The following is a 44,352-nucleotide window of genomic DNA, read 5'->3' as shown; positions in this document are numbered from 1 at the left end:
AATAATATAAATGGAAGGCAAAGAGCGAGGGAACGCCCAAATAATTACAAAAAAAGCCCAACCGAAGTTGAGCTTTTTAAATATAGATGAAAGGGTAATAATTTACTCGCCTAAATATGAAACTGTCTTAGAATCTCCTTCAACAGTTACTTTAGTCAAGTTATATTTTGCTAAATTTTTCATTGATTTGTCCCATTTTTTACCGCTTAAAGCAGCTTGAGATTTTAATTCATTCAAATCAATGTTTTCGTTAGCTTTTAAAATTCCAATAATCTGAGTTTCTTCTTCTGTCAATTCGTAAGCTGGTGCAGCTTTTTCTGGACGCATTTGAGGGAAGAATAAAACTTCTTGGATAGATGGATTATTTGTTAAGAACATAATCAAACGATCCATTCCGATTCCTAAACCTGATGTTGGAGGCATTCCGTACTCTAATGCACGTAAGAAATCTTGGTCGATAAACATTGCTTCGTCGTCACCTCTATCAGCTAAAGCCATTTGTGCTTCAAAACGCTCACGTTGATCGATTGGGTCATTTAACTCAGAATATGCGTTAGCAATTTCTTTTCCACAAACCATTAATTCGAAACGCTCAGTTAATTCTGGATTATCACGGTGCTTTTTAGTCAATGGAGACATTTCTTTTGGATAATCTGTAATGAAAGTTGGTTGAATGTAATTTCCTTCACATTTTTCACCAAAAATTTCATCGATTAATTTTCCTTTACCCATAGTCTCATCAACCTCGATCCCCATTCCTTTAGCAGCTTCAAATAATTCTGCTTCAGATTTTCCATCGATATCAAATCCTGTAAAATCAATAATTGATTGACGCATTGTTACACGTTTGTAAGGTGCTTTGAAATCAATTTTATGTTCTCCGAAAGTTGTTTCAGAAGTTCCATTAACAGCAATTGCACAATGTTCTAATAATCGCTCTGTGAAATCCATCATCCAGTTGTAATCTTTGTAAGCAACATAAATTTCCATTGCTGTAAATTCTGGATTATGCGTACGATCCATTCCTTCGTTACGGAAGTTTTTAGAAAATTCGTAAACACCATCAAAACCACCAACGATTAATCTTTTTAAGTATAATTCGTTCGCGATTCTTAAATATAATGGAATATCTAATGCGTTATGATGCGTAATAAATGGACGAGCTGCTGCACCTCCAGGAATCGATTGTAAAACAGGAGTTTCTACTTCCATGTATCCACAATCATTAAAGAAATTACGCATTGCTGTAAAAAGACGTGTACGTTTTAAGAAAATTTCTTTGACTTGAGGATTAACAACCAAATCTACATAACGCATACGGTAACGCAATTCTGGATCTGTAAAAGCATCAAATACATGACCTTCGTCGTCAGTTTTTACAATTGGTAATGGACGTAAAGTTTTTGATAACAACGTTAATTTTGTTACGTGAACAGAAATTTCACCCACTTTAGTTTTGAATTCATATCCTTCAATTCCAATAAAATCTCCGATATCCATCAATTTCTTGAAAATTGTATTGTACTCAATTCCTTCTTCAGACGAAGAAATATCATCTCTCGAGATATAAACCTGTACACGACCTTCGCTATCTTGTAACTCAGCGAAAGAAGCTTTTCCCATTACACGAACACTCATCAATCGTCCGGCAAGCTTGACAACCTTTCCTTCTTCGTACTTTTCCTTAATTTCTTTAGAATTAGAAGTTATCACGAATTCTTCGGCAGGGTAAGGCTCAACGCCTAAGTCTCTTAATTGTTGTAGTTTTTCTCTACGAATAATTTCTTGTTCAGACAATTGCATAGTGAATATAATTTATATAAAATGAATGCAAAATTATGAAAAATAATCTTGATTCACGAAGTTTTTATGATTTAATAATGTAAGAATTATCAGTATTGATGCGAGTTTTAGTCTACTAACTCAAAACGGCGCTCTAACGTGTAATCCGTATCTTGAAATTTCACCTTTTTGGTTTCGATACTATACGAAATCCAACCGTTATCTTTGATACGCGAAGTTGTTTTAACGTAATATTTTATGTCGTCTTTCAATCTTTTTTCAGATGGTTGTTCAGAACCTAATTTCGTAGCTAAATCTTTCAAATAGCTGTACCAAGAATTGGCCAACCAATCTTTATCGGCTTGCTGAAAACTTGACATAATATAATTGGTTTGCGAAACTTCAATCTCATTCAATTTCAATTCTGTTGTCGCTGGAGTGGGAGAAGTGCTAAATAAATTATCCATGTAAGATTGATAAACAAATGGCGCACTTTCTAAAGTAAAATTACTTTTTCCATAAAAATGATGGAATTGACGAATGTCTTTGTCAAATAATTTAACAATACTTTCTTCTGTAGAATATTGTTGAAGATTCTTTTTGATTAACGCAATCGCAGTAGGATTATCCAAATATTTATTCTCTAAATCTTCTGAAGATAAAACCAATTGTTTAATCGTTTTATCTAAATCTGTATAACCTAAAAATCGTCCGTCTTGATCTATTTTAAAGGAAATCGAAACATTATTAACTAACGAAAAAGGATTATTTAAAAATGATTTTGAATTGAATTGTATATTTCTGAAATTCCACTTTACAATGGTTTCATTTTGATAGACATTTTCAACCTGAATAATAACGTTATAAGTATATTGTTCTTGATGCGAAATCGTGTCATCTTCCAATTTCACTTCACTTGTTGTTACATTATATCGTTTCTCGTTTCCAATATTCCAATATGTTTTCGGGAAAATAATCGTTTCCTGTGGAGCATTAAAAATAGTATCATTTTTAACAACCGGTGAAATTGTATCTTGAATAGGATCTTGAGCGAATATTTTTATCGAAAAAAATAGAAAAAACAGATAATATGTAAAGTTAATTTTCATTTATAAGCAATCAAACTAATTCAAAAATAGAGCAAATTATCTAAAATGAAGTTTGAAATTCGTTAAAAAATAAAACTTAGTCATTTAAAAGTTTTATACTTAATTGATTAACTGTTTTCTTAGAACCAATGTTTAAGCTAAATAAATATTCAGATTTGATTAAAATTGAATTCAAATCGTATGTATTTTCATATTTTACTTTTAATTCAACTGTTTCTGAATATTTTTTGATTTCTTTTTTTACCTGTTCTTGTGACAAATTCAGTTTAGCATCATTCAACATATAATACGCCATTTCTTCCCATAATTTTTCAAAATCATCTTTGCTCAAATTTTGGTCAGAAGCAATTGTATACGTACCTTTTTCTTTGTTGATGTCTTTTAGATAAGTGTTTGTTGTAGAAGAAATTGGAAAACCAAAAATATTTTCCTGTACAGATTTTCCTTCATATGTTTCACCTAAACGAAAATATTGTCCATTAAAATAATTGAAAACGTGAATTTCTTGCTCAAAAACATAGGGAACATATGTTTTCGATTTGACCATTTCCTCAATGTACGCAATATTTGCCTTATAATCATCAGATTTTTTGCGCTGTTTGCCAAGTTTATCTGTTATTTTAAGCAATTTTTCTTCAATCTGAGGAATATTTAATAATTCTAAAAATTCTCCAGAAGGATTTGTTGTGAATTCGTATTCTATTCCTTCAGAATTATTGATAAAATCGCGGTAAAATTCATCAGGATCATTGGATTGATTTTTACCATTTACAAATGTATACTTATTAGCAAAATCATTCTTGTCAACCAATTCCATCGATTTATTTGATTGGTTGATGACTTTAGAAACCGTGTCATTTACAGAAATCGAAAAGTTACGATCTGTAAATGAGTAGTTATATACTTTATTTAATTCTAAATTTGGTTTTACCTGTACAGATTTTTCTTCAAAATTCACCTGCGCAAAAATGGCAGGAGAGTATAGTAAAATCAAGGTAAATAGGCTTGTTTTCATTCTCTCTAAAAGTTGTACAAATATAGAATGATTATTGAATATCCAAGTTATTTATTGAACGAATCATTGTATCAATTGGCTTAGTTTCCGAAATTTCTTTTTCCATCAAAGTTCCACCGATTTCTTTCAGCTTTTTAACCTGCGGAATAAAACGATTTTCTAGTGAACCTATAGCTTTATTGTAACTTTGGGTTGCTTGGTTAAGATTATGACCAACAGTTGCCAAATGTTGTATCAAAACATTCACACGATTGTATAATTCTATCCCTGCATCTCGCATTTGATATATATTTTCCGCAACATTTAATTGTTGCCAGCTAAACGCAATTGTGCGAAGCATTGTAATCAAAGTAGTTGGTGTTGCAATAATTATTCTATTGTTTAGTGCATCTTCTATCAAAGTTCGCTCCAATTCTAACGCAGCACCAAAAGAACTTTCAATTTGCAGATACATCACCACATAATCGGGTGCTTCTGTGTATTGATTCCAATAAGCCTTAGAACTCAAATTCTTTAAATGTTCGCGTACAGCTTTCGCGTGCATTTGCAAATGATGTTTTCTCAAATTTTCATCTTCCGTTTCGAACGCAAGCATATATTGGTTTAACGGAACTTTAGAATCGACAATAACTTTTCGATTTCCAGGAAGATTAACGATTAAATCTGGGCGAAGCAAACCATTTTCTGATTGAACAGAAGTTTGTTCTTCAAAATCACAAAAAGACGACATTCCAGCAAATTCAACCACACGTCGCAAACCAATTTCTCCGTATTTTCCTCTTGTGTGTGAAGTTTTAAGAGCAGAAACTAATGTATTGGTTTCTTTTTGCAATTTATCAGTTGTACCACGCATTGAATCTAAGAAAACTTTAATTTCTGAATAAGCGCCTTCTCGTGCTTTTTCTATTTCGGATATTTTTCCGTCAAATTTATTCAAACTTTCATTTAATGGTTTGATTAACGAATCAATCGCTTGTTGACGTTTTTCTAAATCGTTTTGAGAATTAGTAAAATGTTTATCCAATGTTGTTTTCGCTAAATCAAGAAATTGTTCGTTATTACTTTTCAAAACTTGAGCTGAAAGTGCTTCAAATTGCTCTTTTAATCGTTCATTAGTTTCGAGCATAAACGATTTCTGATCCTCCACAGCTTTCATTGCTTCTTGATGGCGAACCGTTAATTCTGTATTTTTTTCGCGCTCTTTTTGCCATTGATCCAAATTGAAATTTGCATCATCTTTTATTTCGATAAATTCATTTTTTAGCGAATCATATTGCTTCTGAAGTTCTTGGTATTTTATTTCATTTCCAATTATGGCTGAATTTGCTTTCGACTTTGAATATAAAAAACTGATAACGGCTCCAATGATAAAAAAAAGGATGGATGAAAGTATGATAGCGCTGTTCATAATCTTAAAATTTAAACAAAGGAACGATTTTATACGACACAATATGTCGTTATTAAAAATAAAATCATAAAAAAACGACTTCTAAGAATCGTTTTTCATCTTAAATTAATTGTTTTGATCTCTTTAGATAATTTTTGTGCCTTTTATAAAATTAATGTTAAGAAAAAAGACAGCTTGAAAAAAGCTGTCTTTGTATGATTATAAATGAATAGAATCTTGGGATTCTGTCCTTAAATTATCTTTTGTTTCGAAGATAGAATTTTTGATGATTTGAGAACTTTCGTTCAAAATTGGTAAAATCTGGCTTTCGTCTTTTGTTTCTTTAAATCCTAATTCTAAAATCGGATCGATATAATACAAAATACTTGATGTTAAAAGTAAAGAGATTATTAATCCTAAAGCCGCTCCACCAAATCGATTAATGATTCCTAAACCAACTGCTTCTACTGTTTTTTGTGTTAAACTTGACGCTAATTTTATTGTGAAAAAAGCAATTGCAAATGTAATAACTAACGCAACCAAAGAAGTTAAGCTATCTGCAACAATGTTGTAAGAATCGACATAAACTTCGATGATTTGATAAAATTTAAAACTTAACCAAATTGCTACAAAAAAACCGACTAACCCAATTAATTGAGAAATAAAACCTTTGAAAAATCCGTTGATAAAACCAAAAGCTAACGCAATTAAAATCAGAATATCAAGTTGATTGAAATCAGTCATTAAGCGTTTTGTAATTGATGTTTTTCAGCGATTTTTTTCAATGTTCCAACTAAGACATCAATATCTTCTTTAGTTGTTTCGTATGAAAAAGATACACGTAAAGGCGTCATTTGATCAATTTCTTCTTCTGTGTACAATGTTTGCATAACTAATGAAACTTTTGCTGCACCAGAACTGCAAGCACTTCCTTGTGAAACAGCGATACCAGCTAATTCTAATTCGAATCCGATTAAGGCATCATGAAATGGTAATTTGATGCTTAATAATGCATACAAACTTTTGTCTAAATCATCTGATAATCCATTGAAAGAAACGCCTGGAATAGCTGCTTTTAATTGATCGATTGTATATTGTTTAATTTCTTTGATGTGATTAACATGAGCTTCTAACTCATCAATTGCTAAATCAAAAGCTTTTGAAAGTCCAACAATTCCGTATACGTTTTCGGTACCAGAACGCATTCCTCTTTCTTGTCCTCCTCCAGCAATCAAGGCTTTTAAATGCGAAGCTTTTTTTGCATATAAAAATCCAGCACCTTTTGGTCCATGAATTTTGTGTGCTGAGCAAGAAGCGAAATCCATTCCCAAATCTTGGAAATCTAAATCGTAATGACCAACTGTTTGCACCGTATCTGTGTGGAACAATGTATTATTTTCTTGACACAATTGCGAAATACGTTTAATATCTGTTAAATTTCCAATTTCGTTATTAGCATGCATCAAAGAAACCAATGTTTTTTTAGATTGATCTTTAACTAATTCCTCTAATTGAGCATAATCAATGTCTCCATTTTTTTGAATATTGATGCGGATTACTTCAACTTTTCCACGATATTCTAAATCTTTGATACTTTCTTGTACGCATTTGTGTTCCATATCCGAAGTAATGATACGTGTAACATCTAAATCATTTACACAAGAACGTATAATCGTATTGTTAGATTCTGTCCCACAAGAAGTAAAATAAATTTCGGCAGGAGAAATATTTAAACGCTGCGCAATGTTCTTTCGAGCCATTTCTATAAGTGCCTTGGCTTCTCTACCAAAAACGTGGGTAGAAGATGGATTTCCGAAAACATTTTTCATCACATTTGCCATTTCGTCAACTACTTCTGGACGAATTGCTGTGGTTGCTGCATTGTCTAAATATACTCTTTGCATTATCGATTATTTACTGTATTGTTGTTTACTTTGAGGTTTTGAACAACAAATTTAAGTAAAATGTAAGGATTGAAAAAGTAAAATGTTATTTAAAACGCATCAAGTCCGAAGACAAAAATCTCCACTCAGGTGTAAGAAGTATGCCTTCTTTTGCAATATACCATGGTGAGATTAAATCGTTGCTTGGATTAGAAAGAATATGAATGTCTTGACTTGGATAATAACTTTGAGCCAAAATGAATATATTATTCCCATTTTTATCTTTCGCTAAATCAATTACCATTACAGCATGACTTTTTATATTTCCCTTTTGAAAAAATACATCGCCAATTTGAATCTCTTTGATAGAGATTGGTTTTAATAATTCAGCAATTGTATTTGAATTTGTATTTTCTAAATAATAAATCAAATATTGCATGTATTTTGTATAAGAATAATCTCCTTTTACATAGTCAGTGTAAGGAATTGGTTTTGTAGAAATTTTAGACAATTTATCTATTTCATTGTATTTTTTCGTACGGAAGAAATACTCTAAACGTAAACTCATCATCGCATTTGCATTAAACTGTACATTTTTTTTGGGTTGTTCTAAATCTAAAACTCCTACATATATATTTGGATTAGATTTTTTTTGACCATCAAAAGAATAAACAGCTGTATTATTGTTTTTGAGCGGAAGGTTATTTATCCATTTACCAAAATCTGTATAATTTTGATTCCTTTCATAATTTGGAGGTGTATCAAATTTTTTAAAAATTTTTAATTCACGAGAATGAATGAGACTATATTCCTCATTTTCTATCAATTCATTATTAGTAGAAGATTTTAGAATATGAGTATTACAGGAAGATAAAAGAGTAAATAATATTAAAAATGTAAAACTTAAAAATTTCATTAAAACTAAAAAAAAACGTGCTATTCTTTGGTTAAGAGTTGAATTTGATCTCTTAATTCGGCTGCTTTTATAAAATCTAAATTTTTTGCAGCTTTTTCCATTTCTTTCTGCAATTTCTGTACCAATTTCTCTTTATCTTCTGTCGAATAATTTTCATTAATCTCCGCAGCTTGTTGTATCAAATGTTTTTGTTCGTAAGGATTTTCTTCAAAATCTGCTGCAGCTAAACTTAGTTTTGTTATTTTTTTATTTAAAGCTTGCGGAACTTTATTGTGATCTTTGTTGTATTGCATCTGAATTTCACGACGACGATTCGTTTCATCAATTGTTAATTGCATACTATCCGTAATTCTATCAGCATACATGATCGCTAAACCATTCACATTACGAGCAGCACGACCAACCGTTTGCGTTAAGGAACGATGACTTCTTAAGAAACCTTCTTTATCAGCATCCAAAATTGCAACCAGAGAAACTTCGGGTAAATCTAGACCTTCTCTTAGAAGATTAACACCAACCAAAACATCAAATAATCCCGCACGTAAATCGGCCATAATTTGAACACGTTCTAACGTATCGACATCGGAATGAATATAGCGACAACGAACACCATATTTTGTCAAATATTTCGTTAATTCTTCCGCCATTCGTTTCGTTAAAGTAGTGACCAAAACACGTTCGTCTAACTCTACTCGTTTATTGATTTCTTCCATCAAATCATCGACTTGATTTTGTGTTGGACGAATTTCAATAATTGGATCTAATAATCCAGTTGGACGAATGACTTGCTCTACAACAACTCCTTCCGATTTTTCTAATTCATAATTCGCAGGTGTTGCCGAAACATAAATCACTTGATTTTGTAAAGCTTCAAATTCTTCAAATTTTAACGGACGATTGTCCATTGCAGCTGGAAGTCGGAAACCATATTCTACTAAATTCTCCTTGCGCGAGCGGTCTCCACCATACATTGCATGAACTTGAGAAACTGTAACGTGCGACTCATCAATCACCATCAAATAATCTTCTGGGAAATAATCTAACAAACAGAATGGACGAGTTCCTGGTTCGCGACCGTCTAAGTATCTCGAATAATTCTCGATTCCAGAACAATATCCCAATTCTTTGATCATTTCCAAATCGAATTCAGTACGTTCTTGCAAACGTTTTGCTTCGAGATGTTTTCCGATTTCATGATAATATTCAACTTGTTTACCCAAATCGATCTGAATATCAGCAATTGCACCATTTAAAGTGTCTTTAGAAGTAACAAAAAGATTGGCTGGATAAATATTAATTTTATCTAATTTAGTTGAAGTTTTACCTGTTTCTACATTGAAAACTGAGATTTCTTCGATTTCATCACCAAAGAAATTAATTCTGATTCCATCATCCGCATAAGCAGGGAAAATATCTAATGTATCTCCTTTAATTCTAAAATTTCCGCGTTGAAAAATACCTTCTGTTCTCGAATATAAAGCTTGGACTAATTTATGCAAAAAAGCTGTTCTCGAGATAATTTGCCCCGTTTCAATCTGAATCACATTTTTATGAAATTCTGTTGGATTTCCAATACCATATAAACACGAAACTGAAGCCACAACCAAAATATCGCGACGACCAGAAAGTAGGGAGGAAGTTGTACTTAAACGAAGCTTTTCAATTTCTTCATTAATTGATAAATCTTTCTCAATATAGGTTCCTGATGAAGGAATGTAAGCTTCTGGTTGATAATAATCATAGTAAGAAACGAAATATTCGACAGCATTATTCGGAAAAAATTCTTTGAATTCCATATACAGCTGCGCCGCCAACGTTTTGTTATGCGCCAAAACCAAAGTTGGACGTTGCACATCTTGCACAACATTCGCGATTGTAAATGTTTTACCAGAACCTGTAACACCCAAAAGTGTTTGATAACGATCATTATTTAGAATACCATTTGATAATTCTTCAATAGCTTTTGGCTGATCACCGGTTGGCTTGAATTCAGAATTTAATTGAAACTGCATTTCACAAATTTACAAATTATTCAGATAAAAAAGGGTTGTTATGAATTGTGATTTTAAATAGAAGTTGATAAAAAATAAAAAGGCGACTTTAAGTCACCTTTTCATCAAAACCACAAAAAAATGAGAAAACTGTTTACTTAGTAAACAAACTTCCTTCCATTATTACAAGCTATTGCCCGCTATAACCATTGCAAATATATGTCGGTTTTCTGTGCATGCACAATAATTTGTAATATTTTGTTTTATTGGTGTCGATAAAAGTTATTTATAATAGTGTTAAAACGTCTGATTACAACGTTTTCGTGAATTTGAATAAAATTTATAGTGTCAAGTTTACACTAGCGAATTTTCGCTAAATTCCATAAATTGTCTAATTCAGAAATGGTTAAATCAGCTATGTTTTGACCATTTTCTTTCGCGATTTCTTCTAATTTCTGAAAACGTGTGATAAATTTTTTGTTCGATCTTTCTAAAGCATCTTCAGAATTGATGCCATTAAATCGTCCATAATTAATCAAAGAAAATAAAATGTCACCAAATTCCATCTCTTTATCTGTTGGATTTTGTTCTTCTTTGAATTCATTAATTTCCTCGATAATTTTATCAAAAACTTGATCAGAATTTTCAAATTCAAATCCAACACCTTTTACTTTGTCTTGAATTCGGTAAGCTTTTACCATTGCTGGGAGAGAAGTAGGAACGCCAGAAAGTACAGATTTGTTACCTTCTTTTAGTTTGATTTGTTCCCAATTTTGAAGCACTTTTTCTTCTGTATTAGCTTCTACATCACCGTAAATATGAGGATGACGATGAATTAATTTGTCACAAATACCATTTAAAACATCAGCAACATCGAAGTTGTTTTGTTCTGATGCGATTTTAGAATAAAAAACTAGGTGAAGAAAAACATCACCTAGTTCTTTTTTTATTTCATCCGAATCTTTTTCGATGATAGCATCCGAAAGTTCATAAATTTCTTCGATAGACAACGTACGCAACGTTTCCATTGTTTGTTTACGATCCCACGGACATTTTTCACGTAATTCATCCATTATATCCAACAATCTTTCGAAAGCCTGTAATTGATCTTTACGTGTATTCATCTCTAATTATTCAGCGTCTTTATCTTTTTTTGCTGTTGTTTTTTTAGCAGCAGTTTTTTTAGCTGGTTTTTCTTCAGCGTCTTTTTTGTCAGCAGCCTTTTTAGCAGGAGCTTTCTTTTTTGGTTTTTCTTCCACAGCAACTTCTTCTGTAGCTTCTACTTCAGCAACAGGAGCTTCTTGTGCTTGTTGAGCAGCCATTGCAGCTTCTACAGCAGCTAAGTCGATGTTTAATAATCCGTTTTTGTGTAAGATATTATACCATTGGAATAATTTTTTCAAATCAGAATCATAAACTCTTGAATCGTCATATTCTGGTAAAACTTCTTCCATATATTTACGCAATTCTGCACCAGAAGTTTTGTAATCGATCGTTTCTCCTCCGTTTTCTTTTTTGTAAATTCTGAAGAAAACTTCAGCCAAAGGAAATTCTTGTGATACTCCGTAGATCGCAACGTTGTCTAATAAACTAACATTGTAGTTAGAAGCGATTGAGATTTTTTTACCTTTTTCTAAATCTTCAACAACAAAACCACCTCTTGTTTGAGAAACTAAACGGTATAATCCTGGTTTTCCTGAAATTGCGATAACTCTTGATAAATCCATATTCTATTATGTTTAAGGGTCTATGAAGGGAATTTCATTTTGTAACTCGTGTTTACTTTCCCTTTTGTTATATTTTTTAATTTATTACTTATTAATTTCTTTTTAAAGCTCGAAATATAGTCAATAAAAAGCTTTCCTTCCAAATGATCATATTCGTGTTGAATAACTCGAGCGCGAATATCCGAAAAAGTTTCGGTATGTTTCACCCAATTTTCATCAAAATATTCTAAAGTTACCGATTCTGGACGTGTTACATCTTCGTGAATGTGAGGAATACTCAAACATCCTTCTGTAAAAGCCCATTCGTCTCCTTCAGAACTACTGATTTTTTTTGGATTGATGAAAACACGTTTGAAATCTTTCAACTCATTCTGTATATCTTCATAATCTTCATCTTCCTCAAAAGGTGAGCAATCTACAATAAATAAACGTATATCTTTTCCGATCTGTGGCGCCGCGATACCAACTCCGTTAGAGTCGTACATTGTATCGAACATATTTTGGATCAGCTCTTGTAAATTTTTATAATCTTGATCGATTTCTTGTGAAACTTTACGTAAGACAGGATCTCCGTAAGCTACAACTGGTAATACCATTTTCTGATCTTTTTTTATTAATTTAACGGCAAAGATACAATTTGTTATAGTTTATGTGATAAAAATGATTGTAAAATTATTACAGCACTTACTTTATCGACCATTCCTTTTTCTTGACGTTTTTTCTTTTTCATTCCTCCAGCAAACATTGCTTGCGAAGCCATTTTTGATGTAAACATCTCATTTTCACGATGAATTTTAATCAGCGGAAATTGTTCAGAAAACTTTTTCAAAAAAGGTTGAATTTGATTTTCAATCTCATTTAATTCTCCCGAAAAACGAACAGATAACCCAACTACAAGGTCAGAAACGTTTTCTTTCTCGATATATTGTTTCAAGAAATCCATCAATTTTGATGTATCAATTGTATCAACTGGCGAAGCTATAATTTGCAATTCATCGGTTACGGCAACGCCTGTTCTTTTTCCTCCGTAATCTAACGCTAATATTCGTGACATTTGGCAAATTTAAAAAAACGATTCAATAATAAATAATCTCTATGAAATCCCTTGATTATAATTTTTATATTTGTGGCTATTATTAATAAAGATGGAGAATTTAAAACAAATCATAGAAAAAGCTTGGGACAATAGAGAATTGTTACAAGATGATGCAACACAAGCTGCAATTCGTGAAGTAATTGAGTTAATCGATAACGGACAATTACGTTGTGCAGAACCAGTTGGTGAAGATTGGCAAGTAAACGAATGGGTAAAAAAAGCAGTTGTAATGTATTTCCCAATTCAGAAAATGGAAACGTTAGAAGCTGGAATTTTTGAATACCATGACAAAATGGAGTTGAAACGTAACTATGCTGAAAAAGGAATTCGTGTTGTTCCAAATGCTGTTGCTCGTTATGGTGCGTATATTTCTTCTGGAGTTATTTTAATGCCTTCTTATGTAAATATTGGTGCGTATGTGGACGAAGGAACAATGGTTGATACATGGGCTACTGTAGGTTCTTGTGCGCAAATTGGGAAAAATGTTCACTTATCTGGTGGTGTAGGAATTGGTGGAGTTTTAGAACCATTGCAAGCTGCTCCAGTAATTATCGAAGATAATGCATTCATTGGATCTCGTTGTATCGTTGTAGAAGGAGTTCGCGTAGGAAAAGAAGCGGTTTTAGGAGCAAATGTTGTTTTAACAGCATCGACTAAAATTATTGATGTGACAGGTGACGAACCAGTAGAAATTAAAGGTTATGTTCCTGCTCGTTCAGTTGTCATTCCAGGGTCTTACACAAAGAAATTTGCTGCAGGTGAATACCAAGTTCCATGTGCTTTGATCATCGGAACTCGTAAAGAGTCTACAGATAAAAAAACTTCATTAAACGATGCATTACGCGAGCATAATGTGGCGGTTTAAGTAAAATAAATTTTATAAAATATAATCCTCAGCAGTTTTGTTGAGGATTTTTTATTTTCGAATCAAACATATTTTAGTAGTTTTGCTTTATAACTATGTTTTATGAAAATTTTGATTATCCAACACAAGATGATAGGCGATGTTTTAATCACATCATTGTTGTGCGAAAATATCAAAAAAGCTTATCCAAATGCTATTGTTGATTATTTAATCAATAGTAATACTTTGCCTGTTTTAGAGAATAATCCCTACATCGATCATAAAATTGTTTTCGATGAAAAAGAAAACAAAGGTTTGATGAATTTGATTAAATTCTCGAAAAAAGTTAATCAAAATAGATATGATATTGTAATTGATGCTTACTCAAAATTACAGAGTTGGGTGGATGTTCTTATCAATAATGCACCAAAAAAAATATCATATAAAAAGATTGGAAGAACGTTTTTGTATACAGATAATGTAGAAAAACATGACGAACCAAATTCATATTTAGGTTTAGCAATCGAACATCGTTTGTCTTTATTGAAGCCTTTAGGAATTGAAACGCCTTTGGCTACAGAACCAAAATTATATTTAACAGAAGAAGAAATAAACTTTGCGAAAGATTTATTCACAAAACATCAAGTTGATTCTACTCGTAAAACGGTTATGATTAGTTTGCTTGGTTCTGATCCTTCAAAAACTTATCCGTTGAATGAAATGGCAAAAATGGTTGATTTTATTGGTCAACATTATAATGTCAATATTTTATTCAATTATTTTCCGAAACAGTTACCGCAAGCAAAAGAAGTATATAATCAATTATCTGATGAAACCAAATCGAAAGTTTATTTTGAATTGTTGGGTAATGATTTGCGCGAGTTTATTGCAATTGCAAACGAATGTGATGTGATTGTAGGAAATGATGGAGGAGCAATTAATATGTCCAAAGCTTTAGGGAAAAAATCATTTATTATTTTCTCTCCTTGGATTGATAAAAAAGTTTGGGCAACTTTCGAAGATGGAATTCATCACACAAGTGTTCATTTAAAAGATTATTTTCCTGAAAAACTTGGAGATTTAAACAATCGTCAAATAAAAAAACAAGTTGATGAATTTTATTTAATCTTTGACTTCGAGTTGTTTAAAGAAAAACTAGAATATTTCTTATCACCATTAATAAAATAAAAATAGAAATTTTGAGTTTCTATTTATAAAATTTGATTACTATAGAGAATGTCTACTAAAATTTCTGCTTTACTAATTACACTTAACGAAGAAAAAAACATCAAAAGATTTCTTGATGAGGCTAGTTATGCAGATGAAATAATTATTGTAGATTCATATAGTACAGACAAAACGGAAGAAATTGCATTCCAAAATCCAAAAGTAAAGTTTGTAAAACGCAAGTTTGATAATTTCACAAATCAACGAAATTATGCACTTTCTTTGGCAAAAAATGATTGGGTCACTTTTTTTGATGCAGATGAAGAACTTTCATCTGAATTAAAAAAAGAATTAATAAAGAAAGTAAATTCAAATTTACAGGAAGTAGCTTTTATGGCTTATCATTCATTTTATTTTAAGAATAAGAAAATAGAATTTTCAGGTCAGCAAAATGTGAGAGCTGTTCGTCTTTTTAGAAAATCTAAATGTAGATATAAAGATGGTTTGATGGTCCATGAATTATTAGAATGTGATGGTTCAGTAGGTGATTTGGAACAAAAAGTGAAACATCATACGTTTATTGATGAAGAATATTATTTAAATAAACTTAATAGTTATTCTCGCTTACGAGCACAAGAACTTCGTCTCAAAAATTTGAAACCATCATTTTATCATTATACTATAAAGCCTGCTTATCGTTTTTTAAATTATTTCGTAATGAGACTTGGTTTTTTAGATGGAAAAGATGGTTATACAATTGCAAAACTACATGCAATTTCTGTTGCAAATCGTTATAAATATTTAGATGAAATTTATAGAAAAGAAAATCAAAACTTAGGTTAAATAAAGAAGTTTAAGATTTTATTATACATTTGTCATACATTAAAAATAGTATAATGAAAGCATATGTTTTTCCAGGACAAGGTGCTCAATTCTCTGGAATGGGTAAAGACTTGTACGAAAATTCTGAAATCGCAAAAGAATTATTTGATAAAGCAAACGAAATCTTAGGATTTGATATAAAATCAATTATGTTTGAAGGTTCTGCAGAAGACCTAAAACAAACAAAAGTTACACAACCAGCAGTTTTTTTACATTCTGTTATTTTAGCGAAAACTTTATCAGATTTTAAACCAGAAATGGTTGCAGGACATTCTTTAGGAGAAATTTCTGCTTTAGTTGCAAATGAAACGTTAGATTTTGAATCTGGATTAAAATTAGTGTACAAACGTGCTTTAGCAATGCAAGCTGCTTGTGAAGCTAATCCATCAACAATGGCTGCAATTTTAGGATTAGAAGACAAAATTGTTGAAGATGCTTGTGCAGAAATTGATGGAGTTGTAGTTGCTGCAAATTACAATTGTCCAGGTCAATTAGTGATTTCTGGAGAAATTGAAGCGGTTAACGTAGCATGTGAAAAATTGAAAGAATTAGGCGCAAAACGTGCTTTAGTTTTACCTGTTGGTGGAGCTTTTCATTCACCTTTAATGAAACCAGCGGAAGAAGAATTGGCAAAAGCCATTGAAGAAACAACATTCAATACGCCAATTTGTCCAGTATATCAAAATGTAAGTACAACTGCCGTTACAGATCCTGCAGAAATCAAGAAAAACTTGATTGCGCAATTAACTGCTCCTGTAAAATGGACGCAATCTGTACAAAATATGATTGCTGATGGTGCAACTGAATTTATTGAGGTTGGACCAGGAAACACTTTACAAGGTTTAGTAAAAAAAATAAACAGAGAAGTAACGACTTCTTCGGCACAAATCTAAACGAAATGAAAACATACCGTTCCAATGGAAAATTATTCCTTATAGGGGAATATATTGTGATTGATGGAGCGAAAGCATTTGCATTGCCCACTAAATATGGGCAATGTTTGTTTGTAGAAAATTCATCAGAAACTGAAAATTTAATCACTTGGAAAGCGATTAAATTTGATGATTCTATTTGGTTTGAAGCCGAAATTAGATTGAATGATTTAGAAATAATTTCTACTACAAATGATAGATTAAGCAAATCATTGCAGACAATTTTAAAAAAAGCTCAATCATTAAATTCTGATTTTTTTGATTCTAATAACAGTTATCAATGTTTAACGAAGTTAGAATATCCGCAAGAATGGGGACTGGGAAGTAGTTCGACTTTGATTGATTTGATTAGTCAATGGATAGAAATAAATCCGTTTGAATTAAATCAATTAACCTTCAATACAAGTGGTTATGATATTGCATGTGCGCATCATCATCAGCCTATTTTGTTTTCGAATAATCCTATCGAAGTAGAAGATTTAGAATTGAATTGGAATTTTAAAGATCAACTTTATTTTGTTTATCTTAATCAAAAGCAAGATACGCAAGCCGTTGTGGGAAATCATTACAAAAACAAACCAAAAGATTGGAAAATGATTCAGGATCTTTCTGATTTGGTTGTAAAAGCAACTAAAGTTGAGAATTTAACTGATTTAGAATCTATTTTGGATGAATATCAAGCTAGATTAGGTGATTTTATGCAAATTCCACAAGTTAAAGAATTGTATTTTCCTGATTATTTAGGAACTGTAAAAAGTCTTGGAGCTTGGGGCGGAGATTTTGTCTTAGTGACGTATAGAGAAGGAATGAACGATTATTTTAAAGAAAAAGGATATGAGATTATTATTCCGTTTTCTGAAATGATAAAATAACAAAAAAGCAGATTTGATTTCAAATCTGCTTTTTTGTTATTATTTTTTACCAATCATGGCTTTTAATTTCTTTTTTCGAGCTTGTTTTGTCTGAAATTTATGTTGGAATTCTTGCGTTTTATTCCACATAGCTTCAATAACTTCCTGTTCTGGTTTATTAATAAGTTTCGCATATTCTTTTCCCATAATTTCAATCATTTCTTTTTGAGGAGTTAGACGAGAAAAATTTTTAATTCGAATATCAAAACTCATTGAATTGTGAAAATTCATGCGATTTAAATCAACCAAATAAAATTCGTACTGATTTTCTCCAACTTGCTTGATTAAAGTATTTCCAGGAGAATGATCTAAAAATTCAATTCCAGCTTCATGTAAATCAAAAGTGAATTTTGTAAACTGTTTCAAAATTTCGTTTCGATTTTCCCAAGTTGGAATTTCAACTAATTCACGATAAGTTAAATCAGCTTCAACTAATTCACAGAAATAGTAACTATCATTAAAATTTATAGCGGTTTTATTTTCTACAAAAGCAATAGGATATGGCGTCAAAAAACCTAAATCAATCAATCGTTTTGCATATTCATAAGATCGTTCAGCTTTTGATTTTCTAAAAAATCGATACACAAATTTGTTAACAATATTCGGAATTTTGAATGATTTAATCGTTGCAATTTTACCCGATTCTAATCTCTTTTTTTTGATAGAATTTCTTGTACCTTTTGCAATATAATCATCAATCAGATCAAAATTATCAATAATAGATTTGATTTCGGTTTGAGTAGTTTTATAATTATTATTTACGACAATTTTCTGTGTCATTTTTCAAAATATTATAATTAATATAGAAAAAATCTATATTTCATTTTAATCTGTCAAAGATATGTCTATTTTTGTTGAAAATACAGACAACTTAAAACAAGTTTTTAAATTTTAGAACCTAACTTATGGCAAAAAAAATTCTTTTAGAATCTCATAATCTAAAGAATCGTGCAACTGGTTTCGGAGTTTTTAATTACGAATTGATTAAAGCGCTTTCGAAATTAAATTTTGATGATCAAATTTATTTACTTTACAAAAAACCTGAAGATTTAAGGACTGAATTTGGTACTAAATTTCATTATAAAAAATATTATAGTTTAATGCGCAATCCGTTTTTCAGAACGCGTGAAAAGTATGATGTTTGGCACTCCTTAAATCAAAATATAAAAGTTGAACCTTGTCATAAACCAAAAAAATATGTTTTGACGATTCATGATGTTAATTTTATGGAAGAAAATTCGCTTGATTATAGTCCAAATCACATTAAATATTTTAAAGAAAAGATTAAGCGAGTAGATGTTATCACATTTATTTCTGAATATGCAAAGAAACAAACTATGCAATATTTTGATATTTCGGGAATAGAAAATACAATAATTTATAATGGAAATTCAATTTCAGAAATTATAAATTGTGATGATTTTCAATCTCCATTAGATATTTCAAAACCTTATTTTTATACGATTGGAGCTTTTCTTGAAAAGAAAAATTTTGAATCACTTGTAAAAATGATGAAATTTTTACCAGATTTTAATTTGATTATTTCTGGGAATTGTACGAATGCCTATGGTCAAAAAATAAAAGATTTAATTGCTAAAGAAAAATTAGAAAACCAAGTTTTTTTATCAGGTAAAGTTTCTGAACGAGCAAAGCAATTTTATATGCAAAATTGCGAAGCGTTCTTATTTCCATCAACTGGAGAAGGTTTTGGTTTGCCTCCCTTAGAAGCGATGAGCTTTGGAAAACCAATTATTTTATCTGATAAAACGTCTTTACCAGAAATTGGTGGAAAAGATGCGTTTTATTGGAATGATTTTGAACCAGAATATATGAAAAATGTAGTGGAAGATGCGTTAAATCAATACAATCAAAATTCAGATTATTTTATTGAATCCTATATCAAAAGAGCTGCAAGTTTTAGTTGGGATAAAGCGGCAAATGAATATCTAAAGGTCTATGAAATCTAAAATCTATTTTGCGATAAATAATATTTCGAAGAAAATCGACTTCATTCAACTTTCCTATAATACCTTTGCACTCAAATTTATAAAACAAAGAAAATGTCAGATATAAACGAAATTGTAGCCAAACTAAAACAAGGAGAAACAATGCTTTATCCAACAGACACAATTCTTGGACTGGGTTGTGATGCGAAGAATGAGGCTGCAATCGAAAAAATTTATCAGATAAAAAATCGTCCTTCATCAAAATCGTTGATTATTTTGGTTGATTCTCCACGTATGTTACAAAATATTGTTGAGGTGCCAGAATTAGCTTGGGATTTGATTGATTTGAATGAAAAACCTCTTACAATTATTTACGATAATCCAAAAGGTTTACCACAATCGTTAGTTGCAGAAGACAATACAATTGCTATTCGATTAACAGACGATTTGTTTTGTAAGAAAATCATAGGGAAATTAGGTGGACCAATTGTGTCTACATCGGCTAATTTATCAGGAGAACCTTCTCCAAAAGTGTTTTCGGAAGTTAATCCTACTATTTTAGAGCGTGTTGACTTTTATCCAGACGAGACAAAAACCTTTGTGCCTCAGTTTACTGCATCAACGATAATTAAATTAGGTCTAGATAACGAAGTAAAAGTTATTAGAGAGTAGTTTTTTATTTCAAAACATATACTTTTGCAGAATGAAAATCTTAGAAGCCGTATCAAATCCAATTTTTAATAATGTAGCAGAAGTTGCTGATGAAATTAATCAAGAAACTTATGTAGTTGGTGGATTTGTACGCGATTATTTATTGAATCGTGGTCAGAAAAAAGACATCGATTTTGTAACAGTAGGAAATGGAATTTTATTGGCTAAAGAATTAGCTAATAAATTAGGACATACATCACAAGTTTCAGTTTTTAAACGTTTTGGAACAGCAATGTTCAAATATAAAGACACAGATTTGGAATTTGTAGGTGCACGAAAAGAGAGTTATTCAGAAGATAGTCGAAAACCACATGTAGAAGACGGAACGTTGGAAGATGACCAAAAACGTCGTGATTTTACGATCAATACATTGGCAATTTCGATGAATAAAGAGAATTTCGGTGAATTAATTGATCCTTTTAATGGAGTAGAAGATTTGAATAATAAAATCATCAAAACGCCATTAGAACCGAATGTTACCTATTCTGATGATCCTTTGCGCATGATGCGTGCGATTCGTTTTGCAGCTCAATTGGAGTTTGAAATAGAAAAAAAATCTTTTCAGGCAATAATTGACAATGCAGAACGTATTAATATCGTATCTTTTGAACGTGTAATGGATGAGTTTCAGAAAATTATGATGACGGATAAACCTTCGGTCGGATTATTATTATTGGAACAATCAGGATTAATGCAACATATTTTACCAGAATTGGTTGCGTTAAAAGGAATTGAAGAGGTTGAAGGTCAGAAACATAAAGATAATTTTTATCATACGTTAGAAGTCGTTGATAATATTTCTGTCAACACAGATAATGTTTGGTTACGTTGGGCGGCATTGTTGCACGATATTGGAAAAGCGGTTACCAAACGTTTTGATAAAAATGTAGGTTGGACATTTCATTCGCATGAATTTGTTGGATCTAAAATGGTATTAAAATTGTTCAGACGATTAAAATTGCCATTAGGACCGCAAGTAAAATATGTTCAGAAATTGGTGATGATGAGTTCTCGTCCAATTGCAGTTGTAACAGACGATGCAACAGATTCAGCTTTGCGCAGATTATTATTTGATGCTGGAGAAGATTTCGACGATTTAATTACGCTTTGTAAAGCCGATATTACAACAAAAAATGAACGTAAACAGAAACGTTTCAAACAAAATTTTGAAGTTGTAGAAGAAAAAATAAAAGATGTTGAAGAACGCGACAGAGTTCGTAATTTTCAACCGCCAATTTCGGGTGAAGAAATTATGAAAATATTTGATATTCAGCCAGGAAAAGAGATTGGAATATTAAAAAATGCCATCAAAGAAGCAATTTTAGAAGGCGAAGTAGAAAATAATTATAATTCTGCATTAGAATTTGTAATTAATATGGGAAAAGATTTAAATTTGGAACCGAAAAATATTTAGAAAGTGATATATAAAATTCGTGTATTCCTTGATGCAAAAGAGGATGTTTTTAGAGACATAGAAATTAAAGAGAAGCAAACATTATTCACATTGTACAAAGGTATTATTAGTGCTTTTAGTTTACAAGGTGAGGAGTTGGCGTCGTTCTATGAAGTAGATGAAGATGGAAACCAAACAAAAGAAATTCCTTTAGAGGATATGTCTGATGATGGAACTGATGAAACAATGGCTGATTTTTATATCAAAGAAGCTTTTGCTAATCAAGGAGATCGTATGGCTTTTGTATATGATTTTATGGAAATGTGGACATTTGTGGCTGAATTAATTTCTGTAGAAGATAAACCAGCTGTTCTTAATTATCCATTAACGGTTTACCGTTTCGGTTCAATGCCTCTTAAAGCGCCTAAAAAAGACATGATGGTTGATTTAGACGATGAAGAAGATATTGATTTTGCAGAAGATGCTGAATTAAATGATTTACAAATCGACGAAGATTTAGACGTAGACGATTTATAAAAACTACAACTAATCAACTTATATATCAAAAAATCTGAATGGCAACATTCAGATTTTTTTTTGTGCTATATATCAACCATTTGATAATTTTTTTACTTCCTCAACCAACCATTTTTCCGTAACTTGCATCTACTGATAAAAGAAAGAATCTATGAAACAGCTACTGTTTTTATTATTAATTTTAACCAATTCGATGCTTATGGCTCAATCCCCAACGATTGATCAAAAGTGGAAAGAAATTGACCAGCAAATGCAAAATGGTCAATTCAAATCTATCCAACCAAAAATTGATGAACTTAAAACGTTATCAAAAAAGCAAAATAATCAACAAAGTTATCTGAAAGCTTTGTTTTATGAAGCAAAAATAAAAGTTGCAACTTCTGATGAAACAGATGATGTAAACTTCGTTTTTGATTTGTTTAAAAAGGATTTAGATGAAAAATCAATTGTAAATAATGCGATTGTTTATTCATATTTAGCTGAGTTATATCAATTGTATTACAACGAAAATCGTTGGAAAATCAATAGTCGTACAAATGTCGAAAATCAAGCTACAAATGATGTGAGATTTTGGACAGAAGATACTTTTAAGAAAATAATTAATGATTATTTTTCGAAATCAATTCAACCAAAAAATGAATTAATAAATGCAAAATCTCAAGATTATAAAATGATTTTGAATATTGCAAATGATAAGAAAAATGCGCAACAACAATTTGATTTAACGCCAACATTGTATGATGTTTTAGCAAGAAATTATATCAATTATCTGAATCAGAATGATGAAAAAGATAAAGCAAATCAATTGCTTTCTGATTTAGTTGAGATTAATAAACAAAAAAATAACGAAAATGCTGTTTTGTACAATGAATTGATTTTAATTGATTCAAACCGAGGTTCGACTTCGGTTCAAGAAATTATTAAACAAAAAGAATTTTTAGCAACAAAATATCCAAAAGCATGGTATTCGTCTTATGTGTATGCAACTTTAGCGACAGATTATTATGGTTTGCAAGAAGATAAATTGACTAACGTAAATAAGATTTTTGAGATTCAACAAAAAGTTGAGAAGCTTTATCCAAATTCGGAGGAATTAGAGAATATAAATAATTTAGTTTCGAAGATTAAATCGCAAGAATTAAGTGTGCAAGCGGAGCGATATATTAACGAAAATCAGAATACACCAATTCAATTAACGCATAAAAATTTGTCGCAAGTTTTTGTAAAAGTTTTCGCTTATAATGAAGGTTTTGATGGAAAACAGAAAATACAAACATTAAATGTTTATAACGAAAATAGAATTGTAGAAGCGCAAAAATTTCTGAATAGTTTACAAGTTGTTGATCAATATACAATTGATGTCAAATCGTTTGATGATTTTCAAAATCATTCGACAATTGTCAAATTAAATCCACTTAAATCTGGTCGTTATATTGTCCTTTTTTCGAATAATTCTGAATTTAAAATCAATACAAAAGACGATATCGATTATTTGGATATAATGGCTTCGAAATATGCGATAAACTCACTGAATGAAAAGGTTTCGGTTGTGAATCGTGAAACTGGAAAACCAGAAAGTAATATTGCGGTTGAGTTTTCTAATTTGTCAGATTATAATAAAAAGGAATTTAAAATTTTAACTTCGGATAAAGATGGAATAATCACTTTTCCTGCGACTTGGAGAAACTTTCAATATCGAGTAAAAGATGAACATACTATTTATTCAACGTATTACTACGATTACGATCGTTATGATGAAGATGATGAAGATGATGATTCTTCTGTCAAGATTTTCACAGATCGTGCGATTTATCGTCCTGGACAAACGGTTTATTTCAAAGGAATTTATTATTCATCGAAAAATAAAACTCGAAATGTCATTCCAAATTCTAAATTGACGATTGGTTTATATGATGTTAATAATAAAGAGCTTTCTAAAATAGATTTAACAACCAACGAATTTGGATCTGTAAATGGAAGTTTTATTTTGCCAAGTTCTACTTTAACAGGGAACTTTTCTATAAAAGTTATTAATGAAGATGGTTATTATTCGTTCAAAGTAGAAGAATATAAACGTCCAAAATTCAAAGTTGAAATAGAGAAAAATAAAGGTGTTTATAGTTTAAATGACAAGGTAAAAGTAGAAGGGAAGGCAATTGCTTTTTCTGGTGCTAATATCGATAATGCAAAAGTTTCGTATCGTGTTTATCGTCAAGAAATTTTTACGTTTTGGCCTTGGTATCGCTCAATTCCAGCAGGTCGTGGCGAGCGAGAAGAAATTACATTTGGTGATACAACGACTGATGCGGAAGGAAAATTTAATTTCGAATTTGTAGCAAAACCAGCTTCGGAGAAAAAGAAAGATGAGGTAAGAACGTACAATTATTTTATCGAAGTAAATGCAACGGATATCAATGGAGAAACGCAGTCTGAGTCTTCTTCGGTAAAAGTTGGTGACACTAGAATGTCGTTGAATGTGGCTGTTTCAGAGAAAACAAAAGCAGACGATTTGAAAGCTTTCAAAATTGAAGTGAAAAACTTGAATGATGAAAAATTAGATGGAAAAGGGCATATCGAAATTTATTCGTTAAATGCACCAAAAGAAGTAGTTCGTCGTCAAAAGTTTACAACAGATTATAATGTTTATACGAAAGAAGAATTCAAGAAATTGTTTCCAAATGAACCTTATGGCGATGAAATGAATCCAAAAACATGGACAACCAATCAAAAGGTTTTCGAAAGTGATTTTGATACAAAAGTTTCTGATGAAATAAAATTCAATCAAGCGTCAAATTTAGAAGAGGGTTATTATGTCATCAAAGGTTTTGTGTTAGATGGAACGCAAAAAGTTGAGGTGGATAAATTGGTTTATGTTTCGAATGAAAAGAAAGCAAATGCAATTAAAACACTTTTAGCAGTTTCGCCTAATAAATCGACTTTCAAACCAAAAGATGTTGCAAAAATTGAATTCAAATCGGGTTCTAAAAATACATTTGTGTATTATGAAGTAGAGGCGAATCAAACAATTATTGAGAAAGGTTTCTTAGATTTGAGTAAGAAATCGGTTGTTGAAATTCCAATCAAAGAAGAATATCGTGGCGGAATTTATGTGAATTATGCGATGACGAAATTCAATGATGTGCAAACAGGAAGTCTTAATTTGGCAATTCCATTTACAAATAAACAACTGAAAGTGACGGCTGAAGTTTTACGTGATAAATTGACGCCAGGCGCAAAAGAAAAATGGCAATTAAAAATAGAAGGACCAAATAAAGACAAAGTTTCGGCTGAGGTTTTAGCAAGTATGTATGATGCTTCGTTGGATCAATTTGCGTCGAATTCTTTAGATTTTAATGTATATAATTTTACGAATTCAAGAAGAAATAATCCATTTAATCTCTATCAATTTTATTCAACAAATTCTTCACGCGCAATTTATTATCGTACAAATTATGATTTTTATGCAAGAGGATATGCAGGATTAGACCTTAATTTATTTGATTTTGGATTTAACCAATATCGTATGAATCGTAGGATGATGAAATCGGTAGCTGCGCCAAGTGCAAATGTAGAAAATGAGTTAGCGGGAAGTGTTGCAGGTATTCAAGTAGAAACTGCTGATGCTGAAGTTGCTTATGTAGCAAAATCTTCAAATTCAGGAGAAGCTCCAACTGTAATTAGAGGTAATGCTAATTACTATTTAGCAGATAATTCACTTGCACTTTATGTTATAGACGGAATCGTATATGATAAAATGCCAGAACTTAATCCAGATGATATTCAGTCTATGAATATATTGAAAGGAGGAGAAGCAACAGCTTTATATGGTGCAAGAGGAGCAAATGGAGTAGTGGTAATTACAACTAAAAAAGGAGCAAACGCAGCTTTAGATAATGTAAAAGCGCGTACAAATTTAAATGAAACAGCGTTCTTTTATCCAAATCTTAAAACAGATTCAAAAGGAAATGTAATTATAGAATTTACAACGCCAGAAAGTTTAACAGAGTGGAAATTCATGGCGATTGCGTATACACCAGACCTTAAAACAGGTTATTTAGAGCAAAATGTTCGCACCCAAAAAGACTTGATGGTTGTGCCAAATATGCCACGTTTTTTACGAGAAGGTGATCAAATTTCGGTTTCATCTAAGATTAATAATTTATCAGATAAAGTATTAAATGGTTCTGCGAAATTGATGTTGTTTGATGCGTTTACCAATCAACCAATTGATGCGCAATTCAAATTGATAAATGCAGTTCAGGATTTCTCTGTTGCGAAAGGAAGTTCGGATCAAGTGACGTGGACAATTGATGTTCCGAAAAATGTACAAGCGGTTGTTTATCGTGTGGTGGCTTCGGCTGGAGATTTTTCTGATGGAGAAGAATCGGCTTTACCAATTTTGACAAATCGCATGATGGTAACAGAAACGTTGCCGATTTATGTGAAAGAAGGTCAAAAGAAATCGTTCCAATTTGAGAATATGATGAACAATAAATTGACTTCTTTGGATAATTTCAAATTAACGTTTGAGATGACAACGAATCCGATTTGGTATGCGATTTTCTCGTTGCCTTATTTGCGCGAATATCCTTACGAATGTGCTGAGCAAGTGTTCTCGCGTTTATATGGAAATATGATTTCGGAGAAAGTGATTAATTCGAATCCAAAAATTAAAGCTGTTTTTGATGATTGGAACAAAAACGGTGAATTGAAATCGAAATTACAATTGAACCAAGAATTGAAGAATATCATTTTAGAGGAAACGCCTTGGGTGAAAAATGCTGAAAGTGAAGAAGAGCAAATGAAACAAATAGCGGTTTTATTCCAATTGAATCAAATGCAAACGGAAATGAAATCGGCTTTCCAAAAATTATCTGATAAACAACTCTCAAATGGTGGTTTCGCTTGGTTTGATGGCGGTCGTCCAAACGAATATATCACAACGCATATCGTTTCTGGTTTTGGAAATATGAAGAAAATGGACGTGAATTTCAAAGCATTTGAAATAGATGTAAATCCATTAATCAAAAAAGCAATTCAGTTTATTGATGATGAGAATTTAAAACGTTTCAAAGAGTTCAAAAAAGATCAAAAATCATTCAAGGATGTTACATATTCAGATGGTTTACATTATTTATATGCGCGTTCTTTCTTCTTAGAAGATTATCCGATGTCGAAAGAGTTGGAAGAAATGAAAACAGCGATGTTAAAGAATTTGAATGATACAAAACTTGATTTATCGTTGCAACAAAAAGCAATGGCTGCAATTGTGATGAATCGTTTCCAAATGCAATCTGCTGCTAAAATTGTTGTGAATTCAATCAAAGAAAAAGCAGTAGAATCGGATGAAATGGGTATGTATTGGAAAGAAAATCAACCGGGTTGGTTTTGGTATCAAGCGCCTGTAGAAACACAATCGTTGTTAATTGAAGCGTTTGATGAAGTTACAAAAGACGAGAAATCAGTAGAAGAAATGAAAGTTTGGTTATTGAAAAATCGTCAAACAAATCAATGGAATTCGACAAAAGCAACGACAAAAGCGGTTTATGCTTTAATGAATTTCGGGAAATCTTGGATAGATGCAGAGAAAGGAATTGAAGTGAAGATCGGAAATCAAAAAATTGATTTAGATAACAATACGCAATCTGGTTCGGGTTATGTAAAAACTTCTTGGAACAAAGAAGAAATTAAACCTGAAATGGGTAAAGTTGAAGTTTCGAAAACTTCTCCAGGTGTTGCTTGGGGAGCGATGTATTGGCAATATTTTGAAGATTTAGATAAAATAAAATCTGCCGAAACGGGAATCAAATTCAATAAGAAATTGTTTGTTAAATCGAATTCTGCAAATGGTCCAATTCTGAAAGAAATTACAACGTCAACACCGATAAAAGTTGGTGATATTGTAACGGTTCGTTTAGAGATTTCGGTTGATCGTAACATGCAATTTGTACACATCAAAGATATGCGTGCAAGTGGTTTCGAGCCTGTGAATGTACTTTCTGGTTACAAATGGAAAGGAGAATTTGGTTATTACGAAAGCACGCGCGATGCAGCTACGAATTTCTTTTCGGATTATATGAGAAAAGGAACATATGTTTTCGAATATGATTTGAAAGCGAATAATGCAGGTAATTTCTCAAACGGAATTACATCGATGCAGAATATGTATGCACCAGAATTGAGTGCGCAAAGTGAAGGAATTCGTGTTGAGATTAAATAATCAATTCAAATTAATAAATCTAAAAAGAGCTGAGAGTAATCTTAGCTCTTTTTTTTGAGTTATGAGAGGTTTATCGTTTAACCGCAAAGAATAAAGGATCATATTGCATAAAGCTTAAAGTGTTCAGCGTATAATAATGAATTATGCGAATTTCGCAAAACGTATCGCTTAAAGCGTTCAGCGTATCACGTTTTTATTTATCTTTAAAATCAAATAACATGAAATGAAGAAAAGACTTCTACTCAATATTGTACTCATTCCTTTTATCGGATTTGCGCAACTGCAAACCATTTTTCAATCTAAAATAGATTCGATTTACGAGAAGAATAAAAACGCTGTCGGAATTATTGTTCATGTTGAAGCACCAAAACAAAACATTTCGTGGAGTTATGCAAAAGGAGTTTCGGATATTAAAACGAATGGAGTTTTAAATCATCAACAACCGGTTTTAATAGCAAGTAATACCAAACCTTATGTAGCTGCTGCTATTTTAAGATTAGTAGAAAAAGGTCAAGTTACAATCAATCAACCTATCAAGAATTTGTTGTCTAAGAAGACTCGTAAATTGCTCGAAAAAGATGGTTATGATTTGAATACGATAACAGTCAAACATTTGTTGTCGCACACTTCTGGAATACAAGATTATGTCGATGATGCGTATTTTGAATTAGTGAATCAGCGACCGCAATATAAATGGACGAAGGAGGAACAAATAAAACGAGCAATGGAAATCGGAAGTCCACAAAAAGTAGGAGAAAAGTTTAGTTACGGTGATATCAATTATTTGCTTTTAGCAGAAATTATTGAACAAAAAACGCGTCAACCATTTTACAAAGTAATTCGAGATTTGTTAAAGTATAAAGAATTAGGTTTGACACAAACGTGGTTTATCGATTTGGAGAAATATCCTTCGAAAACACTTCCGCTTGCGCATCAATATGCAGATAAATACAAGTGGGATTCGTATGATTTAGATCCTTCGTGGGATTTGTATGGTGGTGGTGGAATAGCTTCGACAGCGAAAGAATCGGCTCTGTTTTTTCAGTATTTGTTTGAAGGGAAAATTATTCAGAATAAACAAATTTTGGATTCGATGTCAACATATGTTTTACCTTCGGATCAATCGAAATATTGTTTGGGAATTTATCATTTTGATATGGGATTCAATGCCTATTATCATGGTGGTTGGTGGGGAACAGATGTGATTTATTCGCCAGAAACTAATGCGACAATTACAGTTTTTATCTTGCAAAAAGGGTTTCAACATATCATTAATCCTTTTATTGGAAAAGAATTTCAGAAGTTGTTGATGAAGAAGAGTTAGAATTTTGAATAATTTTCTCATAAGATTTGACATTTTTTTAATTCATTCTAAGTATAAAACTTTCTAAATTTGAGGCATGAAAAAATCAATACTTAGTATATTTTCTGCAATTGTTTTAACGTTCTCAGTTACAGCAAATGCACAAGAAATCGAAGAACAAATCGTAATCGAAAATCGTGTAAATGATGCCAAACAACAAGATAAACCTTATGTTATCTTGATTTCGGTAGATGGTTTTCGTTATGATTATGCTCAAAAACATGAAGCTAAAAATCTATTAGCTTTGACTAAAAAAGGAGTGAAAGCCGATGCTATGTATCCCTCTTTTCCATCGGTTACGTTTCCAAATCACTACACAATCGTAACAGGTTTAACACCTATTCATCATGGTTTGGTAGGTAATAATATGTTAGATATAGAAGTTGGTGATCGTTATTCATTGGGAAATAGGAATGCAGTTATCAATCCGAAATGGTACGGAGGAACGCCAATTTGGAATCTTGCAGAGCAGAACAAAATGTTAGCTGCTTGTTACTATTGGCCAGGTTCGGAAGCGCCTATTAATGGTATGTTCCCAACGTATTCGTACAAGTATTCGGAAAAATCACCAATTGATTACCGTATTCAGCAAGTTGTAAATTGGTTGGAGTTACCAGCTGAAAAACGTCCACATTTAATTACGTTTTATTTTCCGGAAGTAGATCACGCAGGGCATTCTTTTGGTCCTGATGCACCTGAAACAAAGGAAGCTGTACAATTTGTAGATCAATCAATCAAGAAATTGAATGATGAGGTTGCAAAAACAGGTTTGAAAGTGAATTTTGTTTTTGTTTCTGATCATGGAATGACAAGAATTGATGATGAAAATCCATTGAAATTGCCAATTAAAATTGATGAATCAAAAGTACAAGTTGCTTCAAATGGTTCTTATGTAAGTCTTTTTGTAAAAGATAAAAATGATATCGAATCAATTTACAAAGAAATAAAAGCAGTTCAGAATAATACGTTCGAAGTGTATAAAACAACAAATGTCCCATCTAAATATCATTTTGATAAAAAGAATGATCGATACAATCGTATTGGAGATATTATTTTGATTGCACATGCTCCAAACTATTTCTCAAACAAAAATGCACCGAAAGGTTCGCATGGTTTTTATGTAAAAGAAACGCCAGAAATGAAAGCGACTTTTATGGCTTGGGGACCAAATATTAAGTCTGGTAAAGAGATTAAAGTTTTTCCAAATACAGAAATCTATCCAATGCTTGCGAAGATATTAGGTTTACCAATTCAAGAAAAAATTGATGGAACAAATCAATTAGCCAATAAAATTTTGGTGAAATAATTTAGATTTTACTCAAAATACAAAGCCAACTTATTAAGAGTTGGCTTTTTTTGTTATTGAATTTTCATTGACTTATAAGAATTCGTCATTTTGAATTTATTTTTTCTTAAAATTCAGATTTGATATAATAATAGCAAAAATAATAACGGCGATTCCTGTCCATTGTATTGCGAGTACTTGTTCATGTAAAAGCACAAAAGCCATGGTTACTGAAACGGGTAATTCTAACGAAGAAACAATACTTCCCAAACCTAATCCTGTGTGCGGAAAACCTTTGTTTAAAAGAATAGGAGGTAAGACAGTTCCGAAAATTGCCAACGGTAATCCCCAAGTATAAAAAATGCTAAAATTGAATGCATGAATTCCATTTACATCATTTGAAAAGTTGTTGTAAAAGCTCATTAAACCATCAAAGTAATAAGGTCCGATTTGGCTAAAAAACAAAAATAGAGACACAATAATAGAACCTCCAAAAAGCATCCACAAACTTTTTTTATAAGCTGGTAAATAATTGGCTAAACTATTCGATGTAAACATGGTAGCCGTAAAAGAACAAGCTGCTAAAAATCCCCAAAACAATCCTTTAGGATTTAACTCGACTTCTTGGTTGATTAAATTTGTTGCCAAAACAGTTCCAAATAATACCAAAACCATTGCAATTAATTTTTTGGCAGAAGGAAATTGTTTTCCCAAAATACTCTCAACCAAAATACTAATCCAAACCGTTTGCATCAACAATACAATTGCGATTGACACATTGATATATTGTACCGCTAGATAGTAAAATAAACTTGTGAAACCTAACGAAGTTCCAGCAAGAATCAACCTTTTTTTATCTTTTTGTTCAATCTTTGGTAAATCTTTTTTACTCATCATAAATAAGTTGATGATTCCCAAAATCAAAATTCCTAATACAAACTGAGAAGTTGTTACCTCGGCAGTCGTATAGCCTTGATCGTATGCAATTTTTACAAATGTTGCTAACATTCCGTAGAAGCTAGCGCCCATTGCAACGAACAAAACTCCCTTCAAAATACTTTTATTTTCCATAATTTTTTACGCAAAAAAACGGCCTGATTAAATTTAAAATCAAGCCGTGCAAGTTACTTTATTTTTTCTGACTAAAAAAGTCCGTTAATTTCTCCTTCTATTTTATTGAAAATGAATCCTAAATCTTCTTTATTTTCAACAAAATCTAAATTATCCACGTCGATTACCAACACTTTTCCTTCTTTATAATTCGAAATCCACTTGTCATATTTCTCGTTTAGACGATTCAAATAATCAATACTAATTGAATTTTCGTAATCGCGACCGCGTTTCTGAATTTGCGAAACCAATGTAGGAATTGAAGCTTTAAGATAAATCAATAAATCTGGTGCTTCTACAAAACTTGTCATCAAATTAAAAACACGCAAATAGTTGTTATAATCTCTTGTAGACAATAATCCCATATCGTTCAAGTTACTCGCAAAAATATGCGCATCTTCGTAAATTGTACGATCCTGAATAATGTCTTTTCCGCTTTCTCTAATCTCTTTTACTTGATTAAAACGGCTTCCTAAGAAATAAATCTGAAGATTGAACGCCCATTTTTCCATGTCGTTGTAAAAATCATCCAAATACGGATTCATTTCTACATCTTCAAACTGAGCTGTCCAGTTGTATTGTTTTGCTAAAAGGTTTGTTAGAGTAGTTTTACCTGCTCCAATATTTCCGGCTATGGCGATATGCATTTTCCAATTATTTTAACGTTTGCAAATATACTAAAGCTTAATTTTCAAAACAAAATCTAAGCTAGCGACTCATAGAAAAATCTTTTTTTAGAAAAAAATTATTCCGATTGATTTATGAATTTTTATTCAATTATAAATTAAAAATAAATAAGGATTAGTAATTAGTTTTAATTGATTAAATAGTTTATTATTAATTATTTGTACTTAAAATAGTATAAGTGTAAATTTTATTTTCGACCAAAGTATAAAGATTTTTTTCGCTAAACGCAAAACTTTTTACATTTTCTAAATCAATAAAAGTCGTCAAATTTTGATTGACAATATTTTTTGATATTAGCTTATTGTCATTTATATAGAAAATAACATCTTTATAAAAATAAAAAGGTTGCTGATTGGTGTCAAATTCAAAATTAGATTTGAAATTTCCATAATCATCGTAAACATAAATTGTTTTCTGACCTTTTAAATACACCAAATTTTTGTACACATGTATTTTATCGATTGATTGATCATTATACTTCAAATAAATTTGTTTTGATGTCAGAATTGGTTTTTGTAACTGATAATTATAGTAAACAATTTTATTCCCGATTAAATCATAAAACCAACAAAATTGCGTGTCAACAACTTTTAATGCAGCTGGCATAAAATCGTTTGATTTAATCTTTACAATATCCTGAATAGGATTCAAATCTTCATCTAAAATAGTGAGTTGATTAAAATTTGAATATACATAAGCTCGAAGTGGATTATTGACATCAACTGAAGTAATAATATTCTTGAGATCAATACTTTTGTTCTTTTTCGACTGAAATATTTTTTCAATTCTAGTATCTGAAATCAAATAAATCGAATTATTTAGATCAGTATCAATTGATTTGATTGTCCTATTTTCAATCAAAACTGAATCTTTTAACTCAAACTTTTGAGAAAAAACAGTGATAAATGCAGAAACAAAAATAATTGAAAAAATGGTTTTCATTTACTTGAAAATTACTTCATAACCAAATCTACAAATTGAGAGTAGGATTACCAAAATAAATATGTATCGAATAAATTTGATGGCTAATTTTGCTCCAATAAAACCTCCTAAAGCGTTGCAAATAGCCATTGGTAAAGCTATTTTCCAGATAATTTGCCCTTTGATTAAAAACAAACAAATCGAACCAAAATTAGTTGCTAAATTGATCAGTTTTGCATTAGTATTAGCTTTCAAAAAATCCATACCAAGAAGTGTTACGAATCCCAAAATAAAGAAAGTTCCAGTTGCAGGACCAATAAAACCATCGTAAAAACCAACTGCAATACTCACAATACAACCATTGATAATCGCAATGTGGTAAGGAATTTTACGCTCGGTTGCTTGTCCAAAATCTTTCTTGAAAATAGTGTAAATGGCTAAAACAATCAAAATGATTAACAAAACAGGCTTCATAAAATCATTATTGATAACCGTTAACAATTGTGATCCTAAAAAAGCAGAAACAAATGCGCATATAGCCATAATCGTGAAAAGTTTCCAATCTATTTTTACCTTTTTTAGATATTGTGAAGTTGCTAAAGCTGTTCCACTAAATGCTGGAATTTTTAGCGTTCCGATTACTGTTGAAACAGGTAAATTAGGTAAAAAAGCAAGTGATAATGGCGTTTGTATTAATCCACCACCACCAACAATAGAGTCGATGAAGCCAGCGCAAAAAGCTGCCATGCATAAATAGAATAAAATCTCGATTTCCAAAACTGAAAAATTTTGGCAAATGTATAAGAGAAATAATAAATAATGAAGGAATTATTGAGAATAGTGACCAGAATACGGGCTACGATTCTATAAAACGTGACATTCGTGAAGCACTACTGTGGAAATACAACGACTTGATACGTGATGATTTCTATAGTTTTCCTGCCCTTCGTGAACAATTTCGAGATATAATATGTATCGAAAACGTGCAACAAAATAAGCCAAGTTTAAACTAACTTGGCTTTTTGTTAAATTCTCTTATGTAAAGGTAGTTTTTGTTCAAAATCAATCATAAACTCTGGATTCATTATGTTATCAAATAAATCTGATTGCATATTGTTTTTATATTTATAATTTTCTGAAATTCTGATAAACTCCATTTTAGATATTGAAGTTGCTTCATCAATAGTAACTCTTTGTAATCCGATATTAGGTGCTAAAATTTTAGTTGTTATAGGATAACCCAATAAAGAAACTTTATAAACAAACCCTAATTGATACATATAAGCCGCATAATAATATTCATTTTTATATTCATCATTAGAAATTTCAAATCTATTTTTGTCTAGTTTATTTAAAATTGAGTGTGCTTTATCCAAATAATTGCATGCATTTTTAAATCCTATAGCTGTATTAATCTTGCTTGATGAGTTTGAAGTGTTATATGTATAACTTTTGTCAGAATTATTTGATTTTACAACTAAAATAATAATAACTGCTATAAAAATAAGAATAAGTATAATCATAAATTGTTAATTAATTTGGTTAATTCTCTAAAAGCTTGATTAACTTTTAATTCTTTTTGCCATTCACTCCAATTATAATTTGGATGAAGTTGAAAAAAAATAAAAGCTTTATCAAATGCTTCCAAAATCGTTTCTTCAATTGATTTGTTACTTATGAATGAAAAATGAGTCTTTTTTCCAATCCATTGATGTTCTTTGAAATCAACAACAAAATTTTCATTTGCTTGATTAATAAATATTTTAAAAAGTGTGTCAATTTCAATTTCTAAAACAAAACCTCCAAATGAGTTAGGGTTTTTATGTAAAAAAAGCATAATTTAATATATTGTATAAATTATATAAGACAAGACAAAAACAAACGCAATTATTACAGATAAGCAACCACCTGGATTATTGCGTTCTATTGCATTATTATTTTTTTATTACTATTAACATATACAACACATGTTAGGACAACTCTTGGAGAAAAAAGTTGTGCAATTATTTGTTCTTTTGATGTTTTTATATATTTATCATCTATTGCTAATTCAGGTTCACCGAAATCTAGTTTGTATAATTGGTAGATAATAGGGTCCATTTTAGATACACTATCAATTTTTGACATTGATTTAGTCTCTTGGTCAAGATATTTAAATATTTTCATATCTCCATCTTTTATTAATTTTATAATAAAATCTTGATATTTAATGATAACAGGTTCGGCTGTTAAATCATATTCAGATTTTTGCCAAGAAATGAATTCGGTAGATAACATATAACGTATTTTTTCGTCATTCATATAGTTGCTTTTTTTTTGCTAATTTATTGATTCAATCCTTCGTGATTTTACGTAAAACCATAAAACGATAAAATTTAATATTGCAAACATAATTAAAAATACCCCAAATAAGTGTCCAATAGTAAAAAATAATCTGATGAATTTTAAAATGTGAATTCAGCAGATAAAAAATATCTTCAACTTATTGGTACTAAAATTCGTATAATACGAGAAGAATGTGGGCTTTCACAGTTTCAACTTGCTACCGAGTGCGATTTATCAAAAAATCAAATTGGGAGAATAGAACGTGCTGAGATTTCAACGTCAATCTTAACTTTAAAAAGAATTGCTGACGTTTTAGAAGTAAAAGTTGTTGATTTAATTACAGAGGCTTCTGTCTAGTATTGCTTTTATTATTGATAACCTTATCAGTTTCTTTTATAAAAACTATATCCTTTTTATATATCGTTCTCAAATTTACCCTAAAAACACGCACCCTACTATATAGATTCCTGTGGTTGTGTAGAATATTTTTTTGATATTCCCCCTATAAGTTTGCTTTGATAAAAATTGAATACAATTAGATTAAAATAGCTTTAATTTTTGTTAAATTCTATTTTAGGGTACGTTTTAGGTAACAAAAATGTAGAGTTTATTTATTATAAAATTGTATACCAAGGTTTTGTAATTTTATTTTGTGACCACGATGAGACTCGAACTCATACTGTCAGAACCGGAATCTGATATTCTATCCATTAAATTACGCAGCCAAAAGTTTTGCAAATATAGATAAATAGACTATTTGAGTTGAATATTTTGTCTAAAATTTCGGTGTTGGGTTGCGGTAAAATAATCTCTGAAAATTTGATTGATTTCTTCATTTATTTTTGAAGCTTTAATCCCAAGTTGTGGATAAATTTCAATGATAAATTGAGTGATTTTCTCAACAGTTTCTATTCCAAATGAATGAATTTCAGTTTCGATTTCTTCTGAAATAGGAGAATTATTTGTCAATAAATTTTCTATTGTTTTAGCAAATTCAATAGTTTTCGAAGTTGATTTAATAACGAAATTATCAAAATTAGTTTGTTTTTGGTATTGAATAATCTCTAAACTTTTTTCGATAAAATGTTCTGCCATTCCAAGATAATTTACCAATAAAGTTAAATCAGCAAAAATTCGGAAAGGTATTTTTTCGACCAAATCATCACTATAAAATTCATTATAAATAAAACTATAATCTTGATGAACGATTTCATTTTCTACTTCAAAACTATGAGAAGATGTAGCAACCATTCCCATTGATTTCCAAGTTGAAATTAATTTAACTTGAGATTTATTTAAAATAAATGACAAAAACTTTGGTTCACCATTTTTATCCAATTTCTCTTTTCCATCTTCGATTATTTTCGCATTTAATGTAAAATGAGTGAGGTAAGGAGCGCCAGTTGCATAATGCCACAAACCGTTTATGATATATTTATCTCCAACTTTTTCAGCAGTTCCACCAAGCATTCCGCTTCCACCAAAACACGTTTTTTGTGATGAAAATAAATTATAAACAATATCGGGTTTTAGATTTCGAGAAAAATAATTTGCTCCACTACAAAGCGTTATAAACCAACCTAAACTTCCGTCAATTTTAGCAACTGATTGAAGAATTTTTAATCCTTCAGAAAAATGTAAGCCAAGTCCATTGTATTGTTTCGGAACCCAAATATTCAACCAATTTTGAGTATAAATATGATCGAGAACTACTTGATTAAAGGATTCTTTATTCAATAATTCTTTTTGAAGTTTGGGAATATCAAGCATTATTTTCATTCAAAATTTTTCTCCAATTAAAATATCCAGAAATCGCCACACAGAATAAAATCAACGATAAAATAGCATATAAATACAAATCTTTGTGAATCATTAATGGAATTGAAATAATGTTACTAATATTCAACAAAATCCAATTTTCGAGTTTACGTTTTGCCATTAACCACATACCAGCCCATGCAAATGCGCTTACGATTGAATCCCAAATTGGAACGTCAGAATCGGTGATATGTGTAAGTGCTAAATAAAAAATAGTAAAACTACTTAAAACAATTCCTGTGACAACTCCCCATTCTTTTTTGTTGGTTATCGTAATTTCAATTTCGTGTTTTTGTTGTCCAAATTGCCAATATAACCAACCATAAATGCTCATCACTAAATAATAAATATTAAGAGTGAACTCGGCATATAGCTTAGAATTGAACATAACGAAAAGCGATAATGTAATTCCTGCAATTCCAAATAAATAATTTTTTGGATTATTGAATCTCGCCAATACGACTTGAAAAATAGAAAATGTGACACCTAGCCATTCAAGCCAAGTTGTGTGTAAAATAATTTCCTTCATCATAATTTGTTTTGATGAGGAGATAGAAGTTATTGCTAACATCAATTCCTCCGCCAGCATTATCTGGATCAGGTATAGAACAAAATTGTTCTTGGGTATATTCTCAGCTTTTTAGCACCCCATTGAAAGACAAAGATGAAAAGTTTTGATGAGTTTTCCTAATTAATAATCAAAAAAGCTTTCTCAGTTCTGAGAAAGCTTTTTTGATTATTGTATTTTTTATATCAAACCAAATTGCTTGAAATGATGTGTAAAATGTTTTTTATGAAATATTTTCCAATCTTCGTATCCAATATCATTTAAAACAGGATTGACAATTTTAGCATCAGGATTTTCTGTGAAATATGAATTGAATTTATCAATTTCTTGTTCTAATTTTTCTATTGCAGCTTCTAAAGAATGGTAACGTAAATCTAGTAAACCTTCCATTCCATTTGCTTTTATCCCCTTTTGCATTTCATGATCAGATTCTAATAAAAAGGATTTGTATTGGGGTATTTGCTCTGCAGGAATTCGACAAGGTACTGTTAAACCTCCATTTGAAATTTTAGTGGTTACAATCAAATGTTCAACCATGTGTTGAGGTGTCATAATTCCCCATTCTGGCTGTTGATCTACTTTTAAACTTTTTAGTTTAGAAATAAGACTGGCTTTATCTTCAAAATTTAAAAACATATTTTTTCTGTGAAGTTAGTTAGTCGTATAATAATAATCAATAAAATTCAAGATTTATTTTGTTAATTGTTCAAGCCTTTTTATATAAGCGTCTACAAAATTCTGAATGAAACTTGTTGTGGTTATAGAGTTCTAATTGTCCAATCTTAATAACTTTAAGGGTATATCCTTCGGTTGTCATTTTAATTAAGTTCTTTGAAATCTTTCTAGAATTTGCTTCTTTTCATAGACTTCCCATAAAAGTCCAATTGTTTTTTGAGTTTAGTTATCTGATTTCATTTTAAGAAAGTTTATGTAAAAATTTTCAATGAATTAATTATCATTTTTAATGAATATCGTATAAGAAAAATGTAAATTAGTATTGTATTAAATGAAACAAATGATAAATATTCAGCCCAATTTAGAAAATGATTTAGTAGAACTTCAACCGCTCAACGATAATGATTTTGAAGCGCTTTATTTAGCTGCTTCAGACCCGAAAGTTTGGGAACAACACCCAAATAAAAATCGTTGGAAAAGAGATGTTTTTATGAATTTTTTCGAAGGTGCAATTCAAAGTAAAGGTGCTTTCAAGATTATTGATAAACAGACAAATCAAGTTGTTGGTAGCTCTCGTTTTTACGATTATGATGAGCAAGATTCATCTATTTTGGTTGGTTATACGTTTTATTCGACGAATTGTTGGGGAAAAGGTTTTAATCCGTCTGTTAAGAAATTAATGTTTGATTATATTTTTCAGTTTGTTGACAAAATTTATTTACATGTTGGCGCTGATAATGTACGTTCGCAAATTGCAGTAGAGCGTTTGGGTTGTAAAAAAGTGAAAGAAGAACAAATTGAATATTTTGGAGAAGAGCCAAAGTTAAATTTTATTTATCAGTTGAATAAAGTTGACTGGTTTAAGTAATTGATAATTAAAACTATTTTTTGAGGACAGATTTTTTATGTCCTTTTTTTGAAAAAAAACTTAAAAATATGATTATGTTTTTCGTAATAAAATATACTTTTACTGAAGTTTTCATAATAATGAATGAGTAATATTACATTAAACCCAATTTATGAAAAGATTATTGATGACTTATCAAATCAAAAATACTCTATTTCAGACTTTTTTTTCTCAACAGAGGAAACAAAGCAACTTCGCGAAGCTATAATTCGAAAAGAAAATAAAAAAGATTTTCATCAAGCTGCTGTCGGAAGTTCGGTTAACGAACAAATTATAAAATCAATCAGAGGCGATAAAATCAGATGGATTGATGAAGAAAATAAAACAGAAACGGAAGAAATTTTTTTCTCAAAAATCAATGATTTTATTGACTATCTCAATTTAACATGCTACATGGGCATTGAGGAAAGTGAATTTCATTACGCTATTTATCCAGAAGGGACATTTTATCAAAAACATGTTGATGCTTTCAAGAATGATGATAGACGCACACTTTCGATTGTGTTGTATTTGAATGATGAAGAATGGAAAGATGAATTTGGCGGACAATTGACCTTGTATTTGGCAGATGAGAATAAGGCTGAAAAGGAATTAGATATTTTACCTCTTGCTGGTCGTTTGGCTGTTTTTGATAGTAAAAGTATTCCGCACGAAGTAAAAACCGTTAATCGACCAAGATATAGTATTACAGGTTGGTTGAAAACTAGAGGAAATATATTGACATATTTGTAAAAAATCTGTAGTGCTTCGAGATTTCAATCTCTATTTACAATAGATAAATATTGGTATCAATTTGAAGGATTTAAACAATAAGAAGAAAGCTCAACCATTGGTTGAGCTTTTGTTTTTTCTTATATATGCTAAACGATATTATATTTCGTCAAAGAATTCTGCAACATAACGCTCAGCATCCAAAGCAGCAGCACAACCAGAACCAGCAGCAGTAATTGCTTGTCTGTAAACAGAATCTTGTACATCTCCAGCAGCAAAAACACCTGGTACATTTGTTTTATACGAACGATCTTGTGTGATTAAGTATCCTGTTTCGTCCATATCCAATTTCCCTTGGAATAATTCTGTATTTGGTTTATGCCCAATCGCGATAAAAACTCCATCAATGATTAATTCTTTTTCTTCATTTGTAATATTGTTGATGATTTTAGCTTTTTCAACAACATTGTTTCCTTCTAAACCAATTAATTCGTGGTTGTATAAAACCTCTAAATTATGTGTATTTGTAACACGATCTTGCATAGCTTTAGACGCGCGCATTTCTTCTTTACGAACCAATAAATAAACCTTGTTACAAAGTTTAGATAAGTAAGTTGCTTCTTCAGCAGCTGTATCACCACCACCAACTACTGCAACATCTTTACCGCGGTAAAAGAAACCATCGCAAGTTGCACAAGCTGAAACTCCACTACCAGCGTATTTAGTTTCATCATCTAAACCTAAATATTTCGCAGTTGCACCAGTCGAAATAATAATAGAACGAGCTTGGTAAGTTCCATTGTTCGATTTTACAGTATGTACGTCACCTTCTTTTTCTCCAAAAGTTACTTCCGTTACATATTCGTATTTTATTTCAGTTCCAAAACGTTCCGCTTGTTTTTGTAAATCAGCCATCAATTCTGGTCCTGTAACTGCTTCTGGATAACCTGGGAAATTCTCAACATCCGTTGTTGTTGTTAATTGTCCACCTGGCTCCATACCAGTTAAAATCAAAGGATTCATGTTTGCGCGTGCAGCATAAATTCCCGCTGTATAACCAGCAGGTCCAGATCCTATTATGATAACATCTCTTACGTTATTTTCCATTGTGTTGTTTTATTTTTTTACAAATTTAGTATTTCTTATTTAGTTTTCTCGATTCTATAAATAGATGAAAATTATAGATTCATAATTTTATACACTAATTCAATCAGCAATTGGCTTGGCGTCACATTTCCAGTAGTTCCAACACCTTTTCCTTTCAAATCATATTCGCGAATAAATGAGATAATTCTCGTAGTTTTTTTTAACGGATAATTACTCGCAGCCGTTATCATTCCTTGTACAAAGTAGGGATTAATTCCTAATACTTTTGCCAAATTTTGTTTTGATTTATCTGGCGTAACATGAATTTGAATGATGTTTGTAAATAGGTTAAAAATTGTTGTGATTGAAACGACGTACGGGTTATCCTTCGGATTTTTTTCGAAATATTTAATGATTTTGAATGCTTTTTCGATGTTCTTTGTTTCGATTGCATTGCGAAGTTCAAAAACATTATAATCTTTACTAATCCCAATATGTTCTTCAATATGATTTGGTGTGATGGTTTTATCCGCACCAACAATTGTAAAAAGTTTTTCTAATTCATTGTTCAAACGAGATAAATCTGCACCCACATATTCAGTCAACAAAAACTTTGCTTTCTGTTCAATTTTAAATTGATTATTTGCAACTTTTTGTTCTATCCAAGAAGGTAACTCGCTTTCATAAATCTTTTTGAATTCGTGGTAATACCCTTTTTCATTCAGAACTTTATAGATTTTCTTGCGTTTATCAAGTGAATTTCCTTTGTAATTGATGATTAAAACCGTCGAATCTTGTACTTGATTTGCATACATTTCCAACTGATCTATCGAACGGCTAAGATGTTGCGCTTCTTTTACAATCACTACAGATTTTTCTGCACCCATCGGGTATTGACGCGCCATTCCAATCAATTGTCCAACTTCTACATCTTGTCCATAAACTATTGTTTGGTTAAAACCTTTTTCTTCTTCTGTTAAAATATTTGCTTCCAACAAATCAGTTACCTGATCGATGAAAAACGGCTCGTCGCCCGCCAAGAAGTAAATCGGTTTATAGTTTTTGTTTTTTATATCTTTGATCAAAGATTCTACAGGACTCATACAATGACTGAATTAGTACAATTAAATTTTTCCGAAAAATACCAAATAAGATTGAAACAAGCCCAAGATAAATTGTATATCTTTTGTTTGATTCGAAAAAAATGGTTGGTCTATACGCCCGAAGAATGGGTTAGGCAACACGTTCTGAATTATTTAATCAACGATTTGGGTTATTCAACTTCGGCGATTGCGTTGGAAGTTGCAATTGATATTACAGGAATGCGAAAACGTGCAGATATTGTCGTTTATCAGCAAGAAAAACCATTTATTATGGTGGAATGTAAAGCGCCGAATATTGCAATTTCGCAAGCAACTTTTGATCAAATAGCGCGTTACAACATTGTGTTAGGTTCTCAATTGTTGATGGTAACAAATGGTTTGAATCATTTTTATTGTATGATGGATTTTGTTCAAAAAAGATATAACTTCTTGAAAGAGTTGCCAAGGAAAAATTAAAGATAAATAATGAAAAAAGTATAACCTTTTTCTGTTAAAAAAATAGCTTTTAAGAATAATGGTTTGCATTAGAGAATAAGTTAATTATGTTGCTTGTTATAAAAAATCAATATTAATATAGAGGTAAAGTAAAAGTAATAATTATCATAGTTATTTAAAGAATTAAAAGAACCAATATTAAGTACTTAATATCGATTCTTTTAATATTTTAATATTATTTTTAGAATGATATTAAAAACCAAATTTTATGAAAAGAAATTTACTTTTAGGAATATTACTTTCATTTATTTCGCTAGCAAAAGGGCAGATGACTAATTTAGATTGGAAAAAGGCGCCTAATAGCTATATTTTTGAACCTACTAATAATAGTAGTGGTATTTTGATTCCAGTTAAAAAAGCTTATACTATGTGGCAAAGTGGCTCATATATGGGTGGAAATACAATTCCTACTGGTACTGCTACAGCTGAAGTATATTGGGAAGATGTACATGGTTTAATAAAATCGAGTTCTGATTATAATTTGCAAATTATAGGAACTGGAGAAGATGCTAAAATTAAAGTTCCTATAAACAAAACTAAAAAAGGAAATGCTGTTATTGTTTATAAAGTTGATGGACAAATTTATTGGTCGTGGCATGTATGGGTAACTGATGATCCTTCTAATGGATCCACTTACATGGCTTATGATGGTACTAGAAGGGAACGTAAAAATGGAACTATAGAAATAATTCCAGCAAATGAATGGAAATGGATGGATCGTAATCTAGGAGCTATTTCAGGATGGATATCCTAACGAAATTTCCAGAGTAAGAAAAGGTATATAATACTTATCTTACAATTATGAAAGGAATAAAAAATCATTACGATGCTTCATTTAAATTACGAGCA

The 44,352-nt window shown here is 30.9% G+C and carries 42 protein-coding genes, 1 tRNA gene and 1 riboswitch; of the genes, 17 read left to right on the top strand and 26 right to left on the bottom strand.

Annotated elements, in window-relative coordinates; translation table 11 throughout:
• Positions 1–102: 102 nt before the first annotated feature.
• The 12 genes from lysS to ruvX form a co-directional block, all read right to left on the bottom strand.
• Positions 103–1,803 carry a lysine--tRNA ligase gene (lysS, locus tag N5E64_RS10445; protein ID WP_125350152.1) on the bottom strand — a complete coding sequence of 567 codons (1,701 nt, stop codon included), beginning with the start codon at positions 1,801–1,803 and terminating at the stop codon, positions 103–105.
• 107 nt (positions 1,804–1,910) lie between these two features.
• Positions 1,911–2,891, bottom strand: a complete 981-nt coding sequence (locus N5E64_RS10440; RefSeq protein ID WP_280037503.1) for a hypothetical protein — start codon at positions 2,889–2,891, stop codon at positions 1,911–1,913.
• 76 nt (positions 2,892–2,967) lie between these two features.
• Complete coding sequence (locus N5E64_RS10435; RefSeq protein ID WP_280037501.1) at positions 2,968–3,906, bottom strand: hypothetical protein; 939 nt, start codon at positions 3,904–3,906, stop codon at positions 2,968–2,970.
• A gap of 31 nt (positions 3,907–3,937) precedes the next feature.
• The gene (gene rmuC / locus N5E64_RS10430; protein ID WP_114999805.1) at positions 3,938–5,314 is read right to left on the bottom strand and encodes a DNA recombination protein RmuC; all 1,377 of its coding nucleotides are present in this window, start codon (positions 5,312–5,314) and stop codon (positions 3,938–3,940) included.
• Between the two features lie 198 nt (positions 5,315–5,512).
• Positions 5,513–6,037, bottom strand: a complete 525-nt coding sequence (locus N5E64_RS10425) for a CvpA family protein (protein WP_114999807.1) — start codon at positions 6,035–6,037, stop codon at positions 5,513–5,515.
• On the bottom strand, positions 6,037–7,197 hold the full coding sequence (locus N5E64_RS10420) for a cysteine desulfurase family protein (protein WP_125350150.1): 1,161 nt from the start codon (positions 7,195–7,197) through the stop codon (positions 6,037–6,039). The genes N5E64_RS10425 and N5E64_RS10420 overlap by 1 nt, the downstream gene beginning before the upstream one ends.
• 85 nt (positions 7,198–7,282) lie before the next feature.
• On the bottom strand, positions 7,283–8,002 hold the full coding sequence (locus N5E64_RS10415) for a DUF4846 domain-containing protein (RefSeq protein ID WP_280037499.1): 720 nt from the start codon (positions 8,000–8,002) through the stop codon (positions 7,283–7,285).
• A 110-nt stretch (positions 8,003–8,112) separates the two neighbouring features.
• A complete protein-coding gene (gene uvrB, locus N5E64_RS10410; RefSeq protein WP_280037497.1) occupies positions 8,113–10,104 on the bottom strand; it encodes an excinuclease ABC subunit UvrB in 1,992 nt (663 codons plus the stop codon).
• A gap of 338 nt (positions 10,105–10,442) precedes the next feature.
• Positions 10,443–11,207, bottom strand: coding sequence for a nucleoside triphosphate pyrophosphohydrolase (gene mazG, locus N5E64_RS10405; RefSeq protein WP_038333498.1), 765 nt, complete (start codon positions 11,205–11,207; stop codon positions 10,443–10,445).
• A 6-nt stretch (positions 11,208–11,213) separates the two neighbouring features.
• On the bottom strand, positions 11,214–11,810 hold the full coding sequence (locus N5E64_RS10400) for a DUF5606 domain-containing protein (RefSeq protein ID WP_280037495.1): 597 nt from the start codon (positions 11,808–11,810) through the stop codon (positions 11,214–11,216).
• A gap of 20 nt (positions 11,811–11,830) precedes the next feature.
• A complete protein-coding gene (gene def / locus N5E64_RS10395) occupies positions 11,831–12,406 on the bottom strand; it encodes a peptide deformylase (RefSeq protein WP_038333508.1) in 576 nt (191 codons plus the stop codon).
• A 44-nt stretch (positions 12,407–12,450) separates the two neighbouring features.
• The gene (gene ruvX, locus N5E64_RS10390) at positions 12,451–12,864 is read right to left on the bottom strand and encodes a Holliday junction resolvase RuvX (RefSeq protein WP_038333513.1); all 414 of its coding nucleotides are present in this window, start codon (positions 12,862–12,864) and stop codon (positions 12,451–12,453) included.
• Between the two features lie 91 nt (positions 12,865–12,955).
• Here ruvX and N5E64_RS10385 point away from each other — a divergent pair, with 91 nt between their 5' ends.
• From N5E64_RS10385 to N5E64_RS10365, 5 genes are all read left to right on the top strand, one after another.
• Positions 12,956–13,771: a 2,3,4,5-tetrahydropyridine-2,6-dicarboxylate N-succinyltransferase gene (locus N5E64_RS10385; protein ID WP_280037491.1), complete on the top strand. Its 816-nt coding sequence runs from the start codon at positions 12,956–12,958 to the stop codon at positions 13,769–13,771.
• Between the two features lie 102 nt (positions 13,772–13,873).
• Positions 13,874–14,938: a glycosyltransferase family 9 protein gene (locus N5E64_RS10380; protein ID WP_280037489.1), complete on the top strand. Its 1,065-nt coding sequence runs from the start codon at positions 13,874–13,876 to the stop codon at positions 14,936–14,938.
• Between the two features lie 48 nt (positions 14,939–14,986).
• A complete protein-coding gene (locus tag N5E64_RS10375; RefSeq protein WP_280037487.1) occupies positions 14,987–15,760 on the top strand; it encodes a glycosyltransferase family 2 protein in 774 nt (257 codons plus the stop codon).
• Positions 15,761–15,813: 53 nt separating this feature from the next.
• Positions 15,814–16,692 carry an ACP S-malonyltransferase gene (gene fabD, locus N5E64_RS10370; protein ID WP_280037485.1) on the top strand — a complete coding sequence of 293 codons (879 nt, stop codon included), beginning with the start codon at positions 15,814–15,816 and terminating at the stop codon, positions 16,690–16,692.
• 5 nt (positions 16,693–16,697) lie between these two features.
• Complete coding sequence (locus N5E64_RS10365; protein ID WP_280037482.1) at positions 16,698–17,603, top strand: GYDIA family GHMP kinase; 906 nt, start codon at positions 16,698–16,700, stop codon at positions 17,601–17,603.
• Between the two features lie 39 nt (positions 17,604–17,642).
• Here N5E64_RS10365 and N5E64_RS10360 read toward each other — a convergent pair whose 3' ends face one another.
• A complete protein-coding gene (locus N5E64_RS10360; protein ID WP_280037480.1) occupies positions 17,643–18,422 on the bottom strand; it encodes a lipopolysaccharide kinase InaA family protein in 780 nt (259 codons plus the stop codon).
• A 125-nt stretch (positions 18,423–18,547) separates the two neighbouring features.
• Between N5E64_RS10360 and N5E64_RS10355 the strand changes: the two genes are divergently transcribed.
• From N5E64_RS10355 to N5E64_RS10325, 7 genes are all read left to right on the top strand, one after another.
• A complete protein-coding gene (locus N5E64_RS10355; RefSeq protein WP_280037479.1) occupies positions 18,548–19,609 on the top strand; it encodes a glycosyltransferase family 1 protein in 1,062 nt (353 codons plus the stop codon).
• A 93-nt stretch (positions 19,610–19,702) separates the two neighbouring features.
• The gene (locus N5E64_RS10350) at positions 19,703–20,260 is read left to right on the top strand and encodes an L-threonylcarbamoyladenylate synthase (RefSeq protein ID WP_221627900.1); all 558 of its coding nucleotides are present in this window, start codon (positions 19,703–19,705) and stop codon (positions 20,258–20,260) included.
• Positions 20,261–20,291: 31 nt separating this feature from the next.
• The gene (locus N5E64_RS10345) at positions 20,292–21,713 is read left to right on the top strand and encodes a CCA tRNA nucleotidyltransferase (protein WP_280037478.1); all 1,422 of its coding nucleotides are present in this window, start codon (positions 20,292–20,294) and stop codon (positions 21,711–21,713) included.
• 3 nt (positions 21,714–21,716) lie between these two features.
• A complete protein-coding gene (locus N5E64_RS10340) occupies positions 21,717–22,229 on the top strand; it encodes an IS1096 element passenger TnpR family protein (RefSeq protein WP_038333549.1) in 513 nt (170 codons plus the stop codon).
• 151 nt (positions 22,230–22,380) lie between these two features.
• Positions 22,381–28,449: an alpha-2-macroglobulin gene (locus N5E64_RS10335; protein WP_280037475.1), complete on the top strand. Its 6,069-nt coding sequence runs from the start codon at positions 22,381–22,383 to the stop codon at positions 28,447–28,449.
• 223 nt (positions 28,450–28,672) lie between these two features.
• Positions 28,673–29,773: a serine hydrolase gene (locus N5E64_RS10330; RefSeq protein WP_280037474.1), complete on the top strand. Its 1,101-nt coding sequence runs from the start codon at positions 28,673–28,675 to the stop codon at positions 29,771–29,773.
• A gap of 76 nt (positions 29,774–29,849) precedes the next feature.
• On the top strand, positions 29,850–31,118 hold the full coding sequence (locus tag N5E64_RS10325) for an ectonucleotide pyrophosphatase/phosphodiesterase (protein ID WP_280037473.1): 1,269 nt from the start codon (positions 29,850–29,852) through the stop codon (positions 31,116–31,118).
• A 96-nt stretch (positions 31,119–31,214) separates the two neighbouring features.
• Here N5E64_RS10325 and N5E64_RS10320 read toward each other — a convergent pair whose 3' ends face one another.
• From N5E64_RS10320 to N5E64_RS10290, 7 genes are all read right to left on the bottom strand, one after another.
• The gene (locus tag N5E64_RS10320; RefSeq protein WP_125350139.1) at positions 31,215–32,168 is read right to left on the bottom strand and encodes a DMT family transporter; all 954 of its coding nucleotides are present in this window, start codon (positions 32,166–32,168) and stop codon (positions 31,215–31,217) included.
• 71 nt (positions 32,169–32,239) lie between these two features.
• A complete protein-coding gene (locus N5E64_RS10315) occupies positions 32,240–32,854 on the bottom strand; it encodes a deoxynucleoside kinase (RefSeq protein ID WP_038333632.1) in 615 nt (204 codons plus the stop codon).
• A 190-nt stretch (positions 32,855–33,044) separates the two neighbouring features.
• Positions 33,045–33,836, bottom strand: a complete 792-nt coding sequence (locus N5E64_RS10310) for a hypothetical protein (protein WP_125350138.1) — start codon at positions 33,834–33,836, stop codon at positions 33,045–33,047.
• A complete protein-coding gene (locus tag N5E64_RS10305; RefSeq protein WP_280037471.1) occupies positions 33,837–34,592 on the bottom strand; it encodes a TSUP family transporter in 756 nt (251 codons plus the stop codon).
• Between the two features lie 248 nt (positions 34,593–34,840).
• Positions 34,841–35,338, bottom strand: a complete 498-nt coding sequence (locus N5E64_RS10300) for a hypothetical protein (RefSeq protein ID WP_125350136.1) — start codon at positions 35,336–35,338, stop codon at positions 34,841–34,843.
• Positions 35,335–35,652 carry a hypothetical protein gene (locus N5E64_RS10295; RefSeq protein WP_125350135.1) on the bottom strand — a complete coding sequence of 106 codons (318 nt, stop codon included), beginning with the start codon at positions 35,650–35,652 and terminating at the stop codon, positions 35,335–35,337. Before N5E64_RS10295 ends, N5E64_RS10300 begins: the two co-directional genes overlap by 4 nt.
• A gap of 86 nt (positions 35,653–35,738) precedes the next feature.
• Positions 35,739–36,116 (bottom strand): hypothetical protein, encoded by a 378-nt coding sequence (locus tag N5E64_RS10290; protein ID WP_125350134.1) that lies wholly within the window; start codon positions 36,114–36,116, stop codon positions 35,739–35,741.
• A gap of 150 nt (positions 36,117–36,266) precedes the next feature.
• On the opposite strand from N5E64_RS10290, the gene N5E64_RS10285 reads away from it, so the two are divergent.
• The gene (locus tag N5E64_RS10285) at positions 36,267–36,497 is read left to right on the top strand and encodes a helix-turn-helix domain-containing protein (protein WP_125350133.1); all 231 of its coding nucleotides are present in this window, start codon (positions 36,267–36,269) and stop codon (positions 36,495–36,497) included.
• Between the two features lie 296 nt (positions 36,498–36,793).
• On the opposite strand, the gene N5E64_RS10280 is transcribed toward N5E64_RS10285, so the two are convergent.
• The 4 genes from N5E64_RS10280 to N5E64_RS10265 all read right to left on the bottom strand — a co-directional run bounded on the left by N5E64_RS10280 (position 36,794) and on the right by N5E64_RS10265 (position 39,162).
• A tRNA-Arg gene (locus N5E64_RS10280) sits at positions 36,794–36,865 on the bottom strand.
• A gap of 28 nt (positions 36,866–36,893) precedes the next feature.
• The gene (locus N5E64_RS10275; protein WP_185144185.1) at positions 36,894–37,919 is read right to left on the bottom strand and encodes a hypothetical protein; all 1,026 of its coding nucleotides are present in this window, start codon (positions 37,917–37,919) and stop codon (positions 36,894–36,896) included.
• On the bottom strand, positions 37,903–38,490 hold the full coding sequence (gene pnuC, locus N5E64_RS10270) for a nicotinamide riboside transporter PnuC (protein ID WP_125350155.1): 588 nt from the start codon (positions 38,488–38,490) through the stop codon (positions 37,903–37,905). The genes N5E64_RS10275 and pnuC overlap by 17 nt, the downstream gene beginning before the upstream one ends.
• Positions 38,491–38,515: 25 nt before the next feature.
• A riboswitch (TPP riboswitch) is annotated at positions 38,516–38,619 on the bottom strand.
• A gap of 87 nt (positions 38,620–38,706) precedes the next feature.
• The gene (locus N5E64_RS10265) at positions 38,707–39,162 is read right to left on the bottom strand and encodes a hypothetical protein (RefSeq protein WP_125350131.1); all 456 of its coding nucleotides are present in this window, start codon (positions 39,160–39,162) and stop codon (positions 38,707–38,709) included.
• 370 nt (positions 39,163–39,532) lie between these two features.
• Here N5E64_RS10265 and N5E64_RS10260 point away from each other — a divergent pair, with 370 nt between their 5' ends.
• Positions 39,533–40,069, top strand: a complete 537-nt coding sequence (locus N5E64_RS10260; RefSeq protein WP_306822322.1) for a GNAT family N-acetyltransferase — start codon at positions 39,533–39,535, stop codon at positions 40,067–40,069.
• A gap of 123 nt (positions 40,070–40,192) precedes the next feature.
• Entirely contained in the window at positions 40,193–40,840 is a 648-nt protein-coding gene (locus N5E64_RS10255; protein ID WP_280037465.1) for a 2OG-Fe(II) oxygenase, read from the top strand.
• Positions 40,841–40,978: 138 nt separating this feature from the next.
• On the opposite strand, the gene trxB is transcribed toward N5E64_RS10255, so the two are convergent.
• Both trxB and holA read right to left on the bottom strand, forming a co-directional pair.
• A complete protein-coding gene (gene trxB, locus N5E64_RS10250) occupies positions 40,979–41,926 on the bottom strand; it encodes a thioredoxin-disulfide reductase (protein WP_280037462.1) in 948 nt (315 codons plus the stop codon).
• A gap of 71 nt (positions 41,927–41,997) precedes the next feature.
• Positions 41,998–43,008, bottom strand: coding sequence for a DNA polymerase III subunit delta (gene holA, locus N5E64_RS10245; RefSeq protein ID WP_280037459.1), 1,011 nt, complete (start codon positions 43,006–43,008; stop codon positions 41,998–42,000).
• Positions 43,009–43,011: 3 nt separating this feature from the next.
• Here holA and N5E64_RS10240 point away from each other — a divergent pair, with 3 nt between their 5' ends.
• Complete coding sequence (locus N5E64_RS10240; RefSeq protein WP_125350127.1) at positions 43,012–43,464, top strand: type I restriction enzyme HsdR N-terminal domain-containing protein; 453 nt, start codon at positions 43,012–43,014, stop codon at positions 43,462–43,464.
• A 406-nt stretch (positions 43,465–43,870) separates the two neighbouring features.
• Entirely contained in the window at positions 43,871–44,257 is a 387-nt protein-coding gene (locus tag N5E64_RS10235) for a hypothetical protein (protein WP_280037456.1), read from the top strand.
• Positions 44,258–44,352 lie beyond the last annotated feature (95 nt).

The organism is Empedobacter sp. GD03739 (assembly GCF_029843245.1).
Classification (GTDB): Bacteria; Bacteroidota; Bacteroidia; order Flavobacteriales; family Weeksellaceae; genus Empedobacter; species Empedobacter falsenii_B.
The sequence above is the reverse complement of the archived record's forward strand: the minus strand, read 5'-3'. Positions and strand labels throughout refer to the sequence as shown.

Coding starts and splice junctions, on each gene's coding strand:
- lysS (WP_125350152.1), bottom strand. CDS start 1,803: ATGCAATTGTCTGAACAAGAAATTATTCGTAGAGAAAAACTACAACAA.
- N5E64_RS10440 (WP_280037503.1), bottom strand. CDS start 2,891: ATGAAAATTAACTTTACATATTATCTGTTTTTTCTATTTTTTTCGATA.
- N5E64_RS10435 (WP_280037501.1), bottom strand. CDS start 3,906: ATGAAAACAAGCCTATTTACCTTGATTTTACTATACTCTCCTGCCATT.
- rmuC (WP_114999805.1), bottom strand. CDS start 5,314: ATGAACAGCGCTATCATACTTTCATCCATCCTTTTTTTTATCATTGGA.
- N5E64_RS10425 (WP_114999807.1), bottom strand. CDS start 6,037: ATGACTGATTTCAATCAACTTGATATTCTGATTTTAATTGCGTTAGCT.
- N5E64_RS10420 (WP_125350150.1), bottom strand. CDS start 7,197: ATGCAAAGAGTATATTTAGACAATGCAGCAACCACAGCAATTCGTCCA.
- uvrB (WP_280037497.1), bottom strand. CDS start 10,104: ATGCAGTTTCAATTAAATTCTGAATTCAAGCCAACCGGTGATCAGCCA.
- mazG (WP_038333498.1), bottom strand. CDS start 11,207: ATGAATACACGTAAAGATCAATTACAGGCTTTCGAAAGATTGTTGGAT.
- N5E64_RS10400 (WP_280037495.1), bottom strand. CDS start 11,810: ATGGATTTATCAAGAGTTATCGCAATTTCAGGAAAACCAGGATTATAC.
- def (WP_038333508.1), bottom strand. CDS start 12,406: ATGGTATTACCAGTTGTAGCTTACGGAGATCCTGTCTTACGTAAAGTT.
- ruvX (WP_038333513.1), bottom strand. CDS start 12,864: ATGTCACGAATATTAGCGTTAGATTACGGAGGAAAAAGAACAGGCGTT.
- N5E64_RS10385 (WP_280037491.1), top strand. CDS start 12,956: ATGGAGAATTTAAAACAAATCATAGAAAAAGCTTGGGACAATAGAGAA.
- N5E64_RS10380 (WP_280037489.1), top strand. CDS start 13,874: ATGAAAATTTTGATTATCCAACACAAGATGATAGGCGATGTTTTAATC.
- N5E64_RS10375 (WP_280037487.1), top strand. CDS start 14,987: ATGTCTACTAAAATTTCTGCTTTACTAATTACACTTAACGAAGAAAAA.
- fabD (WP_280037485.1), top strand. CDS start 15,814: ATGAAAGCATATGTTTTTCCAGGACAAGGTGCTCAATTCTCTGGAATG.
- N5E64_RS10365 (WP_280037482.1), top strand. CDS start 16,698: ATGAAAACATACCGTTCCAATGGAAAATTATTCCTTATAGGGGAATAT.
- N5E64_RS10360 (WP_280037480.1), bottom strand. CDS start 18,422: ATGACACAGAAAATTGTCGTAAATAATAATTATAAAACTACTCAAACC.
- N5E64_RS10355 (WP_280037479.1), top strand. CDS start 18,548: ATGGCAAAAAAAATTCTTTTAGAATCTCATAATCTAAAGAATCGTGCA.
- N5E64_RS10350 (WP_221627900.1), top strand. CDS start 19,703: ATGTCAGATATAAACGAAATTGTAGCCAAACTAAAACAAGGAGAAACA.
- N5E64_RS10345 (WP_280037478.1), top strand. CDS start 20,292: ATGAAAATCTTAGAAGCCGTATCAAATCCAATTTTTAATAATGTAGCA.
- N5E64_RS10335 (WP_280037475.1), top strand. CDS start 22,381: ATGAAACAGCTACTGTTTTTATTATTAATTTTAACCAATTCGATGCTT.
- N5E64_RS10330 (WP_280037474.1), top strand. CDS start 28,673: ATGAAGAAAAGACTTCTACTCAATATTGTACTCATTCCTTTTATCGGA.
- N5E64_RS10325 (WP_280037473.1), top strand. CDS start 29,850: ATGAAAAAATCAATACTTAGTATATTTTCTGCAATTGTTTTAACGTTC.
- N5E64_RS10320 (WP_125350139.1), bottom strand. CDS start 32,168: ATGGAAAATAAAAGTATTTTGAAGGGAGTTTTGTTCGTTGCAATGGGC.
- N5E64_RS10315 (WP_038333632.1), bottom strand. CDS start 32,854: ATGCATATCGCCATAGCCGGAAATATTGGAGCAGGTAAAACTACTCTA.
- N5E64_RS10310 (WP_125350138.1), bottom strand. CDS start 33,836: ATGAAAACCATTTTTTCAATTATTTTTGTTTCTGCATTTATCACTGTT.
- N5E64_RS10300 (WP_125350136.1), bottom strand. CDS start 35,338: ATGATTATACTTATTCTTATTTTTATAGCAGTTATTATTATTTTAGTT.
- N5E64_RS10295 (WP_125350135.1), bottom strand. CDS start 35,652: ATGCTTTTTTTACATAAAAACCCTAACTCATTTGGAGGTTTTGTTTTA.
- N5E64_RS10290 (WP_125350134.1), bottom strand. CDS start 36,116: ATGAATGACGAAAAAATACGTTATATGTTATCTACCGAATTCATTTCT.
- N5E64_RS10275 (WP_185144185.1), bottom strand. CDS start 37,919: ATGAAAATAATGCTTGATATTCCCAAACTTCAAAAAGAATTATTGAAT.
- pnuC (WP_125350155.1), bottom strand. CDS start 38,490: ATGATGAAGGAAATTATTTTACACACAACTTGGCTTGAATGGCTAGGT.
- N5E64_RS10265 (WP_125350131.1), bottom strand. CDS start 39,162: ATGTTTTTAAATTTTGAAGATAAAGCCAGTCTTATTTCTAAACTAAAA.
- N5E64_RS10260 (WP_306822322.1), top strand. CDS start 39,533: ATGAAACAAATGATAAATATTCAGCCCAATTTAGAAAATGATTTAGTA.
- N5E64_RS10255 (WP_280037465.1), top strand. CDS start 40,193: ATGAGTAATATTACATTAAACCCAATTTATGAAAAGATTATTGATGAC.
- trxB (WP_280037462.1), bottom strand. CDS start 41,926: ATGGAAAATAACGTAAGAGATGTTATCATAATAGGATCTGGACCTGCT.
- holA (WP_280037459.1), bottom strand. CDS start 43,008: ATGAGTCCTGTAGAATCTTTGATCAAAGATATAAAAAACAAAAACTAT.
- N5E64_RS10240 (WP_125350127.1), top strand. CDS start 43,012: ATGACTGAATTAGTACAATTAAATTTTTCCGAAAAATACCAAATAAGA.
- N5E64_RS10235 (WP_280037456.1), top strand. CDS start 43,871: ATGTGGCAAAGTGGCTCATATATGGGTGGAAATACAATTCCTACTGGT.